The following is a 57,671-nucleotide window of genomic DNA, read 5'->3' on the forward strand; positions in this document are numbered from 1 at the left end:
TGGTGAGCTTCCCTCTGGGTGTTACTGAGCCGGTCAGAGTGCACTTTTGTTGGTGTTGGTGCATTGCCGGTGTCCTCAGGCATGACCGGATGATCCCCCCCGCTAAGTCCACCGTGGCCTGCATTTTGTTGGCCATATGAGCCTTGAGGAGCAGCCGTTATGCCTGAGCTGATTATTCGCCGCGTGCTAAGCAATAATGCTGTGCTCGCTGCGGAGAGCTGCTCGGAGGCGGGGGAGCGGATTCTGGTGGGGAAGGGCATAGGGTTTTCCAAAAAACCGGGGGACTATGTCGAGCACGGCGGCGGAAGCCGTGAGTACGTGGAGATTAGTGAGCAACATCGTGCGCTTCTTGAGGGGTTGAGCAGCATTGATGGGGCTACCTGTCAGGTTATTTCAGCGAGCATTGACATTGCTGCCGATGTTTTGGGCACGCTTCATCCGAGCGTCTATGTGATCCTCGCGGAGCATCTGTCCTTTGCTGTGCAGCGAGTCGGGCGGGGTGAAACGATCCGTAACTCCCTCGTCGCGGAGATCAAAGCGGTGGTTCCGGAGGAGTTTTCGGCCGCCGAACTGGTGGTCAACTATCTGAACACACACCTTGATTCGATTGTGCTGCCTATCGACGAAGCCGCGTTCATCGCCCTCCACCTCCACGCGGCCCGCACCGGCGGCACGGTGAAACAACCGCTCGCGGTGGCAAACCGGATCGGGAGGGTGACTGCAAAAGCTCGCCAGCTACTCGACGCCCCCACGGAAGCCGGAAATGACGCACTATCCATGGAGCTGGCCTTGGCTTATCGACGCCTCCAGCGTAAGCAGTTGCGCCATAACGTGCTGCTGGCGAGCGTCGAAAAGCTTTTACCGCGTGAGTATTCGGTCGCGGCGGCTTTGCTTGCTGACTTATCTGACGAGCCGCAGCTCCCGCCGTCCGTGCGCGGGGAGGCTGCGTTCCTCGCGGTGTTTTTGCACGGTTGGACGCAAGAAAACAACTAAATATCTCTCAATCTAAGAGAAGGGATAGATGATGGGTTCTGTTATGAATGCCCTGCAGCGCCTGGGAAAGGCTCTGATGGGGGCGGTTGCGGTGCTGCCGGTCGCGGCCATTTTGATGGGTATTGGTTATTGGATCGATCCTGTCGGCTGGGGAGCGGACAACACAGTTGCGGCAATCTTTATTCAATCGGGCTTAGCGATTCTGGATAATCTCGGTTGGATTTTTGCCATCGCTCTTGCCTTTGGCCTGGCCAAAGACTCCAATGGCGCTGCGGCGCTGTCAGGTTTTGTGGGTTTTGCCACGATTACCCAGTTGATAGGGCCAAAAGCGGTAGCCAGCTACAAAGGGATCGGTGATCCGACCAAACTGGAAGGTGATGCTGCCCTGGAATGGGCATCGCAGGGGTGGAGTGCCATTGGCGGCAAGAACGTGCTCTTTGGCATTCTGGTCGGTGTGCTCGCGGCGTGGGTGTATAACAAGTTCCACGCGACAAAGTTGCCGGACTTCTTGGCTTTCTTCTCTGGTCGGCGACTTGTTCCGATTCTGACCTCGTTCTTCTCAATAATCCTCTCCGGGATTATGTACTTTGTCTGGCCGATCATTTACAACGTGCTGTTTAACTTCGGTGAGTGGATTCAGGGCATGGGGCCTGCCGGCGCGGGCATCTATGGTTTTATTAACCGACTCCTGATCCCCACTGGTCTACACCATGCAGTCAACTCGATCTTCTGGTTCGACGTGATCGGTATTAATGACATCGGTAAATTCCTTGGCGGCGGCAAGACTATTGAGGCTGCCCAAGCAGCCACGGACGCCGCATCCTGCCCCGGCAACTGGGTCGATGGATCGTGCCAGGTTGTGGGTGTTATCGGCCAGTATCAGGCGGGATTCTTCCCAGTGATGATGTTTGGTCTGCCCGGTGCTGCGCTGGCTATATATCTACGCGCGGAAGCTAAGCGTAAGAAGGTCGTTGGCTCCTTGATGCTTGCTGGTGCATTGGCTGCGTTCTTCACTGGCGTGACGGAGCCATTGGAGTTTTCCTTCATGTTCCTAGCTCCAGTTTTGTATGTTGTCCATGCGCTTCTTACTGGCCTGTCGCTCTTTATCGCTTCGGTCTTCCAATGGACGGCAGGGTTCGGATTCTCTGCGGGCTTTATTGACATGTTCCTTTCCGCGCAGAACCCGCTGGCGCATCAGTGGTGGATGTTGCTGGTCCTGGGTGTGGTCTACTTTGCGCTGTATTTTGGTATCTTCTACACCCTCATCGGCGTTCTGCACCTCAAGACCCCAGGGCGGGAAGACGAGGAGGAAGCGGAGTCGGAAAGCACGGCTGATGCCTCCACGTCTGGGATATCGGCACAGATTATTGACGGTCTAGGCGGGCCGAGCAACATCGACGTTGTGGATTATTGTGCTACCCGTTTGCGCGTGACTGTTCGAGATTCTGATCGCGTTGATGAACCTGCGATCAAACGAGCAGGCGTGATCGGCGTGATGCGACCCGGCGCTAAAAACGTGCAGGTAGTGATCGGTCCTCAGGTGCAATTTGTCTACGATGAAGTCGCCGCACAGCTGGCCGGAAAAGTGTCGCTGAAAGGTGAACAGGGCGAATAATGTTTGGGTTTGCCAAGAAGAAAGTCGTTGTTATTCCGCCTATCGACGCCCCCTTGTTGCCGCTCAGCTCCGTCAGCGACGAAGTGTTCTCCTCGGGCATGATGGGACAAGGATTCGCCGTTGAACCTGCACAAGAAACGGGAAGCGCAGGTTCCGTGGATATTGTGGCGCCAGTATCGGGAACGCTGGTCACGGTGTTCAAAACAGGGCATGCTTTTGCTATCAAGACTCCCGAAGGTCTTGAAGTGCTTGTTCATATCGGACTTGACACCGTTGCGATGGCAGGACGCGGTTTTGTGGCCCACAAAACATCCGGGCAGGACGTAGCTCAAGGGGAAACGGTGATCACCGTGGATTTTGATGCAGTACGGGCAGCCGGATACGATCCCGTCACCCTTGTGGTTTTTACCAATAAGAAATGCGTGGATCGTGTGGAAACGGACGCAGAAAAAGCGACGGTGTTTCTGAACTAACCCCACCTGCTAAAAAGAATTTTAATCCCTTGTATAACCGCATTGCGGCTCATTGCGGGGGATTAATTCTATCTAGCGGATTTTGTTGTGCAGCTTTTCTTGTCCTATGCGCGTAGAGTCGGCCTAACACATTTACGAGGCCGCTTTTTAGGAGGCGCAATGTCCCCCATCCTGCACGGTGATCCTACGTGGATCGATCTTTCCACCCACGATCTTGAAGGATCACGAACCTTCTACAAGGAACTTTTCGGTTGGGAGTTCAATAGCCAGGGCGAAGAATATGGTGGCTACAACATCATCCTGTCGGAAGGTGAACCAGTCGGCGGCGCCATGGACTCCCACATGGGCCCTGAAGGTCGTTCCGAGACCCCGATGGCTCCCACCGCATGGACCATATACCTCAAGGTTGATGACATGGACGTCGCTCTCGCCGCTGCGCTGGAAACCGGCGGACAGATCCTCCTCCCGTCTATGCAGGTAGGGTCCTTGGGCTTCATGGCCATCGTGTCCGACCCCGCGGGCGGCGTGGTAGGGCTGTGGCAGGCTCTGGACTTCCCGGGCATCACCCGCGAAGCAGTCAACGGACAACCTGCTTGGTTTGAAGTTATGACCAAGGACTTCGATGCAGCGGCACCGTTCTATGAAAAGGTCACCGGCTGGAAGCTGAGCTACATCGGCGAAGACGGACAGCCTACCGACGAGCCAGGCGACGGAGTCCGCTACGCCGCCAACGCGCCGGGCGAGGCAGCTACGGCTGGCATGTGCGAGGCAAATTCTTTCCTTCCGGAAGAGATCCCCAGCCATTGGCGTACGTACTTTACGGTCGCTGACGTTGACGCGACCGTGAGCAAGCTTCAGGAGTTGGGTGGCCAGCTTCTCGACGGCCCCGTCGACACTCCTTTCGGCAGGATCGCCACTGTTGCAGATCCGCAGGGCGCAACCTTCCAGCTGTCTAACCGTTAATCAGGATTAAGCGACTAATACTCGCTTTAAGCAGGTGTTTTGTTCGATGTATGCCAGTGGAGTATAGTTTAAATCCGTTGCACGGCATCGCGTCGAGCAATCCACCTAAGCGCCCGTAGCTCAACGGATAGAGCATCTGACTACGGATCAGAAGGTTGGGGGTTCGAATCCTCCGGGCGCACGGTTAAAACCCCAGTTCACGGTATGTGTGGGCTGGGGTTTCTTTGTGTGTTTGGTTGGTGGATTGTTGCGCATTGTTGCAGGATGTTGGAGCTAGTGCAGAACAGAAACCGAACAAGAGTCGAACGGGCAGAAAACAGACCTCTATACTTTTGCAGATAAGATGATCACCTATGTGCGAATACGGCACGGGCGACCGTTTTCTCAAATGGCGGTGACTAACTGTGCAGGCAAGCTACTTGAGCTTCACAATTAATTGGCAAGTGACGTAATTTCAGAAAACTCTTGACTCCTTGCAATGCGGCGGAAGCTATTGAGTCGGAAGTAATTTGACCAACCGTGAACCACGTATGGTGGAGAAACTGTAAGTTATTATCCTCTGTCGCCAATGATTTTATCGGAGAAGCAAAACAAACGTCTCAGAAACGCACGAATTCAGGTCAAACTCCGTGGACCTATTTGCAGCAAGAAATCGATTGTGTGGTCACTGGACGTCGAAAAATAGAGGGCTGGCTGGGGGCTTAATATTTTATCGATCGGTGTAATTATAAACTTAATGCTATAAGTTCAATCTATTATGGCGACTTTTACGGAGTGAAGTTCTGTGTGGAAGATGTAAAAGTATCTGCGCCTTTAAATTTTATACTTTTCATACTTAAGTTCCAGAACTGCGGTTATGGCTCGGAATTTTGATGAAAAGAGATTAATGATCAGGAGGGGGTGAAGTTTATAGGGAGATAGGGGTGAAGTAGCCATCGCTTCTTAACGATAGAATAAGGTTATCTTTTTGTAAGCTATCGTCTGATTTTGTGGGTGGATCCGTGACTCAAGATTTGCTGGCCGCGAGAGCGCAAAACCTTTTTGAATTCCTATCTCGAAAGTTATTACTTCGGGAAACGCCAATCACAGATTATAAGAAGTATGCCGAAAAAGGCATGGTGCTTTGGATGAATGATCTGCTTGAGATTGAACGTTTGTGTGGAGCGGATAAGGTTGACATTCAAGATTTGTTGGTAGATCCGACTGCTTCAGTACAGGATGGCGAAGAAACTAATTTCCTCTTTTTAATTCGAAAAGCTACCCATGTTGATCCCCCACGTATAACCGAAAATCTTGAGGAGTGGATCGACGGAAAATATGAAGTGTGGAAACGTCCTATTCAGATTCGTGATTCCATCATTCGCGATGGAATCCGGCTACGAAAAACTGAATTACCACACAATGACCAACTTGCTATTGATCGCTTTGAAGCAGAACATGCAAAATGGAGACTTGGGGCACGACACGCAGATCTTTATGAAAAGTGCCATGATATTTTTCTCAAGTCAACTCAGCAAAGTGATGAGTTTGAACTCGTTGTGAGCATTGGTCTCTTGTCGTGGCAGCCAGAGAAACTTGAAGTGAACAGGCATTTATTTACGCAGCCGGTCAAAGTTAGTCGTGATGCTCATACAGGAGAAATTCTCTTCGAGCTAGCCTCTCCAGAAAAGGCAATGAATTGTGAGCTAAAAGCAATACCTGCTCAACTGCTTGCGGATGAGACTTCGAATGAGTTGATCCGAAAACAATGTGAAGAACTGGCTGGTGAATTCCCAGAAGCACATACTTTTGAAGCGATTGCTTCGGTAGCTTCGAATGCCCTTGGGTCAAAATGTACTTTTACTTCAGAAGTGAATCCGGTGACGCCAGGGCTATACCCGGTTATTTCCTGGTCGCCGGCGTTTATTATGCGTGAAAGGGAGCGTGGGGGACAAGCGGCAGCATTCCAAAAAATTGCCAATTTGATTGAGGAATCACAGAGAGTACCTGAAGGTTTTCTTCCACTAGTTGATCCTAACTTCCGACCGTCAGTAGGTGAGCGGAAGCCTAATGCGGGTGCTATTTACAAAATAGATGATGAGATTTTTTCTCCTCTACCGTTAAACGATAAGCAACGTAAAATCCTTGAGAACGTGGATAAGAGCGCGCAAACAATCGTGCAAGGTCCTCCAGGCACTGGTAAAACTCATACAGCTGCAGCATTGTTATCGCATCTATTGGCCCAAGGTAAGCGCGTATTGGTTACAGCAGAGACTGAAAGAGCCCTCTATGAGTTGCGTGGAAAGTTGCCAGAAGAAGTACGTGAACTGGCCGTATCGGTAATTGGTAGCAGTGCTGAAGATATGGCGGACTTACGTGTATCTATCGACACTATTTCTCGACGTTCGAATGAATTTGATTCAGATGAGGCTGAACAGGATGAGAAACTGACAAGCAACATTCTGGAATCGCTCCGACAGCAGCGCCATAAGCTATCGCAGGAACTCATCGATACCTTAGAACACGAAACTACCAGATACACCTTTGGTGCATATTCAGGAACCAAGAGCGAACTAACCGAAATCCATAATCAGAACAAAGAACGTTTTGACTGGTTAAAGGATTGTCATTTCAACATTCCTGCAGATCAATTCCCCTTAGATTCTGCAGAGATTGAAACGTGGCGGCGGTTGCATGAAGATCCGCAGCTAGAGAACTCTGATCGAATTTGGTCACTGTCCAAGATCGAACTTAGCGATGTGATGGATCCGGAAAGCTTTTCTCGACGATGCGTAGAGGAAAACGCTCTGAAGAGCAAATTTTCGGCTTTGTCCGAGAGCCTTTCAGAGAACTCCATCAACAATTATCTCAACTTGGAGAAAAACGACCAAGAGAGATTCTCTGTTTTAACTGGTAAAATTTCGAAAAAATTATCCGAAATCTCGGGCCGTTCCTTTCAATATGCAGATGACATAAGACATGATTTTGCTACGCAGAACCATACGTGGGAATCTAGGTACGAGGAAGGTTTGCGCCTTGTCGATGCTCTGAACGCTCATGTGGATGTTCTCCAGAAAATATCACGTCTGACTTTTAAATCTGATCCGGATACTTATTTCCAATCAGCTCAAGTACTTGAAAAGTTCTGTGCAGAATCAGGGGATTTAAAAACAGACGCAAGCGGAAACCCCAAAGTTGGACTTTTTAGCCCTAAAAAGCTCAAAGAAAATCAACGAATTTTACAAGAAGTCACAATTAATGGGATGCCACCGGTGTCTCAACAAGACTTTAATTCTATCATTCATCATGTTCAGGCTTCGTGGTGCGTTAACAAGCTTGAAGCTTTGTTTCCGACTTCTGTACCTTCTGGCGAAGTAAATGCGGCAATTGTGGCTTCCAGGTTCACATCGATTCTGGATGGTATTGGTGTTTTAATCCGATTAGGTCGAGCCGAATCTGAATTGGCTAAGATTAGCTGCAAAATTGATCCTGCCGTACATGCTCCTTTTGAAGAGGCGAATTTAGAGTACTTCCAGAAGTATCCTCCGCTTGAGCTAGTACATGACCAAATCATAAATGCGCAGCAGGAGCTCGATAGTGCAGTCCCTGAGATAGAAGAGAGTTTTGATCAAATATCAGTTGTATACCTTACAGACCTTCAAAATGCTGCGATAGATCGTAACGAAAAGCTATATGCAGAAATTCATCGTGAGATCATGGATGCAAAGGATCTCGTAGGTAAGCTCGTAACCCGCGAGTCTCTCAATGAAAGAATTCAAGAGTGGTCATCGGAGCTGAGTCAACTTATTCATGCTCCAGGTTGCTCTCATTCCTGGGTTAGCCGGATAGTTGACTTTCCTGTTCTGCGAGATTGGCAAGAGTTGGACCTTTTCCTTCAAAAAGGCCATGGGCGGTCTATGAAATCCTTGCAAAAAGAACTGGCTGAAATCGAAGAAAGAATTCTGGAGAACGTTTCTCATCTCGCAGCAAATCGCGCGTGGCGGTTTGCTTTGGGAGAAGAACGCATTAATGGGCAGATACGCGCTAATTTGGCTCAGTACTCTCAGCTAGTTAAGAAACTCGGTAAAGGGACTGGTAAATACGCCGAAAAAAGGCGAAGAGATATCAGAATTGCGCTCGATGGGTGTCGTGAGGCTGCGCCAGTATGGATTATGCCGCTTCACAGAGTATGGGATCAGTTTGACCTGCAAGAAGACATGTTTGATGTTGTCATCGTTGACGAAGCTTCCCAAGCAGATGTCAGCGCAATCATGTTGCAGTTCTTAGCACCGCAAATTGTTGTTATCGGTGATGATCGTCAAGTGTCGCCAACGAGCTTTACTGATCAAGATGAACTACGTATTTTGGCGCAACAATACCTTAAGGATGATCCTTACCGTGCTTCGTGGGTTGAGCCCACACGTTCGCTTTTTGATGAGGCTGTAATGCGTTATGGCGGGAAGATCACTCTTACGGAGCATCGTCGTTGTGTGCCGGAAATTATCGAGTTTTCGAACATGATCGCCTATGCCCCTGATAACGTACGTCTGCAGCCAGTGCGTGAAGTTAGAGCTGATCGTCTTCCTCCATTCCGTATTATCCATACTCCTGAAGGATACGAATCCGGGAAACGTCAATCGATCAATCAAATCGAAGCAGATGCGCTTGTCGACGCAGTTGTTCAGGCTTCCATGGACCCAGATTATGATGGTAAAACTTTTGGCGTAATTTCATTGCTCAGCTCCAGCGGACAACATGCCTATATTCAGGAGCAACTCCTTCGGCGATTGGAAACGTCGGTTTTGGAAGAACGTGATTTACGAGTAGGGACTCCCTCTGAATTTCAAGGTGCGGAGCGTGACGTAATCTTTTTGAGCATGGTTAAGGGGACACCTGGAGTGGGCCAGAGCTATCAGCCGGCTACGAAGGATGATATAAAACAGCGTTACAACGTTGCGGTAAGTCGCGCAAAAGATCAAGTTGTGTTATGTCATTCAATCCGATTGCAGGATTTGAAAAATGAGAATGATTTGCGCTTCCAGCTTCTTAACTATGCATACAAAGTGTCTGAATCTGAGAATGGAAGGACGCTATGTGCCCAGGTTAGTGATACTGAGCGGGATCAGAACTTTGATTCATTATTTGAACAGAGGGTTTATAACCTCATTGTTTCGCGGGGCTATCAGGTTATTCCGCAATTTAATGTCCTTGGGTATCGGATCGATATGGTTGTGATCGATGGTGATAAAAAACTTGCAATTGAATGCGATGGAGATTATTGGCATGGTCCAGAGCAGGCAACCAGGGATTTGGTTCGGCAGCGTGAATTGGAGAGGATGGGATGGATTTTTGTGAGATTCTTTGAATCAGATTTCATTCGGGATCCGAATGCGACGATGGGACCGGTTTGGGACAAGCTGGACGAACTGAGTATTCGACCAGTTCAACAGTCTGAATTATAAAAATTGCCAGACCCCACAAGTCTTATTCACAAGTGGGGTCTGAATTATTTATATGATTTTAAAGGCTCGCAAAATTGGCGACAGCAAGTTGGTCAGACTGTCAAAGATTGCTCCGGGGAATGATCCTGAAAGCCAGGAGGGAAGGGTTCTTTCTACGCGGATTTTAGGACCATCTGTAGAGGTAAGCACGGGGTTGCCGGCACCATTGCTGAGCTGGAACCTGGTGGAGGGATCTCCGGTTGTTCGTACTCCTACGGTGTAGGAGTACTCCAGTGTGGTATCGAGTGTGATCGATTTAGGCTTTCCGTCATTTGTTCTAAAAATCACGCGATCTGCCTGGGAGGTTGCATTCCAGCCTGCTGTTGATAGTGGATGGGGACCGCTGTTGCCCTCTTTGAAAGTAATCGATTCTGTGTGGAGCCGGCCTACGGAAGGAACAAATTCCGTAAGCTCGCTGAAGTCTGTTTTCCCACCTTGTGATTCAATTTTGACTGAAATGGTGTCGCCCGGCCGTACAAATATGGAATTGCTTCCGCGGTCTGTACGGGCTGTTCCTTTGGTGCTGCTTACGGTAAAAGTCTTTGTGATTTTTGCCTGTGTGGGAAGCATGGTCGTGCTGGTAAGGGTATTGCTCTGCTGCTCAGAAGCTGCCGCGGGGTGTAGTGACGCGATTGCTAGGACAGTGGCGGCGGTCGTGGCCGCGTAAAAACGGGATGTTGTGGTACTAAAGTGCATGAAAACCTTGTCTGTATATCGTGTTTAATAAAGCTTAAATTTAACTAAATTTAAGCTTAGATTAGATATATCTAAAATAGCTTCGCTTTGCAAAACTATGCGGGCTTGCATCTCTATCGCATGGGGTGCTGCCTGGGAAACCTTCATCCAATATTCAGATGAAGGTGAAGGTCTTACGCTGGAAGATTGCTGAATCTTCTGGCCTACGCCACAACTGCAGCTAGTACATCGAGGGCTTTTATCAGGGTCTGATCGTCATGTGACCCGAAGCCAAAGACGACACCGTTGTCGCCGGGTACAGAGTTTTCATCGGTTCCTCCCCAATAGCCGGAGAGACCAACGATATGAATGTCACGGTCAGCGCAATCCGCTATAACCTCTGCCTCGGGGCGCTGACAGGAGAGGACCGCGTGGAGGCCGCCATCAATGGGGCTTAATTCTGCGGAGTTGAGGTGGCCAAGTTTTGCGGACACCATTTCGCGTCGGCGCCGGTAGATGCGTCTAAGTCGTTGGGTGCGGCGTCGTAACGCTCCTGTGGCAAGGTAGCGAGCAATCGCATCCTGGGTAATCGCGCTCACTGGCTGGCCGAGCGCGGCGCGTAAGTCGCGCAAGGTGTTCGCGATATGGGGTGGGGCGACCAGATAGCCGGTGGCCACCTGCGGGGCGATGACCGAGGAGAATGTGCCCAAAAGGACAGCGCGTTCGGGGTTGATGGCAGTGAGAGCTGGCAGAGGCATGCCGACGTATCGAAGTTCGGAATCAAAATCATCTTCGATGATAAGGGAATCCGTGTCACTGGCCCACGCGGAGAGCGCTGTGCGTCGTGCGGCAGAGAGCGAGCCGCCATGCGGGTACTGGTGGCTCGGGGTAACCAGCACCGCGTCGAGGCCATCGTGGAGGGAAGCGGGGTTGAGACCCTCGGTGTCGGTGGGAAGGTCGCTTGTGCGATGTCCCAGCGCATGAGGTATACGCCGGAGGCTGGGATATCCGGGTGATTCCACACCGATAGTCAGGCGGCGCTGGGAAGACGTGAGCAGAAGACTGAGTCCCTCGCGAGCCCCGGCCGTGACCACAATCTGCTCGGGATCTGCGATGAGGCCGCGCATATGGCGCAGGTGTTCGGCGATTTCCATGCGGAGCTGGGGTAGCCCAAGAGGATCGGATACCGCCGGCGGCGTTGAGCATGCGGCACGCCAGGCGGCGCGCCAGGAGGAATCGGCAAGCGTGGCAGTGTCGGGGATGCCGGGTTCCAGATTGAGAAGCGGAGGAGGGGAGGGGTGCCTGGGGGTGTGGCTGATTGGGGGTGGCGGGGATTGCAAGGCCGCGAGCTGAGGATTAATCGTGGTTCCTGATCCATGCGACGCAAGGAGGTATCCCTCGGCGGTGAGTTGTTCGTAGGCGGCCACGACTGTTCCCCGGGAGACCCCTAGCTGGGCGGCTAGCGTGCGTGAGCTGGGAATATGGTCGCCGGGCGCGATGATTCTTTGGGACACCAAAGAGCGGATATGCGAGGTGATTTGAACTGGGAGCGGTTGCGATGACGACGGGTCCACGGTGATAGAGAGCTGGGTGACTAGTTCGGATCGCATGTGCTTATTCTCTTTCGAAAAGTGATCTAGTGCAACACGCATTATTTGGATCTGGCAGTAGACCACTTTTGTGGGCTTGGATGGAACCCATGACTGAAACAACAACTTCTACAGCAACTACCCGCGTCAAACGCGGTCTCGCAGATATGCTCAAAGGCGGCGTCATCATGGACGTGGTCACGCCCGCGCAAGCCCGCATTGCAGAGGACGCGGGGGCGTCGGCAGTGATGGCACTCGAACGCGTTCCAGCGGATATCCGGTCGCAAGGTGGGGTTGCCCGGATGAGCGACCCCGATTTGATCGAGGGAATCGTCAACGCAGTCTCCATCCCGGTCATGGCGAAAGCCCGTATCGGACATTTTGTAGAGGCTCAGATTCTTGAGTCCCTGGGAGTTGATTTCATCGATGAATCCGAGGTCCTTAGCCCCGCCGACTACACCAACCACATAGACAAATGGAATTTCACAGTGCCGTTTGTGTGCGGCGCTACCAACCTTGGGGAGGCACTGCGCCGAGTCACCGAAGGCGCTGCGATGATTCGCTCCAAAGGCGAGGCCGGTACCGGTGATGTTTCCGAGGCCGTCAAACACCTGCGGACCATTCGCGGCGATATTAATCGTTTGCGCAGCATGGATGCCGATGAACTTTACGTGGCAGCTAAGGAGCTTCAGGCACCTTATGATCTGGTCAAGGAAGTCGCCGAAACGGGCAAGCTTCCCGTCGTCATGTTCGTGGCCGGGGGCGTGGCAACGCCTGCCGACGCCGCACTCGTCATGCAGATGGGTGCCGAAGGTGTGTTCGTGGGATCCGGAATCTTCAAATCCGGCAATCCCGCCGCGCGCGCCGCAGCCATCGTTAAAGCCACCGCGCTATACGACGACCCCGCGGCCCTCGCTGAAGTCTCGCGTGGATTGGGCGAAGCCATGGTAGGCATCAACGTAGCGGACGTTCCCGCACCTCACCGGCTTGCAGAACGCGGATGGTAATCGGAGTTCTGGCGCTTCAGGGCGGTTTTGCTGAGCACATCGAGGTTTTATCCCAACTCGGAGTAGAGACGCGTCGCGTGCGCGTGCCTCAAGACCTCGAAGGGATTGAAGGGCTAGTGATACCCGGTGGCGAGTCCTCCGTGATAGACAAACTAGCTCGCTCCTTGGGCTTGGCGGTACCGCTTGCCCACGCGATAGAGGAAGGACTGCCAGTTTTTGCTACCTGTGCGGGACTGATTTACCTAGGGCAGGTGGACAATCCTGCCCCTGGGCAGCGCAGTCTTGGATGCTTGGATGCGGTTGTGCGAAGAAATGCTTTTGGCCGGCAGACCGACTCCTTTGATACCCAAGTACGCGTATTTGATCAGATAGAAGCCGATGTGTCCTTTATCCGGGCGCCGGAGATCATCTCGTGGGGATCAGCCGTCGAGGTGACTGCACAGGTGGCAGGGCGCGTGGTGGGAGTGAAGCAGGGATTGATACATGCATATGCTTTTCACCCGGAGTCGGCAGGTGAAACTCGGTTGCATGAGGAGTGGCTGAGTGAGATAAGAAGTGGGCAGGAGTAGTTCCTGCCAGAATTGTCGTTTTTGAGAACGCTAGAGCTTGTAGTGGGAGTAAATCCACAGGAGGCGCTTTCTACCGTTCTCAAAAACGACAACCCAGGCTATGCTCATGCCTTATGGGGGTTTATCGGGGGAATGAATCTGCTCGTGTTCTTCAATACCGAGTATTAAAAAATAAGTTACATAAAATCGGAGCTGGAATTTACTGGGAGGGCGTGCCTGACCCAGCCGAGTTGCTGAGAGAACTCACGTGGCAAGGCATGATGATTACTGGCCCAACACAATTGCACGTGTATAAAGAGCAGCCTGTGACGTTTCCACTGCATGTAGCCACTACGAGAGGTGTGAAAAGTACCAGGTTTGTCCGGTTTCATCGGGTAAGAAGCACGGACAGCTATGGCTATATGGGGCTGTGTTTACACTCGGCAGTTTTCGCAGTCGCGTATATGGAAGATGAAGCAGCGATCGAATTATTGGAAGAAGCCTACAAAGGAAAAAATGGCCTTGAGAGGCTTGAAAATACTACGCGGAAGCTTCCCAATCGAACAAGAAGACTCATTGCTCAAGCGGCGGTAGGCACTGATTCTCCAGCTGAAAAGAACCTCATCTATGCGCTGCGTGGTGCAGGATTACAGTGCACCAATAATGTGCTGATCGGGGATTATCGGTGGGACATAAAAGTGGGAAATGTACTCATCGAGGTTGATGGCTATGCGCATCATGGCCTTATGGCGGAAAACCGTACGCAATTCCGAATCGATCGCTGGAAAGCCAATGACGCTGCACTAAGGGGCTTTATAGTACTTCGGTACTCGGCTCGATGCGTATTTGACCATGAGCGAATCATTGTTGAGCAGATCAAAACCGCGGTGGAGTGTGCGCCGAAAATCCTGCCGAATACCCTGCCGGAAATTAATGAAGAGCCGATGTGGCGCCGTGGTTTCTGGAAGTGGGGGTCATACTGGGATCTGGATTAAGCCGACAGAATAGCGTCTTTGTCGTTTGAGAACGCTAGAAAATGCGACCTGGTAGTTTGCACACCGGACACCCGCTAGCGTTCTCAAAAACGACATTTCCTCTTTTACTCGGCTAAAACACTTCGATTCGTGCGCCCAATCCTTCTGCCTGGATCAGCTGACTGATCCAATCGCGCGCACCTGGTTGTAGTCGGAACACGGGGCGGTGAGAAATTCTGGTCGGCCCGGCACTTTCTGGTGCGTTCGCGCCTGAGCGGGCTTCAAAGCGAATGCGTGAGCGGTAGCCTGTGTCCACGAGTTCTTCGAGGCTGGGGCGCTTTTCTGCGAGATGTGCGCGGGCATCGTTAAGCAGCACGAGGGCCTCATCGAGCGCAGTTAACAGGGCCTCCGAATTGGTTTCGCACATGGCTCTCACCAGCGAGGGGGCAGAACCTGCTACTCGTGTGGAATCGCGGAAGCTTCCCGCTGCCAGGGATAACGCGAGGGCGCCGCCGTTGTCTCCGACGATTGCGAGGGTTTCCGCAAAGACATGCGGCAGGTGCGAGATACGTGCGACCGCTGCATCGTGGCTGCTCACACGTGATGGAATAACCTCAGCTCCTACGCTGGACGCCATATTGACCACGTCGGTCCACAATTGAATCCACTCCGGGTCCGCGCCGTCACATGCATGATCAAAAGTAACAACCCACGGTGCACGGCGGAATAGCTCAGGGTAGGAGGCCTCCCAGCCGCTATTGGCGGTTCCCGCCATGGGATGCCCACCCACATATTTGTGGGCGAGCCCACGTGCGCACACCAGCTCGTAGACCTCACCCTTGACGCTCACCACGTCAGTGAACCCACAGCTAGGCGCATGCTCTTGCATGACCTCCAGAAGGGAATCAATTGCTGGCATGGGGATGGCAAGGACGATCAACGCGTTTTTGCGTTCTGCCCGCTGGAGAGTTTCTACGAGATCGGAGTGGACGTCGTAGCCCTCTTTCTCGGCGGCACGGGCGGCGGAGGGGGATCTGTTAAAACCGAAGGCTGGCAGGCCAGTGTCTTTAAGCGCGCGAAGTAAAGAGCCTCCGATGAGTCCGAGGCCTAGGATGCAGACGGGGCGAGAAACTTCATTGATGGTCACCTGACAAGTGTGGCATACCCGACTACGGTTATGCGGTATGAAGTCAGATTTCGCTGTGACGGTTGCGCGCGTAGACGCCGCCTGGCAGGTCCGCGTCTTTAAGGACGATTTTTCTTCCCTGCAGACCTCCATTAACGCTGTGCGTTCTTTACGTGCGGAGGGGGCTGCGTTTGCCATGCTCAGCGTGGATGATGATTATTTTGTGCTGGTACGTCCCACCCCTCAGGGCGTACGTTTACTGATCTCTGATGCGACTGCTGCCGTGGAGGATGATTTTGCGTCGGAGATCTTGGATGAGCTGGATGCAGATCTCCCGGATGCGGACGATGCCCCCTATGCTGAGGGTGATTTTGATATTCTTGCGGACCTTGGCGTGGGCGAACAGATTATGTCTGTGGTCACAGATGAGACAGATTGGTGGGCTTCGGAGCAGCTTCAGCGAATCGCGGAGGAGCTGGGCTGCGACGAGGAACTCGACGACGCGCTGTGAGCCTGCCCGCACACCGCATGCTTATCGACGCCCAATCCCTCATGCGTCAAGCCATCATCCAGGCGCAGGCCACGCCCCCGGGAGATATTCCTGTTGGCGCCGTGATCTTTGGCCCTGACGGTGAGGTGCTGGGGCGGGGTGTGAACCGGCGGGAAGCGGATAAGGACCCATTGGGTCATGCTGAGATCATGGCGATTCGCGAGGCGGTCGCCAATCATGGCGATGGCTGGAGACTCACTGACTGCACCCTTGCCGTCACGTTGGAGCCGTGCACTATGTGCGCGGGTGCATTGGTAGGGGCGCGCATTGGTCGAATTTTCTTTGGTGCCTATGAGCCCAAGACTGGTGCTTGTGGGTCAGCCTTTGACGTGGTCAGAGACCCTGCTGCGCTGCACGTGCCGGAGGTGCGTGGCGGAATTCTTCAGGATGAATGCGCCGCCTTGATGACCCAATTTTTTGAGGGTTTGCGTTAGAGCTAAGCGGTTGGCTACTGTAAATCGCGGTAGCGTGTCCGAGCGGCCGAAGGTGCTCGCCTCGAAAGCGAGTGTTGGGTAACCCCCAACCGCGGGTTCAAATCCCGCCGCTACCGCCAAAACCCCAGTTCATTGAACTGGGGTTTTCTTTTTGCTACTTAGCCCACAATTGTCGTTTTTGAGAACGCTAGAAAACGCGACCTGGTAGTTTGCGCACTGAACACCCGCTAGCGTTCTCAAAAACGACACATAGCGCGCCTACGGGCCCGTTGAGCCCTAGGAAAACCCGCTTCTGTGTTCGGAAAAGGCGCATGCTTATGCTCTGAGCGGCGGAAGCACCGGTACAGTTGAATGATAAAGAAGCTTTCACGGGGGTCGATTCGTGTGGGCGTGTGCTGGTTAGGAGTTCGTCGGTGGCAAAACTGCTCTATCGAATTGGCAAGTGGTCATTTCGGGCTAAGTGGTTGGTTATTTCAGTCTGGCTCGTCTTGCTTGCTGCCGTGGGTGGTTCAGCGGTGGCGTTCCAAGCGGGATTTAATGACCTGTTTACAATCAACAACACGCCAGCCAAAAAGGCGACGGAGCTTTACCTTAAGAACTTTCCCGAGTTAAAAAATCCCCTGCAGGGTACCGGCGTAAACATCGTGTTTAAGGCGCCGGAAGGTGAGCGCCTTGAGGATCCCCAGAATAAGAAAGCCATTGATGATGTGCTGGCGCACCTCAATGAGAATCTTCAGGGGATTGTGGATACGCAACGGTACGGCAACCCCGTGACTCTGAATCCTCTGCTGCAGCAGGGCGTGATCGACCAAATGGTGGCTAATGGAGTCCCTGAGGAGACTGCTCGTAAAGATGCAGAGAACTTAAGCCTGATCTCCGCGGATGGGGCAGTGGGATATACGACCTTCTCATTGGATGTTCCGCTGCCGGCAAACGTGACTAAGGAACAACGTGCTGCGATCAATGCGGCGCTTGACGTGGGGCGTTCGGAGGGACTCACGGTAGAGGCCGGTGGGGCAGGATTTGGCGACCCGATCGTTATCAGTTCCACCTCGGAAGTCGTCGGTGTGGCCGTAGCCGCCATTATTTTGATGGTCACTTTCGGGGCTCTTGTAGCTGCGGGTTTGCCGCTTCTTACCGCCATTATTGGTGTGGGTATTGGATCTTTGTCCATTACGTTGGCCACCGCGTGGGTGTCGCTTAACAATGTGACGCCGGTCTTGGCCGTGATGATTGGCCTAGCTGTGGGAATCGATTATTCCCTGTTTATTATCTTCCGTTATCGGCGTGAGCTACTGACCCGAACGCGTGAGGAAGCCGCAGGGATGGCGGTGGGAACAGCCGGATCAGCCGTGGTCTTCGCCGGCCTCACTGTGATCATTGCACTAGTGGCTTTGGCCGTGGCTAATATTCCATTTCTTGCTTATATGGGATTTGCTGCAGCGTTTACTGTGTTTATCTCTGTCCTCATTGCGCTCACCCTCGTACCAGCATTGTTAGGCGTGCTGGGTGACAAGGTGTTTAAGGGAAAAATCCGCTGGCGTAAAAAAACGCGCGTCGCCCCACAACGGACTATGGGCCGACGCTGGGTGGAGTTTGTGCACAAAGTGCCTGGCGTGGTGATCGCCGTGACCGTGATTGGTCTAGGTGCATTGACGTTGCCCGCTCTTCAGCTGCATTTGTCCTTGCCTTCGGATACCCAGTCTGAGTTTGATACCACTCAGCGTAAGCAAGCCGACATTATGGCGGAGGCATTTGGTCCGGGCATTAACTCGCCATTCCTTGTGGTAGTGGATGCGCATCAGGCAAATCCGGAGTCGGTGGCGTTGGATCCACTGATCCGGGCGCAGAATCCTACGGATGAGGAGTCTCGTCGTAAAGCAGCAGCAAACGCTAGTTACCAGTACATAGTGCAGAAGTACTCGGTCAATGCGAACGTAAAGCATGTTCAGATTGTGGGGCTATCGCAGGACGGTTTGGCCGCTCAGCTGCTTCTTACGCCTAAGACCTCGCCGGAAGATAATGCCACTAAAGAGCTCATAAACTCGCTGCTTATCCAGCAAAAGGAGGTTGAGTCGGCGACGGGTGTTGAGTCGGGTATCACGGGTCTAGTCCCTGTTCAGCAGGATGTGACCAACAGACTCTCCGGCGTGATGCCGCTGTATCTAGCCATTGTGGTGGGCTTAGCGATTGTCCTTCTAATGGTGATTTTCCGTAGTTTCTGGGTGCCTATGGTCGCGGGACTGGGATTCTTGTTGTCTGTGGGCGCGGCGTTTGGTGTCACGGTTCTGTTCTGGCAGCAAGGACTATGGGGATTTGTCTCTACGCCGGGACCGATCATCGCGTTTATGCCGATCTTCCTGATTGGCGTGTGCTTTGGTCTGGCCATGGATTATCAGGTGTTCCTTGTCTCGGCGATGCGTGAGCACTACACCCATAGCGGAGGAACAGCCAGCTCACAGAGCAGATATAACGCGGTGGAAGAGTCGATCGTGGAAGGGTTTGCCTCTAGTGCTCGGGTGGTCACGGCCGCGGCGCTCATCATGATTGCTGTTTTTGCTGCTTTTATTGGCCAACCTCTGCCGTTTATTAAAATTTTCGGGTTCGCGTTGGGCGCAGGAGTGCTTTTCGACGCCTTCCTCATCCGCATGGCCTTTGTCCCAGCGGCTATGTTCATCATGGGCCGCAGCACATGGCATATCCCTCGGTGGTTGGACAAGATACTGCCACGCCTTGACGTTGAGGGTGCAGCTTTGGAGCGGGAGCATTCCGCACGGCAGACAGCTGACAAGGGCGCATAGAAGGCGCGAGTCTCAGTTTGCGTGGTGGGTTAGCTAAACTAGCAGGCTATGGACACAACCTTTGAGCTGAAAACTGAACTGTATGATGAGCCGGGCCGGCATGGCCGCACTGGTGTTATCCATACACCGCACGGTGATATTGCTACGCCCGCGTTCATCCCAGTGGCTACAAAGGCAACGGTCAAGACACTGACGCCGCCGCAGATTCGTTCGACCGGCGCCCAGGCGATCCTGTCCAACGCGTATCACCTGTATCTGCAGCCGGGGCATGATGTGGTGGATGAGGCCGGCGGTGTCGCTGCGTTTGAAAACTGGAATGGTCCCACCTACACCGACTCGGGTGGATTCCAGGTGATGAGCTTGGGCGTGGGCTTTAAAAAGGTCTTGGCCATGGATATTAAGGGCTATGAAGAAGCCGATATCCGGGCGAAGAAGCGCGAGCGCATGGCCAAGGTGGACGAGGACGGTGTGGACTTCCGCAGCGTGCTCAACGGGTCTCGTCATCGTTTTACCCCTGAAGTTTCCATGCAGATCCAGCATGGGCTTGGGGCAGACATCATGTTTGCCTTTGACGAGCTCACAACCTTGATTGATACGCGCGACTACCAGGTAAGTTCGGTCGCTCGCACCCACCGGTGGGCGGAGCGCTGCTTGGTCGAGCATGATCGCCTGACCAACGAGCGCGTGGGCAAGCCGTTACAGTCGCTCTGGGGCGTAGTCCAGGGGGCTCAGTATGAGGATTTGCGCAGGCAGGCTATTCGCGGGTTGCTGGAATTGAGCGATAAGGCTGAGTCTGAGGGGCGTCGCGGATTTGGCGGGTTTGGCATCGGTGGTGCGCTGGAGAAGGAAAACCTAGGCACCATTGTCGGCTGGGTCTGCGACGAGATCCCTAAGGAAAAGCCTCGCCACCTCCTCGGGATCAGTGAACCGGACGATCTGTTTACGGCCATTGAGGCCGGGGCAGACACCTTCGACTGCGTGGCACCCACTCGCTTGGGGCGTCGTGGTGGCGTGTACACCCTGGATGGACGCATGAATTTGACCAACGCTAAGTTCAAGCGCGACTTCACTCCCATTGATGCAGAGTTCGGTGGTCCTACCGTGGAATACACTCGCGCATACATCAACCATCTGCTGAAGGCGAAGGAATTTCTCGCGGGAACACTGTGCACGATGCACAACGTGGCCTTTATGGTGCAGCTTGTGGATAATATTCGCGCATCCATTGATAACGGCACCTACGAGGAATACAAAGCGGAGTTCATGGGTCGCTACTATGCCCGCGGGTAGGTATGCTCCGAGCCCCAGCGGTGACCTGCACTTTGGTAACCTGCGCACCGCTGTGTTGGCGTGGCTTTTCGCGCGTTCCACGGGCAGGCGATTCCTGATTCGTGTCGAGGACGTGGACACCCAACGCTCCTCATTGGAGTCTGCTCAGCGGCAGCTTGAGGATCTTGCGGCTCTTGGCCTCGACTGGGATGAAGAACCCACCTACCAGCACGATCATTATGATCGCTACCTCGCGGCGCTGGAGCGGCTTCCTCATTATGAGTGCTATTGCTCGCGCAAGGATATTCAAGAAGCCTCCCGTGCACCGCATAGCATCCCCGGCCAGTACCCCGGCACCTGCCGAAATCTCGCGCCTGAAGCGCGGGAGCGGCGTCGGCAAGAGCTTGCGGCGCAGGGCCGTGTGCCTGCATTACGTTTGCGTGCCGACGCCACCACCTGGCGCATCCACGACTACTATGCCGGCGAGATCGTAGGGGATGTGGATGACATGATCTTGCGCCGCGGCGGCCAGCAACCGGATTGGGCTTATAACCTTGCGGTGGTCGTCGATGATGCCGCGCAGGGCGTTGATCAGGTAGTGCGTGGAAACGACCTCCTCTCTTCCGCCCCTCGTCAAGCGTATCTGGGTCATCTGCTTGGACACCCAAGCCCCGAATACATCCATGTTCCGCTTGTGCTCAATGAGGAAGGCAAGCGTCTGGCCAAGCGGGACGGGGCGGTGACATTCCGTGAGATGACCGACGTGCTGCCGCGCATCGCGGACTCCCTGGGCCTTAAGGGGCAGACTCTCACGGAGCTCTTAGGGCACTTTGATCCCAAAACATTACCCAGCGAGCCCTACATTTTTAGGTGAGCGTGAGGGAACACCCCCATTTTTGTTGCATAATCTAACCTCAAGCCTGCATTTCCATAGACAAAATGCCTCTGTGCGTGCGGTATGAGGGTCTATGTCCATGGAAATGCAGGCTTGGGAAGTTGGGGGTAGCTGAGAAACAAAAGTCTGTACTCTCGTACCCCTTTTGTTCGAAATAGCGCGGAGGGCATACATTTAGGTGGTCTTTTTACCTTCCCTCAAGGAGAAAACCAATGGAAGATTGGGTTCCTACACTGAGCGCTGGCCCCCTGCTGGGGATTGCGGCTGCCGCAATTGCGCTCATCTTGATCCTGGTCATTGTGTTTAAACTGCATGCTTTTCTCACGCTGATCGTTGTTTCTGCCCTGACTGCGCTTGCTGCTGGTATCCCGTTGGACGGAATCGTGTCCACGATGACTAAGGGGTTTGGAAGCACGCTGGCTTCCGTCGCGCTGCTTGTTGGTTTGGGTGCGATGCTTGGTCGGCTCGTTGAGACCTCGGGTGGTGCAAAGAGCCTGGCAGAGACGCTGGTTGCTCGTTTTGGTGAGCAGCGCGCCCCCTTTGCTCTGGGTGTGGCCTCGTTGGTGATGGGTTTCCCCATCTTCTTCGATGCCGGCTTGATCGTGATGCTTCCGGTCATCTTTGCAGTGGCTCGTCGCCTGAATGGCCCCGTGCTGGCTTATGGTATTCCCGCAGCCGGTGCGTTCTCGGTGATGCATATTTACCTGCCCCCGCACCCGGGTCCTATCTCCGCAGCTGAGTTCTACAGTGCGGACATCGGGCTTGTGATGCTGCTTGGTCTGCTGGTGGCTATCCCCACGTGGCTGGTTTCTGGTCTGTGGTGGGGCAAGAAAATGGGTGCTAAGTACCCGTTGCCGGTACCGGATATTCTGGCGGGCGGCCCGCAGGCTGCTGATCCTAAGAACCCGGCATCGCCTAAGTTAGTGGTGGCGTTGCTGCTCCTGCCGATGCTGCTGATTTTTGGCAACACCGGGATGAGCATGGCGGTTTCTTCAGGCTGGGTGGAGAAAACCTCGGCAGCAGTGCGTACGCTGCAGTTCTTGGGCAATACGCCGATTGCATTGCTGATTTCCACGCTGATCGCGCTGTACTTCTTGGGTATTCGTCGCGGTGAGCCGAAAGAGCAGCTTGAGAAGCTTCTCGACGGCGCCCTCGGCCCCATCTGCTCCGTCGTGTTGATTACTGGCGCAGGCGGAATGTTCGGTGGGGTGCTGCGCACCTCCGGAATCGGCAGCGCATTGGCTGATTCGATGTCTGACCTGGGGCTGCCGGTGATCGTGGGATGCTGGTTGGTCGCCGCTATTCTGCGTTTGGCGCAGGGCTCGGCAACCGTCGCGTTGACTACTGCGGCAGCCCTGATGGCTCCCGCAGTGGCAGCTGGTGGATTCAATGAGTTCCAGATTGCCCTGATGGTGTTGGCCTCGGCCGCAGGCTCAGTCTTTGCTGGTCACGTTAATGACTCAGGCTTCTGGCTAGTGGGACGCCTCATGGGTATGGACGTCTCCACGACCTTGCGAACCTGGACTATGAACCAGGCGCTAGTGGGCGCCGTTGGCTTTGCCATCGTTCTGGGATTCTACGGAGTTAGCCTCGCGTTTTAACCCATTCGCTTGCGCTATCAGCAATCTGTTCCGGGGAGTCGGTCACGTCAAAGACGCGGCCGACTTCGTCGTTTTCTAAAGGCTCAAGGGTGGCAAACTGGGAATCCAAGAGGGAAGAGGGCATGAAGTGCCCTTGTCGGTGATTCATGCGGGCAAGCAGCACCTCTCGCGAACCGTGTACATGCACAAAAACGGCAGTGGGGCAGTGCTCGCGAAGCAGATCGCGATAACTGCGCTTAAGTGCACTGCACCCGATGACTCCGCCCTCGGGCTGGTGGGCGAGCCATTCCCCGACTTGTGCTAGCCAGGGCCAGCGGTCGGCGTCGTTAAGCGGAATGCCCTGCGCCATCTTGTCGATATTTTCTTGAGGGTGGAGATCATCACCATCAAAGTAGGGGATTCCTAGTTTCTGGGCCAGTATCGTGCCCACCGTGGTTTTTCCGGAGCCGGAAACACCCATCACTATGATCCTCATGAAACCTTCACCACAACCTTTCCAGAGACCTGCGAGTCGGCGGCGACATGAAACGCCGTGACTACATCTGCGAGGGGGAACTCGTGAGTAATCACGCTGTCAAACATAGGATCCTTGAGCATTTCAACTGCCTGGTCTACCTCGTCAAGGAAACGGAAAGTGCCTCGTAGGAGCACTTCTTTAGACACCAACGGGGCCATATTTATGCCAACCGGCTGATTAGGCAGCATGCCTACCTGGACCACAACCCCTCGACGTCGTACCACTCGAAGCGCATCAGTGGTAGCTGCCGGAACGCCGGCGCATTCCAAAACTACATCAAAAGACTCATCGCTCAACGTTGTGCGCGTAGTATTCACACGTGTCAAAGACTCGTGAGCGCGCTCGAGCGGACCATCCACCACATCCGAAATTGTGACCGCCGCAGCGCCTTTGCTCACCGCCGCCAGGGCAGCTAACTGACCAATAGGTCCGGCACCGGAAACCAGAACATGCTTACCCTCCACTCCTCCTGCCACGGTGATGGCGTGGAGACCCACGCTGAGAGGCTCAGCAAGCGACGCCCGCTTCAGCGGGACGCCCTCAGGCAAACGACGAATCTGATCCTCCCGCACCAGCAATTGTTCCTGCATCGCGCCTTGGGTATGCGGCCATGTAGAGGCACTGCCCAAATACGCCCCATGAGGCCACAAATGTGGGTGATCCTCTATGCCTTCCACGCACGTGCCAAAAGTAGCAGGGTGGATAGTGACCAGAGTTCCGTCTGGCAGAGTACCCGACATTTCATGCCCCGGAACCAGCGGCTGCTTAACCTCAAAAGCGCCTACCGCACCATCCTGGTAATAATGCAGATCAGAGCCGCAAATTCCCACATAAGAGACCGTGACCAGTACCTCGCCGGGTGAGGGAGAGGGGCAGGGGAGAGTCGTGGCTTCCAACTGGTGAGCGCCGCTGATAATGGCTGCTTGCATACGTTCTTGTGTCATCACTAGACCACCGCCGTCATTCCGCCGTCGACGGCAAGATTCTGCCCAGTGACAAAGGAGGAAGCGTCACTAGCCAGGAACAACAAGGGGCCGACCAACTCTTGGGGGTTGCCCCAACGCCCTGCGGGAGTGCGCTTACAGACCCAGTCCGTGAACTCTGAATCGGCGACTAACGCCGCATTCATGTCAGTATCAAAGTACCCAGGAGAGAGCGTATTCACCTGAATATTGTGGGGAGAAAGCTCTGCGGCTAGCCCCTGAGCGAACATTGCTACGCCGCCCTTGGTGGCACAATAAGGTGCGATGGTAGCGCGTCCCAGACGGGATTGGACAGAACCAATCATGATGATTTTGCCGTGACCAGCGGACTTCATCGCTGCAGCAATTGGCTTGGTTACATGGAAAACCCCTGAAAGATTCACGCCGATGATGTCATCCCAATCAGAGTCCTCGAACTGCTCGATAGGGTTACGACGCTGAATTCCGGCATTATTCACCAAAATATCCGGGGTGCCGTACTCTTGCAGCATCTCTGAGATCGCGGCATTGGTAGCTTGAGCGTCTGTCAGAGGGCAACCGATTGCGCCATAAGCTCCCAATTCTTTCGCCACCGTGGCGGCGCGCTGCTTGTCGGAGCCATGCACAATCACATGTGCGCCCGCGCTGATGAGGCCCGCAGCGAGTGTACGGCCGAGACCGCGTGTTGAGCCTGTGACCAGCGCTAATTTTCCTGTGACATCGAATGTGGTCATTGACTGAGTATAAAACGGACTAGTCGCTTGAGGTGGTAGTGGTGTGGCTGACTATGAAAGCAGCGAGCGTTGCATGTATCACCTATAACGATGCGTTTTATGTTGAGGGTTTGTGCCTGCCTCGGATCTCGGAAATGGCCCCCCGATTTCCATGCCTATTCAAAAAGCAAAAACCCCAGTTCAATGAACTGGGGTTGCATGGCGGAGGATGTGGGATTTGAACCCACGAGGGTCGTGAAACCCGCACGCGTTCCAGGCGTGTGACATAGGCCGCTAGTCGAATCCTCCAGCGTATGCACGGTTAATCCGTGTTACTCCGGAAATGATACACAGTGCAGTGAAGAACTAACAAATCGCATGATAAAACCATATGTGTGCTTGCCAATCTTGCCGAGTAGGGGTTTCTTTGCGCGGTGGTCTACGTATGGGCTACGCTATGTGGCAGGACTTCGCATGGCGTTTATCCCGTGAACTCCCCCAGGGCAGGAATGCAGCAAGGGTCAGCGGGCTCTGGCGGGTGTGCGGAGTCCCCCTTTTTTGTATCTCCAGCCTTTGCCGCTCAAACAACATCTTTTGAGTGAAAGCGCGATGCAAAAGTGCGTGCGCTGTAGAGGTAAAGCGTGTACGTCGCATTGAACGCGCTCCAAACAAGTCTCCTGGCATATGTGGAAAGTAGGGGAGTGCGGGAGGTAAAAGTTCGCGTCACAAAAGGATGCCCAAATGCGTGGGGATGTCTATTCTTTTAAGCAGTGCGGGATAGCCAATTGGTGGTCGGTTCCTGCACTCCCAATGTTGTGCACCTAGCTCCCACCGAGGAAAGGGAAATCCATGTCTTTGCTTGATTTCGATGCCGAACGCCTTGCACAGTTCCATGAGGATATTAGCGCTAAGTACGAGGCTCTGAAGGCAGAGAATCTGAAGCTGGACCTCACTCGTGGAAAGCCTTCTTCGGAACAACTGGACTTCTCCGATGCGTTGTTGTCGCTTCCGGGCGAGAACTTCCGTGCTCAAGACGGCACTGATTGCCGTAACTATGGTGGCTCAAAGGGAATCCCAGATATCCGGGAACTCTGGGCTGAGGTTCTGGGCCTTCCTGTTGAGAATCTCATTGCAGGCGATGGGTCCAGCCTGAACATCATGTTTGATCTGATTTCTTATGCCTATGCCTTTGGCACCAATGATTCGGAGCGCCCGTGGAAGGACGAGGAGACCGTTAAGTGGTTGTGCCCTGTGCCCGGCTATGACCGTCATTTCACCATCACTGAACATTTTGGTTGTGACATGATCAGCGTGCCCATGACTGACCAAGGACCAGATCTTGATGTGGTGCGTGAGCTGGTTAAAGATCCGCAGGTTAAGGGCATGTGGACAGTACCTGTTTTTGCTAATCCCACGGGAATCACATTTAGTGAGGAGACCTGCCGTGCATTGGCGGAGCTGGAGACAGCAGCACCTGATTTCCGCATTGTCTGGGACAACGCTTATGCAGTGCACACGTTGACTGATGAATTCCCAGTAGTGCATAACGTGCTGGAGTTCGCTGAGCGTGCTGGCAACCCGAATCGCTTCTGGTTTATGAGCTCTACATCAAAGATCACTCATGCGGGTTCCGGCGTAGCTTTCTTTGCTTCTTCCAAGGAGAATCTGGACTGGTATGGCGCGCATGCGGATGTACGGGGTATCGGCCCAAACAAGATTAATCAGCTGGCCCACGCCCAATTTTTTGGAGATGCCGAGGGCGTGCGTGTCCATATGCGCAAGCATGCGGGTTCGCTTGCTCCGAAATTTACTCGAGTCCTAGAGATCCTCAATTCACGCTTGGCGGAATACCAGGTTGCCGAGTGGACTAAGCCGGTAGGTGGCTATTTTATTTCTGTCGATGTGGTTGACGGGACTGCTTCTCGGGTGGTGGACCTGGCTAAACAGGCTGGTATTGCGTTGACGGGGGCCGGGTCTTCCTTCCCGTTGCACCGCGATCCGCAGAACCGGAATATTCGTTTGGCACCGTCGCTTCCTCCAGTCGCTGAGCTAGAAGTGGCTATGGATGGCTTTGCTACCTGCGTTTTGCTTGCAGCTGTGGAGAAGGTCTTAGCAGAGCGCGCCTAGGGATGTATCCTCACATAGGGGTAGGAGAGATTCCTACCCCCGTGTTGTGGATGACAAAACCCGAGGGGATGTGGGCTAGGCAGTGATCTTGGAAGAGACGGCTGTGTGGATTGACGGGATTATCCCCGGTGAAATGACGATCCATCTGCCGGAAACCTCTTATGGTGAGGCTTTTCATATAGGAACTGTGGACCTGGGAGACCAGCAGGTATTGGCCACCACGCTCGACTTCAACGGGGTGGATACTGGTCTTACCTTGGGGGATGGCAGCGACCAGGTAGATGTGCGTAGCGAGATCTTTACTGTCGGGCAGTTCCCAACAGAGGTGGGGGTTCAGGTGTTGCGTCGATTAGCTGTCTTTTTGGATAACGTTGGCGGCTCTATTCCCGCGCAGCCGGGTCAGCTTGTGCCGGCTTTGGGGAGCATGACGGATGCCCTAGATAGGTGCACGGTTAAGCATGGTTTATTTGTGGCACCGTATGTGTGGGGAGGGCAGGTGCCGCAGTATTCGGAACCATCGCAGCTAACAGCGTTGCTGCAGCTTATTATGCTCACGCAGAATGAATTCGATTACGCTACAACCTACGGGATCCATGAGTTACAGCAAGCGCTAGGTAACGAGGGCGTGGATCTGTCGGACTGGACACGGTAGGTAGGCTAGGACAGTGGCTTTATATCGCAAGTATCGCCCCGCTTCATTTGCTGAGGTAGTGGGGCAGGAGCAGGTAACTCAACCGTTGTCTGTGGCTTTGGACAGTGGACGTATCAATCACGCCTACTTGTTCTCTGGCCCGCGCGGTTGCGGCAAGACCTCCTCGGCGCGCATCATGGCGCGTTCGTTGAATTGCGTTGAAGGTCCTACCTCAACTCCGTGCGGCAAGTGCAACTCGTGCATTTCTTTGGCGCCCAATGGCCCAGGAAACCTTGACGTCACTGAGCTTGATGCCGCGAGTAACAACAGCGTCGATGATATGAGGGAGCTACGCGACCGGGCCATGTATGCGCCGGCGGAGTCGCGGTACCGGATCTTCATCATCGACGAGGCTCATATGGTGACCACTCAGGGTGCTAACGCCCTGCTCAAAATCGTGGAGGAGCCACCGGAGCACCTGATCTTTATCTTTGCCACCACGGAGCCTGAGAAGGTTATTGGCACGATCCGTTCGCGGACGCACCATTATCCGTTCCGGCTGCTCACCCCACAGTCGATGCGGGGTCTGCTGGAAACCACGGTGGCTAGCGAAGGCGCGCTAGTCGAGGATTCTGTGTATCCCATGGTGATCCGCGCCGGTGGCGGTTCCCCTCGCGATACCCTGTCTGTCCTGGATCAGCTGCTCGCGGGAACCGGCCCACAGGGACTGAGCTATGAAACCGCGCGGTTGCTTTTGGGTGCCACCGATGATGCGCTTATCGACGCCGCCATCACGGCACTGAGCTCACAAGATAAAGCCGCACTGTTTACCACCATTGACTCTGCCGTCGAGGCGGGACTTGATCCACGACGCTTTGCCACTGACCTCCTTGACCGTCTGCGCGACCTCATGGTCCTGCAGGCCGTGCCAGATGCTTTTGAGCTAGGGCTTGTCGACGCCCCCACTGACCGCGCGGACGTAATGCGCGCCCAAGCCGCAGACTTTCATCAGGGCGAAGTCGCCCACTTGGCCGCATTGGTCAATGATGGGCTTCGCGGTTTGAAAGGGGCGACGTCTCCGCGCCTGCTCCTGGAGATTCTTTGTGCAAAAATGCTGCTGCCTAGCGCCCCAGCCAGTGCGGCTCTCACGCCCCCTCCCGGTAATGCGCAACCTGCCGGCCTTCCCGCAGGTGGGCAGTCTCCAGGGGCTTCCGCTGCTATTCCAGCTAAGTATGAGCGCAAGTCTGTCCGCATGGCTCGTGAGGCTGCCCAACGTAAAGCTGCGCAGGAAGAAGCAGCTCAGCGGGAGGTTGCTCAGCGTGAGGCCGTGCAACAAGAGAAGCCTCAGCCTAAGCCAGTAGTGCAAGCGGAGAAGCAGGCCTCGGTTCCGGAACCAGAGCCACAGAAAGAACATGTGGCGGAGAAGCCTGAGACACCTAGCGCGGAAAAAGCTACGCCAGCGCCTGAGCCACAGACACCTACGATAGCGCCCTCGGATGACGTGGAAACGGCTGCGGAGGGGGCGTCGATAAGCAATGACGATGCCTTTGTCGCGGACGTGCGCGCGCGATGGTCAACGTTGCGGAAGATGGTGCACAAGAAGAGCGCTGTCGCAGGTATCTTGCTCGCTGAATCGTGCGTTCTGGGAATGCGCGAGGGAACGCTGGTGCTGGGGCATAACACCGGGCCGCTCGCGCAGGGGCTGAATCTTGCTAAAAATAATGACGTTATCGTGGAGGTTATTCGCGCTGAACTAGGGCGGGACGTCACTGTCGAGTGCATTGTGGGAACGGATCCTGCCGCGGCGGGTTTTAGCGAGCCTCAAACAGAGAAGGCTTGGGCCCCGGAGCCAGCTGCGTCTGAGCCAGAGGCTCCCGCACCTGTTGCTCCCGCGCCCGCTGTCACGGAAAGCAGTGCTGCTGAGCAAGAGAAACGTCCAGACGTGGCGCAGCCAGATCCTCAGCCACCTGTTGCTGAGCAACCCTCTGCGCCGGCTGAGCTTGCTCCTACTGCTTCTACGTGGGGAGAACCCGCGCCGATTGGTGGAGATACCCGGCGCGCACCACGAACAGAACCCCCGACGCAGGTGGCTCAAACCACGGGGTGGGGAGAACCCGCGCCACTCGGCGGCCAGCCTGACGTGGTGAATGATTCACCGGCTAAGTCGGAGCAATCGGAACAACCGCCGCAGGGTGCATCGCAGCAGCCTGTACGCAAGGTTGAGCAGCGAGACGCTGTTCCCGCTGCGCCTAAGCCCGTGCCTGCAACACCGCCAATCCAAACACCGCCGGCCCAGGCGCCGTCAGCTCAGAAACCGCCGGCCCAGAAACCAAAGTCGCGGTGGCAAGAGGCCGTGGCGCGTAGTGCTCAAGCCGCAGAAGAGCGGGCAACGCGCCCAGAATTTTCCGATGGTGTGCCACTGCCACCAGAACCGGATGATTTTGGCGCCCCCGACTCGGGCGACTGGACCCCGCCGGAGGAGCCTTATGGATATGCCGCCGACGAAGGTTTTCCAGAGCCCGCAGGGGGAGCACCTCAGCCCTCGCAGGAGGGATCAAAGTATCAACGGCACCGTTCCTCGGAACCAACACCTGCGGTAGAAACGTCTAATGTTCCAGATCATGACGAGGAAGAGGAGATGGTGCGCGAGGCCGCGAGTGGCTCGGTAACCCGTGATCACCGCGATGCTTTAACCGTTGCGATGGATCTACTCGCAGAGCAGTTGGGCGCGCGCCAGCTTTAGGCTTCCCCGTATGAGCTTCACAGAAGTGAAGTAGGTACACTGGCCCATTGACCGATCGCCTTCCGTTATGGGAGGCGGCAAACAAACGCGAAAGGCAGTTTTCATGACTCAGCCGGACATGTCCCAGCTCTTGGCACAGGCGCAGCAGATGCAAGCTCAGTTGCAGGAGGCGCAGCGCGAGATCCTCGCTAGCACCGTTACTGGTACTGCAGGCAACGGCCTTGTTTCCGTTGATATTCAGGGCAACGGAATGGTGAGCCGCGTCACCATTGATCCTAAGGTTGTGGATCCGGAAGACGTGGATACCCTTCAGGATCTGATTGTTGGCGCGTTTGCTGAGGCTCATCAGAAGCTTGGCGAGCTTGCAGATCAGAAGATGGGACCGCTGTCCCAGGGCTTTGACGGCCTTGGCGGCATGTTCTAAGCGAATTGGCTTTTTTCAGTACCAGCTCGTCCGAGTTTCGTTGGCCGGGCTGGTCTTCTTTGTGTGCCATAGTTTTATGGTTAAACAACCGGAACGACAAAAGGTAGGCAGCTGTTGTTCGAAGGACCGCTTCAGGACCTTATCGATGAGCTTTCACGGCTCCCCGGCGTGGGCCCTAAATCTGCGCAGCGCATCGCTTTTCACTTGCTCCACGTGGAGCCCGCTGACATTGCGAGGCTTCAGGACGCTCTCGGGGCCGTCCGCGACGGCGTAACCTTTTGTCGTATTTGCTGCAATATCTCGCGTGAGTCGGTGTGCCGTATCTGCGCGGATTCTGGCCGTGACCGCGGAATGATCTGTGTGGTGGAGGAGCCCAAAGATATTCAGGTCATTGAGCGAACGGGTGAATATAATGGCCGCTACCATGTGCTAGGCGGTGCACTAGATCCACTGGCCAATATTGGCCCCCGTGAACTGAACATTTCCACGTTGTTGCAGCGCATCGGAGGTGTGCTTCCGGATCGGGAGCTGGCCGATTCTACGCCTGAGGCACCGCTTTACGACGCCACCCCAACGGTGACAGAGGTAATTCTTGCCACCGACCCCAATACTGAGGGCGAGGCGACGGCATCGTATCTTGCGCGACTGCTTCGCGATTTCCCTGACTTGGTGGTTTCTCGTCTTGCTTCTGGTATGCCTTTGGGCGGGGACCTGGAGTTTGTCGATGAACTGACGTTGTCCCGCGCCCTCAGCGGTCGATTGACGATTTAAACACGCACTACACCACTGCATACACCAGCGCGGTGAGGAGGAATCCGGCAACGCCAAAGGCTGTGGACAGCAACGTCCAGGTACGCAGGCCTTGTTTCACAGATAGCCCTAAATATTTGGTGACTATCCAGAAGCCGGAGTCGTTGATGTGGGACACGCACATGGCGCCGAAACCGATGGCGATCATGATGAGCGTTGTTTGTATGCTGCTCAGTCCGGCTTCTGCTAACGGCTGGGCTAGGAGCCCCGCTGTTGTGAGCATAGCGACGGTCGCCGACCCCTGGGATGCTCTTAAAGCTAAGGACAACAGGAATGCCATGAGTATCAGAGGCATATGAGCTGCCACAAGCATGTCCGATAGCACTTTGCCGATACCGGATTCCACGAGCACATTGGCAAAACCGCCACCGGCACCGGTGACAAAGATGATGATGGCCACGGCAGGAAGCGCAGAATCCAAGACACCCGCGGAGTGCTCGCGATTCCAGCTTTGTTGTTTGCCAATGCTCAACCACGCAACGACCACTGCTATCAGGAGTGCTACAGGAGAGGATCCGATGAAGCTGACAAAGGAATGAATCGCAGTGCCTTTTTCGGTATACATCGCACCGGTGGTGCCCACCATGATGAGGACGATGGGGAGCAAGATAAGGCCAAGGATCGCGAAGGGGGAAGGGGCTTGGTGGTTAGGGGAGGCGTCGGAAAGCTCCACGGGGGAGGGACCGCGTTCCACTGACTCTAGGTTGAGTACCTTGGCGGCATAATAGCCGATCACGCAGGTCACGGCAGCGATGGGTAGGCCCAAGGTGAGCATGAGTCCGGGATCGGAGCCGAAGATTCCGGCCACGGCAACAGGTCCTGGGTGCGGTGGCAACGTGACGTGCACGGTGAGTATCGCACCTGCCACAGGAAGCCCGATTTTTAATGGGTTGATCTTGGCTACGGCGGCAAAGCCGAACACGATGGGTGCCAGGATGATAAATCCCACGTCAAAGAACACCGGAATGCCGAGGATAAAGGCTGCGATGGTCACGGCAGCAGTGATGCGGTGTCTGCCGAGTTTATCGGTGAAGTAGCGCGCGACTGCCTCGGCGCCTCCGGATACCTCGATAATCCGCCCCAGCATCGCACCCAAACCGACCACAACGGCCACGGAACCTAGGGTTTTTCCCACGCCGTTGGTCACGGTGCTAACGGAATCTGCAAGCGGGATGCCAGCGGCAATAGCGGTGGCTATGGACACGCCGATCAATGCCACAAAAGCAGGAACCTTAGCCCATATCACCAGGGCGAGTAGAACGGCTACGGCGACTACGCCGAGCACCAGCAAAGAAAGACCAGTCATTATTGTTTACTCCTCGTCTCATGCGCCTGGGTAGGAGCGACAACCTGGATAATCGTGGAATCGTCGTGTGCGCCTTTCCCGCGTGCCAGGCCAGCTAGATATTGCTGTTCGGCTGCTGCTGCTAGCGGCACACCAATACCTGCAGATTTTGCTGCGGCGGTGACAATGCCCATGTCTTTGACAAAGATATCGAGGCGGCTGCGAACTTCGGGCCCCTCCTCCGAATAGGCTTCCAACATGCGGGGGCCGCGGTCGCCAAGCATAAAGGAGGCTGCGGCACCGCCCATGAGGGCATCGAGAGCAGCCTTGGGATCGAGTCCTAGCCGGTCGGCTAGCGCTAGCGCCTCGCCTGCGGCTGCGATGTGGACTCCGCATAAAAGTTGATTGACGGTTTTGAGTGCTTGTCCTTTGCCTGGACGGTCACCAACAATCACCAGGTGGGAGGACATGGCTTCGAGCACCGGCCTGATGCGGGCAACCACCTCGGGCTTGGCGCCCACTGTGACAAGCAGATCCCCGTTGCCTGCGCGTACGGGTCCGCCGGAAATGGGGGCGTCGACAACGTCGATTCCTAGCGACTCAAGCCGCGTGGCCGCCTTTTCAACGGCCGTGATACCCACGGTGGAGGTCAGAAGCACGACCGCGCCGGGTTTGAGTGCTGCGGCGATGTTGCCTTGGCCGAAGAGGGCGTCGATAAGCTGCTCCTCATTGCGGACAGCAAGCAAAACCACGTCAGCTCCTGCGGCTGCCTGATGTGCCGACTGGAAGGTATCCAATCCGGCGGCTTTACCTAGCTCGAGGCGGGGTTGTGCAACGTCGACGCCTCGGACGGTGAAATCATGGGCGAGGTTGGTGGCCATGGGGAGTCCCATAGCGCCCAAGCCGACAACGGTAATGATGAGAGACATGCGGTTCCTTTTGTAGTGTTTGTGAGGGGCTAGTCTTGGGAGAGGATGGAAACGACATCGGCTAGCGAGGAGTCTGTGCCCACATTTCCAGCAAAGACGATGTAAGGCACACCCGCCGCAGGGCCTTCTGCTGTGGACCACAGCGAGATAATTCCCGGTTGCATCGGGCCAATGACCATTGCTTTGGTCATCTCTAGTCCTTGCGAGGCGACATCTGAGGACGTAATGCCACCTTTAGCAACCACAAACCGAGGCGTCACCTCATGAACTATGCGATTGACCGCAGAGACAAGTGCTTGAGAGACTTTGCGCGCAATGGAGAGAGATTCCTCGCCGGTTGCCCCGGTCACCAGCTCGCGCGAGGTGTGGAAGACAACGTTGTCTTTCCTTATTGCCTGGAGCAGCTGGGTGTGGAGGCGGTCAAGATAGCGCTCGGAATCGTCTGCCAGCACTGAGCGGACGTCTAACTCGATGACCGTGGGGGAGGAGGTCTGCAGCAGGTGATTGAGTTGTCGCGTGGTGGTGGGCACATGTGAACCGACCACGATGAGCCCACCTGGCACGGTGGCGGGGACATGACGCGAGGCCGTGATTGTTTCTGCGCTGAGCACCTCGGGAGTCTCCTGCCCGATGCGAGCTCGTACAAAGGGTGGGCCCACACGGTAGATGAATCGCTTCCCCATGCGTTCTGCCTGCAGGATTCCTAAAGACAGCGCGCGGAGATCATGCTCATCGACGATATCAGCGACGATGGGTTGGCGATGAGTTGCCTGGAGAAGTTGCTCCGCGATGGTGTTGGCGTCGGATCTTATTGTGTGCAATGTAATGCGAAGAACATCGGATGCTGGAACGGTGCCTGTGGTTTTCTCCTCAATCCATTCAGGCAAGCGGGAGGCGGAATAACCAAAGGTGGCATCACGGGCGAACTCAGTTTCTCCCACGGGGTGAAAACCTGTGGCAGCGTTTCCGGCGTAGTGGACAGAATCGACGGTAATGCGTCCCGCATCGCCGAATGCTGGAACGATAATGTAGCCGTCTACTGGCTCTTCATGCTTTTCGACGACTCCAGCAAGCGTGTCCGGTTCCAAAGGGAAATGACCTCGGAGCGTGGAGTCGCTACGGGAGACAAAGATGGGGCGTTTCCCGGCAGCTTCAGTGGCGGCATACGCTGCCTCTGCGACGGAGATATTGATAGACGCTGCTTGATCTGGGTCGAGTGACCGAGAATTGGTCATGACGTAGATGGCCGGGGCGCCCTGGGCCAGTGCCCATGCGAAGTCTTCTTGTTCCCAGCGGGTGAGTACAGGAAGGTGAGCTACTGACTGGGTGCCGGTGGGGTCGTCATCGAGAACGATAAGCACACTATGCGCTGGCGTTGCTTGTCTGACCGTGCTGGCATGGATGTTGAGCGGTGCGGGGAACCCTTCGGTGAGTTCCGAAAGCTGGTAGAGGGTCATCCCAACTCCTTGGAGATACTTAGTTCCTAGACCTCTGAGGTCTTGTGTGTCCCAGACTAGGGTCTAGCTCACGTGGTGACAAGCTTTTACAAGGAAATGTAGGAAAAATTTGGTTTATGCCCGACTGGGCATCGGCTCTGTGTTAATCCATCGAGCTTGGTAAGAACGTAGAAATGTCGTCGAAGGTTTGAGTCATATGTGCGCGCATGGCATCTTTGGCAGCTTGCTCATCTCTTGCGATAACAGCATCTAAGATCGCATGGTGATGCCTGCTCGCGCGCTTACGAACCTCATCCACGGCATTGGTCTTGCGTCGCGATTCCGCTAAGGCACCCGCCAGCGGGATCATGAGTGCTGAGACGAAGGGGTTTCCCGTGGCCTCAAGCAGCGCGGTATGAAAAGCAACGTCTGCGTCGGTGGTAGCTGCCACGTCGCCACGCTCGGTGGCGGCGTCGTAATCAGCAAGCGCCTGCTTCATCTTTTCAATATCCGCCTCGGTGGCGCGGGCCGCGGCCAGTCCCGATGAGCCGACTTCGATCATGCGTCGGACTTCCGTGAGGTAAATTCCGATGGTTTTTGGGTCTAAGCTGCGCGAAATCACGTCCATGCGGGAGCGCACATAATTCCACTGGTTGATGGGGGTCACAAAGGTGCCGCGGCCATGGACTACCTCCACGACTCCGCGGTCTGCTAGGGTCCGCACCACCTCGCGCATCGTGGGGCGTGAAACGTCCAGGTAGGAGGCAAGGTTTGTCTCCGGCGGAAGGGCGTCGCCAGGGCGGAACGTGCCATCTGCGATGGCGTCCATTATTTTCTCGATGCCTTGAGTGACCAGATCGGTGCGCACGGTTTTTCCTTCCAAATACTTCCTACTGGGAAATGTACCGTACCTGATGCCATCGACTGGGGCGCCTGCGCGTATTAGCGTGGAATAAACGATCCCAAAGGAGCAAACATTATGCGTCTCGCAACCATAAGAACCCAAGGAACGACGACCGCTGCGCGCATTGAAGGCGCGAATCTCGCCGTAACTATCCCGGGCTTTGCCGACGTCGGCGAGTTGCTCCACCACCCTGATTGGCACGAGCTAGCGGAATCAGCTGAGGGGGCATCGTGGAGGTTTTCCTTGCAAGACCTGCACGCGGTTATTCCGTCTCCCAAAAAGATCATCTGCGTGGGGCTGAACTATGCCAATCACATCAAGGAAATGGGACGCACGCTGCCGGAAGTCCCGACCTTATTTATTAAATTTTCCGATGCGCTTACCGGGCCTTTCGACGACGTCCGGGTTCCTCCGTGGGCGAATGGTGCCCTCGACTGGGAGGGTGAGTTGGCTGTGGTGATTTCACAGCGTGCCCGCAGGGTGAAAGCCTCGGAGGCGGAGAACTATATCGCTGGGTATGCGGTGATGAACGACTACAGTGCCCGTGATTATCAATACGCAACGCTTCAATGGCACCAAGGGAAATCCTTGGAAAAGACGGCAGGGTTTGGCCCCTGGCTAACCACGAGAGACTCCTTTGATCTTGGCGGGAGGCTGAACACGTATCTGAATGAAGAAAAGATGCAAAGCGCTGCTACCAGCGATCTTGTGTTTAAACCGGCCGATCTTATTCAGTACATCACGCATCTGTATCCGTTGGATCCGGGGGATGTGATTGTAACTGGAACTCCTGGCGGGGTTGGACACGCCCGTGATCCTCGACGGTATATAGGCGATGGGGACGTAGTGACGGTGGATATTGAAGGCTTAGGGCGCATTGCTAACAGAACCATTTTTGAGGGTGGTGAAAATCTTAGCTAGTTTACAATTATCTTAGAGTTTAGTAAGTAATATTAAGGGAAAGGTTTTCATTTATATATTAGGACATAAAGGGTTGCTCGGTGATTTTAAGAAGATTGTGCACAATTGTAACGATGGGTGTTCTTGTTGCTGTAGGAGCCCCCAGCGGGAATGCGCTTCCCTCCGACGGGTATTTTGACACTGCGAATGTGCCAGGGGAAATAAAAGTAAACCAAGGCGATCAGATTCATCCGGAAAATCCTCGATACGGACATTCCTATTGCACGGCTGGATACGTGGACGTTGAAAACGGTCGGGTATGGCTAGCTGGACATTGTGGGGCAGACGGGGCCAAGGTATATGACAAGCATAAACGGGAAATAGGGACGCTTAAGCAGCGATACGACAAAGAGCTGACAGAAGGGCAATGGCCACGCGGGCATCATAATTTCCGAGCGAATGATCTTGCGTACGTGCAGCTTGCCGATAAGAATTTTGCTGGAAAGAATATATTTTCTGGGAATCAGATATACCAGCCGCAAAAGGGTGACACAGTGTGCTACTACGGTGCCGCCTCAAAGAAGACTTCATGCTCGGAAGTGCTGAATACGGATTCGTATCTTACGGTGACTGGCCAACTCGGCACGATAAGCGGTGACTCTGGAGGGCCTAACTGGGTTCCCGGGAAAGGATACGTAGGGCAAACACTAGGGTCGCTGTCCTGGGAAAACACAGGCGCGAGTGTTTCTATAATCCGTAACCAAGATGTCGATATGACTTCTCTAGCGATCCCTTGGCAGCAAGATTATGAATTTTCATTCCCCACGCCGGAAGAGGCTAAACAGACACAAAAAGCTGAAGTCCTTCTACCGATGATCTACCAGGAGACCCGGCAGCGCGAGGAAAACAATGCGTGGAAATTTGATAAATACCTATCGGATTTAGGTTACGCAGAGGAGAAAGCCGCACTGCGTGAGGCTGTGCAGCAGCACAAGGCTGCTTTAGTCAATGTCTTAGAAAGCAACCCTTGGGATGGCGATAATGCAGGGAGAGTTTCTTTTCTTACTGCCGTTACCAAAGTGACAGCGCTGGGCGAAGAGATTAACCAGCTCATGGAAGAGAAGAGCACTGTGTAGGACTGTAAAAGGTGGCCACCGGCTGGATTGTCGGTGACCACCTTTTCTCTGAGAACTTTTGGGGGCTAGAGGGCTTCCTCCATCGCACCGTTTACATTATGTATTTTGAAGCTGCTTGCTTTGCCTTCCAGCAGCGCGGTTTCCATATCCTCGTACATGCGTGCATCTTCATTCACATCATTGGTGTTACTCATAAAAGAGAAGTCCTCCTGATTGGTTAGATACTTACGAACTCGGGATGAGTGGACGCCAGTGTAACTACGTCATCCCACCGATTACAGGGAGTCTGGTGGCTCGTGCGTGTGCAATAAAGGCGGTAATGTTAGCTTCTTGACACTGATTCTTTTTTAGCGCAGAGAATCCAAGCGTTGTGTGCAGGGAGATTATCGCCAGTGGCGACCACTCTGAGGGAAACAAGCATGGCCCTCAAGCAGCGTGAGATATATGTAACACATGGCAGGTGCGGCCTGTGTGAAGGGGCGAAGCACTCGTTTTAGTTAGCGCTGATTGTTGTTTTTGAGAACACTAGAAATCGCGGCCAGTGGTTTTGCAGGGCGCCGGGGCTCTAGCGTTCTCAAAAACAACAATTTCCTTGTCACGGGGCAGAAAACTACTACGCCCCTGAGCCTGGAAGCTAAACATTCCAGCTCAGGGGCGAGGGGCACAGTGATGAAGAACTACGCTAAGCGCTCCTTGCGTAGCTGATCAACCACAGGCAGCTCTAGAGGGGCAAGCTCGCTGAGGGCTATACCCATGGCCTTGGCTAGCAGGAGATCAGCTAGTTGGGGGTTACGGGCAAGCGCGGGCCCGTGCATGTATGTACAGATAACGTTTCCTTGTACCGCGCCTTCTGCGGTTATCTGCTCAGAGTTTGCCGACGCCTGAGAGATACCATGTTCATCTGTGTTGCCCACACCGCGTGTGACCTTTCCCAACGGCTGCGCATCAGGGCCGAGGATTGTGGCGCCCATGTGGTTTTCAAATCCGGTGAGGGGCTCTGTCAGCTCGGCAGTAATGCCGTTGCGGGTGGGGCTGGTTTGGAGCTCTCCGATAGTGCGTTTGGCTAGGGAAGAGGTGGTGGCGTCGATAAGTCCTACACCATCAACCATCCTGCCGCTTGCTCGGAAAGAACGACCGAGTACTTGAAGCCCGGCGCAAATACCTAAGACTGGGCGCCCGGCGTTTGCTGCGCGAGTAAGGCCGCCATCTGCGATGAGATGCTCAGCGGCAAGGATCTGGGCTGTGTCTTCACCGCCGCCGAGGCAATAAATATCCAAGGATTCCGGTACTGCTTGGCCCAGTTTCACCGTATGAATTTCTGCGGTGAAACCGCGCATGCGGGCGCGTTGCCGCAACACCAAAGCGTTGCCGTCGTCGCCGTATGTGCTCAGGACATCGGGAAGGATGAGTCCAATAGAAAGATCAGTCATTAGGACTCCTTCGCGGCCGCAATGGCCTTTTTCAAATCGCGGAATGCAGTGTAATTGGCAAGGACCTCAACGCGACCGGCTGGGCAGGCCTTGATGGCATGCAAAGGATTCTTGATGAGTTCATGCTCTACCGAGGCATACGTCAGTCGCACGGACAGATCAGTGCCGCGTTCGCCAGAGGCCTTTACGGATAGCTCATCGAGTTCCTCAAACTTAACGTCCCAGAGCCAAGAGAGATCTTCACCATCGGCGACCTGGCCATTAACCGCAATCACGAGGCCTTCTGCGGTGCGGTCGACCATGGATAGCGCTTCTTGCCAGCCTGCTGGGTTTTTAGCCAAAAGCAGATGAATCTGGTGTTGCCCAAGAGTGATGGTGGAGTAGCGCCCCGCCACATCGTCGACAGCTTCTACCGCGCGAATCGCCTGGGGAAGCGGAACATGGAAACACTCTACGGCCGCAGCTACCGCTTGGGTGGCGTTGCCGCGATTGGCGTTGCCGGGAAGTGCCAGATCCAGAGGGGATACCTGCGTGGCAGGGGCGTCTGTGCGCGCCGGGGAGGTTATACCTTCAGCGGTGATGCTCCACTGCGGGGTCGGACGGCGGAATTGTTCACCGTTGGGCAGCGGTTTGACTGCGTACCAATCGGTGCCGTCGTGAACCACGTGTCCGCCGGTGCGTGGGCAGGAAACGGAATCTCCTTGCCAGCCAGCGCCTGCGGATACCCATACAACGTTTTTGGCATCATAGGCGATGGAGCTAACAAGCACGTCGTCGCAATTGGCGATCACAGTCATCTCGGGGTGCTTCATCACACACTCACGTAGCGCACGCTCAATCTTGTTGATTTCTCCCACCCTGTCCAGTTGATCGCGGGTGAGGTTGAGGAGGATTAAGCATGATGGCTTGAGGCGATCTGCTACGGCTGGAACGTGGAGTTCGTCTACCTCAAGGATCACATGGCTAGCCCCCTGACCTGCCATGAGTGCGGAGATGATGCCGGCGTCCATATTGTCGCCGCCCTCGTTAGTTGCCACAGTATGTTGTGCACGTACCGCGGATGCGAGCATACGAGTGGTTGTAGATTTACCGTTGGTGCCAGTGACAAGGGCAACGGGACGGTCGTCGCCTAGCGACGCCATGATGTTCGGGTCGATTTTCTCGGCTATAAGGCCGCCAATCATTCCGCCCGACCCACGACCGGTGGCACGCGAAGCGGTTGTGGCCAAGCGTGCAGCGCCGATGGCAAGGCGGGTGCGCAGATTCAAACTCATGGGACCAGAGTTTAGTCGTCTTCGCGCGCCTTTCCTGGTTTGACGTCTACGACAGCCCGGAGGAATTCCTCATCTGTTATCAATGGAATTCCTTTTCGGTGCCCATGCATGGCTTTTCCAACAAGGTCTTCTTTTTTATTGCACACCACAACGCTGGACTTGCGCGTGAGTTTTTCGTTATAAGCCAACCCGGTACGCAGGACTGCCTCGATGATGGTGTCTGGATCTTCCGTGATTTCTGGAGCGATCACTACCTCCATACCTTGTACAAAACCATTGGAAGGGGAGTAGACGCCTGGATTTTCGTACTCGCGAGGAACCTCCATGGCATCTACTCGAATGTCTGAGCGCTGCAACCCAAACTTGTCTGCCCGCAGCTGATCGGGAGTATAAGAAGAAATGACTCCACACGCTTTTTCTACAAAGTGCATGCGTGCGATGAGCAGAGTCTCCTCACGGGATACATGCTGCTCAGGACGCGCAGCGCGCTCAAGCGAAGCAACCGGAGAAGGGGAATCAAGGCCTAGCGCATGAGCGACAGCGCGGATACGGATGTCTTCAAAAGCAACGCCTTGTCGACGTGCCGTTGCCAGCGTATCGACGATCAAACGCGGGCGCGGAATATGTCCTACTCGTTGTCGACGGTGGTTGCGATGCCTGTGGCGAGCACGGTTTGCCCGTGCGGCGTTACTCATGGCTCGACGAGACTCGGACACGAGGAAACCCCATGTATAAGGCGTGTTGTGGAGGATGAGGGTGCGGTCGTCGATAAGCTTGCCCAGCGGTTTTAGTATGTGACTAAATTTTTTTCCTTGCGTGATTTCTTCTCGGCTGAGTCCGTGGAGATGGAAAGGGCCGGGGTTATCACCAGGGTTGACGACGGCATGAAAATGGTCGACTTCCTCCCCGTCTTCGGTGAAAGTGACTGCATCGACAGTAATGAGGCGAGAAGTAGACGGGTGGATACCGCTTGTTTGTATCGATAACGCTACGTAAGGAGCATGCTCGATCTCTGCAGCTCGCTCTGCGTTGGGGGCGTCTACTTGCTTATTGGTCATAGGAACAGTGTAGTCGGCGTATTTGACGGGTAAGCGTGACGCGGATTTGCGGGGTTAGTGGAAAAGAAAGGGGGAGGAGGGACGCATTTACATAGGTAACATTATTATAACAATATTAGTTATCGGTGGCCTGGTGGATTTTTGTGTGGTTAGCTGAAAAGTTTGTATACACACACAAGGGGCGGGGTGAAAAGGTGGCCATTTTGATAAAAGTGTGAGCTCAGTGCGGTTGGTGAAGGGTGCTGTGCGGTGAATTGTCGAATGGGAAAGATTTCATTTTTGGACATCCGGGGCTGCCGTGGGGAGATTTAAGGCGGGGGTACGGTTTTACTGCATAGGAAACCTTAACTTGAAATAAGTTCATGCCATACATTACTTTGACATTACTATTAAGTAGTCTTAAGGAAACCTGCCCCTGAATGTTATTCACATGGGGATCTGGCACGTCAAAGATCGTGGAGGATCTGAAAGTATGAAGAAGCTTGTCTCAACAGTGGTAAGTTGCGCGATCGCAGGATCGATACTGACTGCGCCGGTGGCTGGTGCTCAGGAGACTCGGATTGATGACATTGTGATAACCCGTAATGCGGATGGGAGCCCAAGTGTTCTTACATCATGTTCGGGAAATAAAAACAGTGCCCCTGAAATGAGGATATCTCAGTGCGAAACAGCATTGATAAATGAATTGGCGGGAATACTTCTCAACGGGGACAATGTTTCACGTGAGCAAGAAAAGCGCCTGGAAGAACAAGCAAGGAGGTTCTCTGAGCTTGCGCGCATCCTAGAAAATACCCAAGCTGAGAACGCCTTCTTGATTCGGCTGATTATCCAGAAACTTGATGTGATTAAAGGGCTAGCGCACGAGAACCACCAGCAGCGACAGAAAATTCATGCCTTAACAGGCAAGCTGAATGTGCTAAAGAACGAACTTAATACGTCCAATAAGCGTCTTGAAGATGCTCAGGCAGAAAACCAAGAACTGCAAGAGTACCTCCAAGAAAGTCTTGACATTATTGATAAGCAAAACGAGATTATTGAAGAGCAAGACAGAACGATTGAAGGCCTGCTTGATCAGATCGAGGACCTGCAAGATGATAACGAGGCACTAGGTGAAGAAAACGATGCTCTGCGCGAGGATTACAAAAAAGCACTAGACGCATTGAAGAAGTCTCTAGAGGAAAGCAAAGAACTCGCAGAGAAGAATCATGCGTTGAAGAATCAGCTTGCTAATGCGCAATCAAAGATTGAAGAGCTGGAGAAGAAATACGCTGAAGCTCAGCGCGATATCTTGGGTTTGAAGAACGACAATAAGCGTCTGGAAGATTTGAACAAGAAGAACTTGGACAAGCTTGGCGAGACCGAAGGCAAGCTCAACACTGCTTCTATACTGGCCACAGTCTTTGGTGTGATTTCGGCTATCGCAGCGATCATCGGAATTGGTGGCTTCCTCAAGCCAATCATTGACCGCTTCTTCCACCACCGTTAAATATAAGAAAACCGGGTGTATAGGCCTGGAATCTTAAGGCGCTGCCCGAACACGGGCAGCGCCTTTTGCGCTCTAAAGATCAAAGCCTTGGGAACGAGCAATCTCGAAGGTGAGGTCGCGGTTGTCTTTGATCGGTGGATTCTTTTGAAGAGTTTGGATGGTGAAGCTGTCCACTCGCTGGTTAGCATTGCGGAGGTCGTAATAGGTGGTCATGGTGGAGTCATAAGAAGTCATAGACTCTGACCAATCCTCTGGTTCGTGATAGCCATTTTCCATGATTCGGAGGCTCTTGGGCATGCGTGGTTTGAGCTGGGGCGACTGATTTGGCCAGCCCAAAGTCATGCCAACAACGGGGAAGGTGAGTTCCGGAAGTGCGAGCACGTCAATTACGGCGGCAGCGTCGTTGTGAACGTTGCCGAGGAAATTAACACCCAGACCGAGGGACTCTGCCGCGATGCATACGTTTTGGGCCATGAGGCAGGCGTCGGTAAAGCCTTGGACGAAATTGCGCGGGTATCCGGCGGGTTCGGTCGGGGCGTCGTTATGGGCAAGGATGCGTTTGGTTCGATGTAAATCGACGATAAAAAGAAGGTAGATGGGGGCTCGACCCACATATTCTTGAGTGCCGATTTCGGTCAGCTGTTCGCGGAGCTTGGGGTCGGTGACGCGGATAATGCTCGCGGTCTGCATGCCAAGGGAAGTGGGGGTATGCAATGCTACTTGGAAGATCTGGTCAAGTATTTCTTCCGTGACTGGCTCAGATGTGAACTCGCGGATCGTGCGGTGGTTGATTTGCGTGCGGATTGTCTCGTTCATGAGTCTCAACTGTAGCGGGGTCGCATGCAGCGCGGGCGCAGGAAACCCCACCAAAACTGTGCTTTGGTGGGGTACACGTAGGGGATGTCTAGCTCAGGGCGCGATTGACCGCTGAGGTAATGGCTTTGAGGGAAGCGTAAGTAATTGATCCTGCGATACCTACGCCCCAGTAACGCTGTCCATTAACGTCGGCCAGAATGTAGGCTGCAGATTCTGCGTCGTCGCCTGCAGTACGGGCGTGCTGCTCATATTCCTGCACTTCCACGTCGATGCCCAGGGATTCGAGGGCATTGGCGTAGGCAGCGATGGGGCCGTTGCCGTGGCCTTCGATGGTGGTTTCCTTGCCTTGGAATTCTAGTGTTGCAGCAATGTGGGCTTCGTCTGTTTCATTCTGGGCGGCGTCGACACGCATAGCGATCTGTTCGATTGGTGCGGTGCGATCCAAATATTCTTGGGCAAAGATGTCCCACATGTTCTTGGACTCTACTTCGCCGCCCTCGGCATCGGTGACCAGCTGGACGATAGAGGAGAATTCGACCTGCATGGGGCGGGGGAGCGCAATGCCGTGGTCGGTCTTCATGATGTACGCGACGCCGCCCTTGCCGGACTGCGAGTTGACGCGGATGACTGCCTCGTAGTTGCGGCCCACATCCTTGGGGTCGATGGGCAGATAGGGGACTTCCCAGACCTCTTCGCGGAGGTCTTCCCACGAGACATCGGTGTGAGTCGCGCCGGGGCGCACGCGCGACGCCATGGCGTCCAGGCCTTTGTTGACGGCATCTTGGTGGGAACCGGAGAAAGCCGTAAACACCAGGTCGCCGCCGTATGGGTGGCGTTCAGGGACCCGCAGCTGGTTGCAGTATTCGACGGTTCGGCGGATCTGCTCAATATCGGAGAAATCGATCTGTGGGTCTACTCCTTGGGTGAGCATGTTCAGCCCCAGGGTGACCAGACAGACATTTCCGGTGCGTTCGCCATTGCCAAAGAGGCAGCCTTCGATGCGGTCGGCGCCTGCCATGTATCCGAGTTCGGCGGCGGCAACACCGGTGCCACGGTCATTATGTGGGTGCAGAGACAGAATGATGGAATCGCGACGATTCAGGTTTCGGTGCATCCATTCCACGGAGTCTGCGTAGACGTTGGGCGTGGTCATTTCCACGGTGGAAGGCAGATTGATGATGATGGGATGTGCCGGGCTGGGGTTCATGACCTCGACTACTGCATCGATCACTTCTTTTGCGTAAGCGAGCTCGGTGCCGGTGAAGGACTCGGGGGAGTATTCCCATCGCCAGTTGGTGTCTGGGTAATCGGCAGCAATAGTCTTAATCAGTTCTGCCGCGTCTGTGGCCAGCTTTTTTATTGCCTTTTTATCTTTTCTGAACACAACGTCGCGCTGCAGAATAGACGTGGAATTGTAGAAGTGAACGATAACGTTTTTGGCTCCCTCGCAGGCCTCAAAGGTGCGGCGAATGAGGTGCTCTCGCGCTTGAACCAGGACTTGGATGGTGACGTCATCGGGGATCATATTTTTCTCGATGATCTCACGGACAAAATCAAAGTCGGTTTGTGAGGCAGAGGGAAATCCCACTTCAATCTCTTTGTAACCCATGGTGACCAGCAGGTTAAACATGCGGCGCTTGCGTTCGGGGCTCATGGGATCGATAAGCGCTTGGTTGCCATCGCGCAGATCCACGGCGCACCACTGCGGGGCAGAATCGATGATGGTGCTGGGCCATGTTCTATCTGGCAGGTCGATCTTTTCCACTTCGGCAGCAAAAGGGCGATAGCGGTGGATTGGGAGATCGGATGAGCGCTGTTTGTTCCACGCTGCTTGTCCAGCGGCAAAGTTGCCGGAAGGGGTGTGAATGTCTGCCGGTGCGGAGATGAAAGCGTCAGAGGAGGCCATGATGAATATCCTTGAATGTAATCATTGGGAGAAGGACGGTAATCTGGGTGCTGTCCCACGGCCGGCTACACCAAATCTCCGCGACGGGGTGCCGGCCGTGTTTTCTAGGCCTGTGACCCGCCGCGGCATAGAAGAAGTAGGTTCATGCCTGACATGTGGCATAGCATACATATGATGTGAAATGTTTCCAGTGAAATTAGACTTTTGGGGGTGAAGTAAGGGGCATCATGATTGACGCACGAGATGCACAAGCCATAGACGCGGCGAAGCTGTATTACGCGTCCGGACTTGGGCAAGCAGAGGTGGCACAGCGTTTGGGTATTTCGCGCCCTACGGTTTCTAAGCTGCTTAGCTATGCGCGGGAAAAGGGCTTTGTCACCATTACGCTCAATGATCCACGTGAGCAGGGCGATGAGATTGCACAACGTCTCAAAGAGCGCTTTTTGCTTGACGACGTCCGCGTGGTGCGCCCTGTCAGCCCCGACAAGGAAGAGCTGTTGCGTGAGTTGGGCAACGCGGGTGCCTCTTTATTGGAGGACTTGGTATGTGATGGGATGTCGGTAGGCATCTCTTGGGGGAACACCCTTAACAATGTGTCGGAGCATTTGCGTTCGCTTCCCCGTCACGATGTGAGTGTGGTGCAGCTCAAGGGAGGGCACTCGTTGAGTGAACGCAGCACGAATGACCTGAGCACATTAACGCGTTTCGCACGTGCTTTTAACGCAGAGATGAAGCTCCTTCCTTTGCCGGTGATTCTGGATAGTCGTGAAGCTAAAGACTTGGTTGTACGTGATCGCCACATTTCCTGCATGCTCAGCGCTGGTGCGCATGCCGACGTCGTGGTGTTCACTGTGGGGTCTGTCCAGCGGGAAAGCCTGCTGCTCAACCTGGGGTACCTCTCAGAAGAAGAGATTGATCGGCTGCTTACGCATGCAGTCGGAGATATTTGTTCGCGGTTCTACACTGCTACGGGTGAGATCGCTGATCCTGCGATTGATGCACGTACCGTGGGTATTTCCATTGAAGACTTAAGCTCGCGACCAACGCGTGTGCTTATCGCTGGTGGGGTGGATAAAGCAAAGGCGATTCGCGTTGCTCTTGAGATGGGGACCACCACGCATCTGGTGACGGATTTTGGCGCCGCCCAGGCTGTGCTGGGAGAGTAGCTCAGCGAATAACTATTACCGAGGGATACTGGACCCTCGGTTTTTTGGTTTTTCCAGGTGAGGAGAGGGGGCGGGAGGAATGGGGAGACCCCAGAAAGGTGGAACGAAAGTAAAATGAGGTATTGACATATGTTCCGTCGCGGACTTACCCTGTGGTTGTAGCACACCACGTGCTGTGCACCGATGCCTCGGAGCATGAGTAGGGGCACGGTCTCTTAACGCTTCTATCGTGAGGAGTAACTGAAATGGCTGAAAAGTCCACGCCCCATATCAATCCACGCGGTGTTGATATCGCAGATACGGTTCTGCTTCCTGGTGATCCACGCCGCGCGAAATTCATTGCAGAGACGTACCTCGATGACGTTGTTCAATTCAACGAGGTACGCAACATGCTTGGATACACCGGAACGTATAAAGGCACCCCGGTGTCTGTGATGGGCTCGGGAATGGGAATGCCCTCCATTGGCATCTACTCGTGGGAGCTCATCAACATCTTTGGTGCGCGCAACGTTATCCGAGTGGGGTCGATTGGCTCTTTGCAGGAAGACATCAACCTTTATGACATCATCGTGGCGTCGTCAGCCTCCACGGATTCCAACTTCCTAGAGCAATACAACTTGCCCGGAACATATGCGCCTACTGCATCCTGGAAACTGCTGAAAGCTGTGGTAGACGAGGCAGACAAGGCTGGTCAGAAGGTACACGTGGGCAATATCTTGTCTTCAGACATCTTCTACAACGCCGATGAGACCGCAAATGCTCGCTGGGCACGCATGGGCGTTATGGGTGTGGAGATGGAGTCCGCAGCATTGTATTCCATTGCCGCGTACGCCGGTGCTCATGCGCTCGGTTTGTTCACTGTGTCGGACAATATCCCTAAGGGAGAAAGCACCACGTCTGAGGAACGCGAAAAAGCGTTTACCTCGATGATGGAAATCGCCCTTCCGCTCGCGGGAATCTAGTAAAGGGTTGCCATGTCTCATACAAACGTCGATGCACGTAACGGCACAAACCACGCGAGCATAGTTAATCCTAAAGCTGCAGTGCCTGTACTCTTGTTTTCCTTTGTCTTTTGCTTAATTGTGGACAATGGATTTAAAACAATGACTGGCCCGATGGCCGCAGGTTTGGGTATTGACCCCAACACCGCGAGCCTTCAGGCTTCTCTGGCCGGTGTGATTATCGGTATCGGTGCTGTGGTGTATGCAGCGCTTGCCGATACGATCTCTATCCGCAAATTGATGCTCGTAGGCATTGGGTTGATTGCGGTTGGCTCGATCATGGGCTTTGTGTTTTCCGGTTCATGGCCGATGGTTCTGTTTGGTCGTATTGTCCAAACAGCTGGTCTTGCTGCTGCGGAAACGCTGTACGTGATCTATGTGACCAAGCACCTTTCTGAAGATGACCAGAAAACTTACCTAGGCTTTTCCACTGCCGCTTTCCAAGGTGGACTGCTGATCGGAGCCTTGACCTCAGGTTTCATCTCCACATATGTTTCATGGACCGCTATGTTCCTGGTCCCGCTGATCTTGATTCTTGTGGCTCCTTTCATCCAGAAGATGGTCCCGGAGTACGAGGCTGTTGAGGGAACATTTGATGCTCTAGGACTCTTCCTGGTGTCTGTGTTTGCAGCATCTTTGACCATGTACATGCAAAAGTTCAATCCGTTGTGGCTGATTCCTACGGTGCTCGGAATTGTCGGTTTTGTGGTTCATGTAAAGAAGAACAAGAAAGCACTTGTATCGCCGGAGTTCTTTACTAATGGTCGGTATGTGTGGGCGATTGTCTTGGTATTCGTGATTTATTCCACGCAGCTAGGGTTTATCTTCTTACTTCCATTCGCCGCGTCTGACGTTCACGGGCTTTCGCAGGATAAAGCTGCATTACTCATGGTCCCGGGTTATATCTGCGCGATTTTAGTGGGCGTCTTCTCCGGCGCGATCGGTAAGGTTTTGAGCTCTCGGCAGACTATTTACGCAGCTCTCACTATGATCTTCCTGTCATTGGTCATCGCGGCGCTTGGTTTGAACCTCCATATCGCAGTACTGATATGTGCAATTATCCTTTTTGCCTCTGGTTTTGCCCTTATGTACGCACCATTGGTGAATACCGCACTGATAAATATCACCGCTGCAAAGTCGGGCATCGCTATCGGTTTTTATAACCTGACCATCAACATCACAATTCCGCTTGGTATTGCCTATACCGCAAAGCTCATGGACCTGAGCTTTGGCTACTCGACGATCCTCTGGGTGCTGGCCGGGATTGCTTTGGTTGGTGCAGTTATCTACGTCATCGCAGACCGACGCATGTCTAGCACTGAGCGCGCACGTGGTGTGTACGTGGCATAGCAGCTAACCAGCCTTCAGCATTATTTTTACTTTTCTTCAAATACTAAGGAGATTTTCCATGTCGTCTCAACTCACCCGTTCTCAGGTCGCCGCAATGATCGACCACACTCTGCTCAAGCCGGAGGCTACTGAAGCGGACGTGAAGGAATTGGTCAAAGAGGCTGCACAACTCGGCACGTATTCTATTTGCATCTCACCTTCGTTGCTGCCAGTAGAGGTTCCAGAAGGCGTACACATTGCTACCGTGGTGGGGTTCCCCTCGGGTGCAGTTAAGCCCGAAATTAAAGCCAATGAGGCATCTCGTGCAGTTCACGATGGCGCTGAAGAAGTAGATATGGTGATTAATCTGGCTTTGGTCAAAGAGGGACGCTTTGAGGATCTTCAAGCGGAAATCGCCGCAGTGCGCGCAGCAGTGCCAGCTCCAAACGTGCTCAAAGTGATCCTTGAGACCGCAGCGCTTGACGACGAGCAGATCGCTCGTGCCTGCGAAGTTTCAGAGAAAGCTGGCGCAGACTTTGTTAAGACTTCCACCGGATTCCATCCAGCAGGTGGTGCCAGCGTGCATGCTGTGGAGATCATGAACCGCACCGTTGGCGGTCGCCTCGGCATCAAAGCATCAGGTGGCATCCGTGATGCAGAGACCGCAAAGGCCATGATTGCTGCAGGGGCAACCCGGTTGGGGTTGTCCGCTTCTGCAGCTGTTCTGGACGGTTTCGAAGAGTAGCGGAAGGTTGGTGCAGTGAAAATGACAAACGCATTGATCGAACGTGCGCGCGTTTGGGCTGAACACGATCCTAATCAAGAAAGCCGTGAGCAGATTGAGGCATGGATTGATGCGCATGATGAGCTTTCACTCGCGCGTGCTTTCGCTGGTCCTCTTCACTTTGGGACCGCAGGTTTGCGTGCACAAGTGGGGCCGGGTGAGTCGCAACTCAATGAAGCAACGATTCTACGCACCACGGCTGGCCTCATGGCGTGGCTGCTGGAGAACCTGGGCCAGGACTCAGTACCCCGCGTGGTGATTGGCTGTGATGCTCGGCATGGGTCGTCAGAATTTTATGATGCTGCAGCAGAGGTTGTTTCCGCAGCCGGCGGCGAAGCGTTAGTTCTGCCTAAACAAAACCCGACTCCTCTCACCGCGTACACGGTGAAAAAGCTGGGGGCGGATGCAGGAATTATGGTTACAGCATCCCATAACCCGCCGGCTGATAATGGGTACAAAGTGTATCTGGGTGGCAGAATAGCCACTGGCGACGCTGAAGGCGTGCAGCTGATCGCACCCGCCGATGCAGAAATTGCTGAAGCTATCGCAGCGGCTCCGTTCGCAGATCAAATTGCGCGCAATCGTGACAATATTCTTGAGGTTGATACTCGCGAGCACTATATCGAGCGGACTGCAGGGCTTGTTGGTGCAGACGTTAGTAAGGAATCACGCGCTAATGTGCGTATCGCGTTGACAGCTATGCATGGCGTAGGCGCTGCGCTGGGTAAAGAGATTTTGGAAAAAGCGGGATTTGAGGTTTCCCTTGTTCCGGAACAAGCAGAACCTGATGCGGATTTTCCCACTGTATCTTTCCCCAACCCTGAAGAAAAAGGGGCGCTGGATCTGGCAAAAGCCCATGCACATGCCATTGACGCCGACGTCATTATTGCCTATGACCCCGATGCTGATCGATGTGCTGTAGCTACTAAAGACGCTGACGCTGAGGGCGGATGGCGTCAACTGACTGGCGATGAAACAGGTGCGCTTTTGGGTGAATACCTCGGAGCTACGGCTAAGGGATCCTATGCTAACTCGGTAGTCTCTGGTCGACTCCTGTCGCAGGTGGCTAAAGCACATGGGTTGGACCATGCGCAGACGCTTACCGGGTTTAAGTGGATTGCCCGTACTCCCAACCTTGCTTTTGGTTATGAGGAAGCCATTGGATATTGCTGCGATCCGGAGGCGGTAGCAGACAAAGATGGAATTTCTGCGTCGGTGGTTGTGGCAAGTCTCGTCGCAAAGCTTAAAGCAGCTGGACGGACGCTTGATTGCGCTCTCGACGACCTCGCCAAAGCGCACGGTCTCTATATGACAGCACCGTTGACATTCCGCGTGGAGGATCTGTCCATCATTGCTGAGGGAATGAAGACTTTGCGTACGACGCCGCCGACGGAGCTTGCCGGTTCGAAGATTACTGAAGTGATTGACCTGGCGGAGGGAACACTAGGTTTTGGTGCCACGGACGGAATGATGTTCCTGACGGAAGATAATGATCGGGTGATCTGCCGTCCTTCTGGAACTGAACCGAAGCTTAAATGCTATTTAGAGGTGGTTCGGCCGGTGGGGGAGGGCGGTGTGGACCGCCAAGGGGCACAAGATCGACTCGCAGCGATCGCCGAAGACTTGCACAGGGTTTTAGGTATGTAACTGTGAATATTAGCTAGTCCTCGCTATTTTTAGCGGGGATTTAGCTATGTTCGGGGGTGCAAAAAGAAATATTGCTTTGCGGTAACAAAGTAGCTACTTGCAGGTCTTATTGAATAGTAGATTTGATATGCATACGTATGCGTAGAGCGCGTCGGGGGTGGTTTGGTGGGAGGCTTGGTGCAATCTTTGCACAGTCTTGGATAAGTGGTCATTTTTCGGACGGGGGTTAAATCGGTGTTTGTTTTGTCTTTCTAATGTGTGGAGTCGGGGGGTGAGGTTGGGGGAGGATAGCAGGTCGAACAGCGGCTTTTGTGTGGGAAATTAGGGGACGTGTACGCAATCCCGGAGAGTGGGATTTGGGAAACCTGAGAGAAATATCATTATAGATGTTATAGGTATTTTTCTATTTTAGATATCTTTCATACAAGGCTTACGCTGCTGTTCATTAAAAAGCTGGCAACACGAGGTTATGAGAAATCCACGAACAGGGCTTTTTGATTTTCCCTCCCCATAAACTTTGAGGTCCTCTAGTGGTGAACGCAGCGTTTGCCGCTATAGGGGCCTGGTACTAGGAAAAAATGAGAAGTAAGCCCTTTAAAAAAGTAGTTGCTTTGATTACTGGTATTGCTGTTGCATTCAGTGTTAACACCAGTGTTCAAGCTCAGGAAGCTGGCCCAGCTTACCTCGGTTATCTTGATGAGACCGCGGCCGTACAAGAGCCCTTTGGTAATAACGGTTACCAAAATTATTCTTCCGTTCCACCGCTGGTAGTCAAGGCGGAAGGTAGTGAAACTGAAGAGCTGGCTTATTGCTTCAACATAACAAAGCCATATCCTGTTCTTAAGGATTCTTTGACGTCCAATACGAGTGACGTATTCAATAAGGGAATTAGCCTTCGTTACAAGAGTAACTACGGCGTTTCTCTTCAAAACTTTGCCACCAGGTGGCGTGGATCAGAAGCTGATGCTGGCGTACTTCGGGCTATTTATAATGGCCATAGCCATAATGCAGCAGGTCTGAAAGAATCACTTGGACTTACGGATGCAGAATTCCGATACGCTACTCAGCTTGCCGTGTGGTACTGGACGGATAGTGATCCTGGCAGCAAATACCTCACAGGTGCTGGTACGAGCGCGAACAAGATCGAACAAGCTGCAAGGATCCTTTCTGGACTGGAGGTAGCGTCTGTTGACCTTAAAGAGGTCGATCCAAAGCTGGTAACGCTGAAGATTTACAGCCCTTACAGCCTGGAAGGTCAGTCTGCTAATTACCAGAATCTTTTGAGCATTAAGTTCGTAAGTCCGGAGACTGGCGATTCTGTCGATCCTGAAGAGCCAACCAAGACCACGCCTAAAGAGCCTGAGGCTCCGAAGACTGAGTCCGAGAAGCCTAAGGAACCTGAAGCGCCCAAGACTGAAACTGAACAGCCAAGTGAGCCCGTAGTTCCAAAGCCTGAACCTCAAACGCCGCAAGAGCCACAAGAGCCGAAGCCGGAAGAGGTTAAGCCAACGCTGAAGACATCTGCAACCGATCAGTCTGATGATGACAAGCTGATTTCTGCAACTGGTGGAAAAGTTGTGGACAAGGTTACCTACACTGGCCTTACGGAGGGCGAGAAGTACCTTGTTGAAGGCGAACTTATGGACAAAGAGACCGGTAAATCTACCGGAATTAAAGCAGAAACTGAGTTCACCGCTTCAGGTGCTAACGGTACGGTGGATGTAACTTTCGATGTCGATGCTAATCAGGCTGGCAAGACTCTTGTGGCATTTGAGAAGCTTTATAAGGCAGATGACAAGACCACTGTTGTTGCTAGCCATGAAGATATCGACGATGCTGCGCAGACGGTCTCTGTTGAAGAAGATGTTGTTCCTGGCGACGGCGATGATGAGCTTGTTCCAGCAAATCCGGATGATTCGTCTTTCAACTGGAAGTATCTGATTCCGCTTGCTTTGATTCCTGTGGTTGGTGCTTTGGTATGGGGATCCTCGCAGGGAAGTAGCTCTGCTGCGGCTCCGACGAATCCGGCATACGCTGCTCCAGGTGCTCCGGCACCAGCTGCTGCTACCACTACGGCGGCGCCGGCTCCTGTGGCTACGTCTGCAGCGCCCGCGAAGAAGCAACTAGCGGCTACTGGTGCGAGCGTTCTCTACACCCTACTAGCAGCGCTGCTGTTGGTTGTTGCTGGTGTGTTCCTCGTGCGGGTACGTCGTAACGATTAATCCCGACTGCTGGGAAGCTAGTTTTTAATAAAGGCACCACTCCTGATGTTAAGGAGTGGTGCCTTTTGCTTGCTATGAATCACTAGAGGCGTTCTAGGAAGTGAAATGCTGGTTTGATGATGGGTGAGTGGTGATTCTGTCGCACTTTATGTAATAAGGCGCCACTGCAAAAATGGGGTTATACAGGGTTAGCCGAATGCAATTTTTGCACATAAATACATAAGCTAATAATTTACTGACATTTGTGAGAATTAATATTTCCACTGGTTATGTTTATTTTTTCGATCTTAAATGCAGGGAAAATTAAAGGCCTTTTGAGATTATTGGACTTTGTTCTTTTCTATATGAGAAAATATCTTCCCCTCTTAGGTAAAGAGCATTTTATTTTTTTATATTTTTCGAGGTAGATAGGCTGAGTTAATCAAAGAGGACAGGCCCTCACAGTGAGCAAGAATATCTGCGAGCTGGACTCTTTTGACTAGTGAAAAATACTAAGCTCGCCCCACCCCTCACTTATGTCTTGAGCTTGATGGACTTAAAGCCATTTAGGTGAAGAGTCGAAGATTCCCTGCTAAGCGTCAGTTGCGGGTGCAGCTTAGTCCAGTTAAGCGAGGATGGACTCTTACTTGAATGAAGTAAGCCCTTTTAACCAGCCTGCCACTAAACGTTTTGGACGCACTGTTGCTGCAGTTGTTACAGCAACAAGCGTGAGCTTTAGTGGTTTTCTTGTGCCTACCGCTTCTGCCGAAGCTGCTAGTGCGTATTCCGATAAGATTGGCCGTAACGAGATTGGGACAGAGACTTTAGAGAAACTAAATCCTGAAATCGTCGGTGGTAGCCAATCTGTATCTGTAGGAGATTCAGTTACCTACAAATACACTGTAAAGACCGGTTTCCCGCAGGATCCAAACAATGTGACTGCCCAGCGGTGGGTTCGCATGGTGATCACGCAGGACCCGAAGGTGCCTTTCACTGAGGACCCAGCTGCTGGAAAGTTCGGTATTCCATCTGGCGCCGTGGTTACCAAAACAAGTGACAATGAGTGGACCGTTGTGTTGGGTGCGGAATATGAAGCTTGGCAGTGGGAAAACACCCAAGCGGCAGAAGATCATAACAACGGCCTTTTTAAGGTAAATAACGCTGCGCATTCACTGTGGGCTACCTCGGATTCTAAAGCTCCAGCTTGGACACCACCTGCTGAGCTTACAATTGCGATCCCTGCAAAAGTGAACAGTACAGACGGCGCGCCCTTTGCTGGTTCTCTCACCGTAACATCTGGCAGGCTTGCTGATGTTGCGTTAAAGGATGAACTGTCTAAAGCCACTTTTGTTTCTAACGATGGCAGAGGGACATGTACTTGGGATGCTAAGTATGAAACCAAACTCTTAAAAGAAGATATTGGTTATTGGGTTGAGAATGTCTTAATCTCTTCAGATCCTGAATCTGTCAAAGATTATGCTTCGCTCCCGAGCATGTACCAAAATATGAGACTTTATCGTCCATCACTCACTTCTGGCGAAGTTTTCGTTGGTAATAGATCAATCGGAAAAGTTAACCCGGTGAATATCGGCGAGCGTGAATCAATGGGCTACCCCATCGGCGAGTTGTATATCACGAAAAATGTTCCGCCTTTTACCTCGACGGAATGGCTAGACCCTAAGGTTTCAGTTCGTGTGGACTATCGCTACACGAATCCCTGCGGCTCTAAAGTCACAGCTGAGAGCGTGAAGAACCCATCAGGAATTGTTCCTGCAACCGATCCATCTGTCACGGGACCAGGGCTCCATCTTGAACCCGATTACACCTACGTCGAAGCTTCCGGCGTCTACGTTGGACTCGTTCGCCCTCCAGAGGATGCTTCTGCGACTGCACAGTTTGTGTTCAACCAAGAAGACCTAGTCTCTCTCGGAGATTACGTATGGTTCGACCGCGATGCTGATGGCAAGCAAGGAGACGCAGCAACTGAGCCTGGTGTCAGCGGTGTGCAGGTTTCTTTGCTCGATGAGAATGGTCAACCCGTGAACAAGCCAGGCACGAGCGAGCCTTATGTGCTCACCACGGATGCTTCTGGCAAATACCTCTTTGAAAAGCTGCCTAAGGGCAAGTACAAGGTGCAGTTCGATGCCTCGAAGGTGCCAGCAGATAAGCTTCCGGAAGGAATCTCAAGCTTCTCTGATTTCACCTCAAAGGGTGCAGCTCCTGATCAAAACGATGGCACCGATTCCGACGTCACTCCTGGAGGTTTAACGTCTACGACGGACGTTGTGGATCTGCAGCAGGATCGCACGGATATTGACGCTGGTTTGATCGCAAAGGCTCGTTTCTCTGTATCCAAGGTTCTCGACGGCACCGATGCTGGCAAACAGGTCGGCACAACAGCACGTGAACTTGCGGACGGAAAGCTCGTTGTTGAGCACAAGATCACGGTCAAGAATGAGACTCCTGGTATTCCAGGAAAAGCTCCTCAGGTGCTTGACGAGCCTCTGAGCGTTCCCGGTTTTGAAATCGAATCTCTTACTGTCAACGAAACTCCAGTTCAGAAAGATGGCAAGGATTATCTGATCTCTGCAGAAAAAGATGTCAAAGCAGGTGACGGAAGCCAAGAGTACCTGGTAAAGGTCACCTACAAGCGTGCTGCCGATAATAAGGCCACCGGCGCACTAACCAAGACCGAGGCAGATGCTATTGGTGAGTGCTCGGATCAAAGCGGCACAGGTACAACCAAGGGAATCGTTAACAAGGTCTACCTTGGAGATGAAACCAATGAGGCTGACACAGACGCAGAAAAAGAGAAGAACAACTGGGATTGTGTCCCGGTCAAGGGCGTTGATGAGCCCGTAGGTTCTGTCTCTGTCGGTGACTTCGTGTGGATTGATTCCAACCGCGACGGTATTCAGGATGCTGATGAAAAAGGCCTGGCCGGTGTAGAGCTTCAGATCGTTGATTCTGAGGGGAACCCAGTCAAGGACATCAACGGTGAAGAAGTAAAGAACGTGACCACCGGTGCCGATGGCAAGTATTCCTTTGACAACCTCCCAACGC

At 53.8% G+C, this 57,671-nt stretch carries 46 protein-coding genes, 3 tRNA genes and 1 other RNA gene (1 of these 50 running past the window's edge); 33 read left to right on the forward strand and 17 right to left on the reverse strand.

Features of this window, described 5'->3' with window-relative positions; all coding sequences use genetic code 11:
* Window positions 1-159: 159 nt before the first annotated feature.
* The 6 genes from CULFRC11_RS00825 to CULFRC11_RS00850 all read left to right on the forward strand — a co-directional run bounded on the left by CULFRC11_RS00825 (window position 160) and on the right by CULFRC11_RS00850 (window position 9,485).
* Window positions 160-993: a PRD domain-containing protein gene (locus tag CULFRC11_RS00825; protein WP_023634912.1), complete on the forward strand. Its 834-nt coding sequence runs from the start codon at window positions 160-162 to the stop codon at window positions 991-993.
* Window positions 994-1,021: 28 nt separating this feature from the next.
* Window positions 1,022-2,608, forward strand: coding sequence for an N-acetylglucosamine-specific PTS transporter subunit IIBC (gene nagE / locus CULFRC11_RS00830; protein WP_230478236.1), 1,587 nt, complete (start codon window positions 1,022-1,024; stop codon window positions 2,606-2,608).
* On the forward strand, window positions 2,608-3,081 hold the full coding sequence (locus CULFRC11_RS00835) for a PTS sugar transporter subunit IIA (protein ID WP_014525199.1): 474 nt from the start codon (window positions 2,608-2,610) through the stop codon (window positions 3,079-3,081). Before nagE ends, CULFRC11_RS00835 begins: the two co-directional genes overlap by 1 nt.
* A 159-nt stretch (window positions 3,082-3,240) precedes the next feature.
* Window positions 3,241-4,044, forward strand: coding sequence for a VOC family protein (locus tag CULFRC11_RS00840; protein ID WP_023634914.1), 804 nt, complete (start codon window positions 3,241-3,243; stop codon window positions 4,042-4,044).
* A 109-nt stretch (window positions 4,045-4,153) separates the two neighbouring features.
* Window positions 4,154-4,225: transfer RNA gene (locus CULFRC11_RS00845), tRNA-Arg, on the forward strand.
* An 820-nt stretch (window positions 4,226-5,045) separates the two neighbouring features.
* Window positions 5,046-9,485 (forward strand): PDDEXK-like endonuclease domain-containing protein, encoded by a 4,440-nt coding sequence (locus CULFRC11_RS00850; RefSeq protein ID WP_144245010.1) that lies wholly within the window; start codon window positions 5,046-5,048, stop codon window positions 9,483-9,485.
* A gap of 48 nt (window positions 9,486-9,533) precedes the next feature.
* On the opposite strand, the gene CULFRC11_RS00855 is transcribed toward CULFRC11_RS00850, so the two are convergent.
* Entirely contained in the window at window positions 9,534-10,220 is a 687-nt protein-coding gene (locus tag CULFRC11_RS00855; RefSeq protein ID WP_023634916.1) for a hypothetical protein, read from the reverse strand.
* A gap of 203 nt (window positions 10,221-10,423) precedes the next feature.
* Window positions 10,424-11,809 carry a MocR-like pyridoxine biosynthesis transcription factor PdxR gene (gene pdxR, locus CULFRC11_RS00860; protein ID WP_031269861.1) on the reverse strand — a complete coding sequence of 462 codons (1,386 nt, stop codon included), beginning with the start codon at window positions 11,807-11,809 and terminating at the stop codon, window positions 10,424-10,426.
* A gap of 89 nt (window positions 11,810-11,898) precedes the next feature.
* On the opposite strand from pdxR, the gene pdxS reads away from it, so the two are divergent.
* The 4 genes from pdxS to CULFRC11_RS00875 are packed head-to-tail and all read left to right on the forward strand — an operon-like array spanning window position 11,899 to window position 14,338.
* Window positions 11,899-12,795 (forward strand): pyridoxal 5'-phosphate synthase lyase subunit PdxS, encoded by an 897-nt coding sequence (gene pdxS / locus CULFRC11_RS00865; RefSeq protein ID WP_031269863.1) that lies wholly within the window; start codon window positions 11,899-11,901, stop codon window positions 12,793-12,795.
* Window positions 12,789-13,364, forward strand: a complete 576-nt coding sequence (pdxT, locus tag CULFRC11_RS00870; RefSeq protein WP_023634919.1) for a pyridoxal 5'-phosphate synthase glutaminase subunit PdxT — start codon at window positions 12,789-12,791, stop codon at window positions 13,362-13,364. The genes pdxS and pdxT overlap by 7 nt, the downstream gene beginning before the upstream one ends.
* A 21-nt stretch (window positions 13,365-13,385) precedes the next feature.
* On the forward strand, window positions 13,386-13,532 hold the full coding sequence (locus CULFRC11_RS11350) for a hypothetical protein (RefSeq protein WP_155245795.1): 147 nt from the start codon (window positions 13,386-13,388) through the stop codon (window positions 13,530-13,532).
* A gap of 44 nt (window positions 13,533-13,576) precedes the next feature.
* A complete protein-coding gene (locus CULFRC11_RS00875; protein ID WP_230478237.1) occupies window positions 13,577-14,338 on the forward strand; it encodes a putative endonuclease domain-containing protein in 762 nt (253 codons plus the stop codon).
* A gap of 112 nt (window positions 14,339-14,450) precedes the next feature.
* Here CULFRC11_RS00875 and CULFRC11_RS00880 read toward each other — a convergent pair whose 3' ends face one another.
* A complete protein-coding gene (locus CULFRC11_RS00880) occupies window positions 14,451-15,464 on the reverse strand; it encodes a prephenate dehydrogenase (protein WP_038620283.1) in 1,014 nt (337 codons plus the stop codon).
* A 37-nt stretch (window positions 15,465-15,501) separates the two neighbouring features.
* Between CULFRC11_RS00880 and CULFRC11_RS00885 the strand changes: the two genes are divergently transcribed.
* From CULFRC11_RS00885 to CULFRC11_RS00915, 7 genes are all read left to right on the forward strand, one after another.
* On the forward strand, window positions 15,502-15,954 hold the full coding sequence (locus CULFRC11_RS00885) for a tRNA adenosine deaminase-associated protein (RefSeq protein WP_031269868.1): 453 nt from the start codon (window positions 15,502-15,504) through the stop codon (window positions 15,952-15,954).
* A gap of 17 nt (window positions 15,955-15,971) precedes the next feature.
* Window positions 15,972-16,427 carry a nucleoside deaminase gene (locus CULFRC11_RS00890; protein ID WP_031269869.1) on the forward strand — a complete coding sequence of 152 codons (456 nt, stop codon included), beginning with the start codon at window positions 15,972-15,974 and terminating at the stop codon, window positions 16,425-16,427.
* 28 nt (window positions 16,428-16,455) lie between these two features.
* Window positions 16,456-16,546 (forward strand) — tRNA-Ser (locus tag CULFRC11_RS00895).
* A gap of 294 nt (window positions 16,547-16,840) precedes the next feature.
* Window positions 16,841-19,228, forward strand: a complete 2,388-nt coding sequence (locus CULFRC11_RS00900; protein ID WP_023634924.1) for an MMPL family transporter — start codon at window positions 16,841-16,843, stop codon at window positions 19,226-19,228.
* A 48-nt stretch (window positions 19,229-19,276) separates the two neighbouring features.
* A complete protein-coding gene (tgt, locus tag CULFRC11_RS00905) occupies window positions 19,277-20,518 on the forward strand; it encodes a tRNA guanosine(34) transglycosylase Tgt (RefSeq protein WP_014525213.1) in 1,242 nt (413 codons plus the stop codon).
* Window positions 20,505-21,371 (forward strand): tRNA glutamyl-Q(34) synthetase GluQRS, encoded by an 867-nt coding sequence (gene gluQRS, locus CULFRC11_RS00910; protein ID WP_023634925.1) that lies wholly within the window; start codon window positions 20,505-20,507, stop codon window positions 21,369-21,371. The genes tgt and gluQRS overlap by 14 nt, the downstream gene beginning before the upstream one ends.
* 233 nt (window positions 21,372-21,604) lie before the next feature.
* Window positions 21,605-22,993, forward strand: a complete 1,389-nt coding sequence (locus tag CULFRC11_RS00915) for a GntP family permease (protein ID WP_023634926.1) — start codon at window positions 21,605-21,607, stop codon at window positions 22,991-22,993.
* Here CULFRC11_RS00915 and CULFRC11_RS00920 read toward each other — a convergent pair.
* From CULFRC11_RS00920 to CULFRC11_RS00935, 4 genes are all read right to left on the reverse strand, one after another.
* Window positions 22,977-23,468 (reverse strand): gluconokinase, encoded by a 492-nt coding sequence (locus CULFRC11_RS00920; protein ID WP_023634927.1) that lies wholly within the window; start codon window positions 23,466-23,468, stop codon window positions 22,977-22,979. The two genes, CULFRC11_RS00915 and CULFRC11_RS00920, sit on opposite strands and share 17 nt — an antisense overlap.
* Window positions 23,465-24,439: a zinc-binding dehydrogenase gene (locus tag CULFRC11_RS00925; protein ID WP_031269886.1), complete on the reverse strand. Its 975-nt coding sequence runs from the start codon at window positions 24,437-24,439 to the stop codon at window positions 23,465-23,467. Before CULFRC11_RS00925 ends, CULFRC11_RS00920 begins: the two co-directional genes overlap by 4 nt.
* A 17-nt stretch (window positions 24,440-24,456) precedes the next feature.
* The gene (locus tag CULFRC11_RS00930; protein WP_023634929.1) at window positions 24,457-25,206 is read right to left on the reverse strand and encodes an SDR family oxidoreductase; all 750 of its coding nucleotides are present in this window, start codon (window positions 25,204-25,206) and stop codon (window positions 24,457-24,459) included.
* 199 nt (window positions 25,207-25,405) lie between these two features.
* Window positions 25,406-25,494 (reverse strand) — tRNA-Ser (locus CULFRC11_RS00935).
* A gap of 152 nt (window positions 25,495-25,646) precedes the next feature.
* Here CULFRC11_RS00935 and ffs point away from each other — a divergent pair.
* The 6 genes from ffs to CULFRC11_RS00960 all read left to right on the forward strand — a co-directional run bounded on the left by ffs (window position 25,647) and on the right by CULFRC11_RS00960 (window position 31,881).
* Window positions 25,647-25,743, forward strand: an RNA gene (gene ffs / locus CULFRC11_RS10970) — signal recognition particle sRNA small type.
* A 291-nt stretch (window positions 25,744-26,034) separates the two neighbouring features.
* Window positions 26,035-27,312, forward strand: coding sequence for an aspartate aminotransferase type Ic (locus tag CULFRC11_RS00940; protein WP_023634931.1), 1,278 nt, complete (start codon window positions 26,035-26,037; stop codon window positions 27,310-27,312).
* 82 nt (window positions 27,313-27,394) lie between these two features.
* Window positions 27,395-27,964: a suppressor of fused domain protein gene (locus CULFRC11_RS00945; RefSeq protein WP_023634932.1), complete on the forward strand. Its 570-nt coding sequence runs from the start codon at window positions 27,395-27,397 to the stop codon at window positions 27,962-27,964.
* Window positions 27,965-27,977: 13 nt separating this feature from the next.
* Window positions 27,978-30,686 (forward strand): DNA polymerase III subunit gamma and tau, encoded by a 2,709-nt coding sequence (locus tag CULFRC11_RS00950; protein ID WP_023634933.1) that lies wholly within the window; start codon window positions 27,978-27,980, stop codon window positions 30,684-30,686.
* Window positions 30,687-30,789: 103 nt separating this feature from the next.
* Entirely contained in the window at window positions 30,790-31,110 is a 321-nt protein-coding gene (locus CULFRC11_RS00955; RefSeq protein ID WP_014835791.1) for a YbaB/EbfC family nucleoid-associated protein, read from the forward strand.
* Between the two features lie 114 nt (window positions 31,111-31,224).
* Complete coding sequence (locus CULFRC11_RS00960; protein WP_013910599.1) at window positions 31,225-31,881, forward strand: recombination mediator RecR; 657 nt, start codon at window positions 31,225-31,227, stop codon at window positions 31,879-31,881.
* Between the two features lie 7 nt (window positions 31,882-31,888).
* On the opposite strand, the gene CULFRC11_RS00965 is transcribed toward CULFRC11_RS00960, so the two are convergent.
* The 4 genes from CULFRC11_RS00965 to CULFRC11_RS00980 all read right to left on the reverse strand — a co-directional run bounded on the left by CULFRC11_RS00965 (window position 31,889) and on the right by CULFRC11_RS00980 (window position 36,438).
* The gene (locus tag CULFRC11_RS00965; protein WP_023634934.1) at window positions 31,889-33,226 is read right to left on the reverse strand and encodes a GntP family transporter; all 1,338 of its coding nucleotides are present in this window, start codon (window positions 33,224-33,226) and stop codon (window positions 31,889-31,891) included.
* Window positions 33,226-34,134 carry an NAD(P)-dependent oxidoreductase gene (locus CULFRC11_RS00970; protein ID WP_023634935.1) on the reverse strand — a complete coding sequence of 303 codons (909 nt, stop codon included), beginning with the start codon at window positions 34,132-34,134 and terminating at the stop codon, window positions 33,226-33,228. Before CULFRC11_RS00970 ends, CULFRC11_RS00965 begins: the two co-directional genes overlap by 1 nt.
* A 29-nt stretch (window positions 34,135-34,163) precedes the next feature.
* Window positions 34,164-35,591 (reverse strand): four-carbon acid sugar kinase family protein, encoded by a 1,428-nt coding sequence (locus tag CULFRC11_RS00975; protein WP_023634936.1) that lies wholly within the window; start codon window positions 35,589-35,591, stop codon window positions 34,164-34,166.
* Between the two features lie 142 nt (window positions 35,592-35,733).
* On the reverse strand, window positions 35,734-36,438 hold the full coding sequence (locus tag CULFRC11_RS00980; RefSeq protein WP_023634937.1) for a FadR/GntR family transcriptional regulator: 705 nt from the start codon (window positions 36,436-36,438) through the stop codon (window positions 35,734-35,736).
* A 111-nt stretch (window positions 36,439-36,549) separates the two neighbouring features.
* Here CULFRC11_RS00980 and CULFRC11_RS00985 point away from each other — a divergent pair, with 111 nt between their 5' ends.
* The gene (locus CULFRC11_RS00985; protein ID WP_038620288.1) at window positions 36,550-37,395 is read left to right on the forward strand and encodes a fumarylacetoacetate hydrolase family protein; all 846 of its coding nucleotides are present in this window, start codon (window positions 36,550-36,552) and stop codon (window positions 37,393-37,395) included.
* A gap of 113 nt (window positions 37,396-37,508) precedes the next feature.
* Window positions 37,509-38,510, forward strand: coding sequence for a chymotrypsin family serine protease (locus tag CULFRC11_RS00990; RefSeq protein ID WP_023634939.1), 1,002 nt, complete (start codon window positions 37,509-37,511; stop codon window positions 38,508-38,510).
* A 65-nt stretch (window positions 38,511-38,575) separates the two neighbouring features.
* On the opposite strand, the gene CULFRC11_RS11410 is transcribed toward CULFRC11_RS00990, so the two are convergent.
* The 4 genes from CULFRC11_RS11410 to CULFRC11_RS01010 form a co-directional block, all read right to left on the reverse strand.
* On the reverse strand, window positions 38,576-38,704 hold the full coding sequence (locus CULFRC11_RS11410) for a hypothetical protein (protein ID WP_013910606.1): 129 nt from the start codon (window positions 38,702-38,704) through the stop codon (window positions 38,576-38,578).
* 483 nt (window positions 38,705-39,187) lie between these two features.
* Entirely contained in the window at window positions 39,188-39,940 is a 753-nt protein-coding gene (locus CULFRC11_RS01000) for a type 1 glutamine amidotransferase (protein WP_013910607.1), read from the reverse strand.
* On the reverse strand, window positions 39,940-41,214 hold the full coding sequence (locus tag CULFRC11_RS01005) for a Mur ligase family protein (protein ID WP_023634940.1): 1,275 nt from the start codon (window positions 41,212-41,214) through the stop codon (window positions 39,940-39,942). Before CULFRC11_RS01005 ends, CULFRC11_RS01000 begins: the two co-directional genes overlap by 1 nt.
* 11 nt (window positions 41,215-41,225) lie before the next feature.
* Window positions 41,226-42,272: an exonuclease domain-containing protein gene (locus CULFRC11_RS01010; protein ID WP_023634941.1), complete on the reverse strand. Its 1,047-nt coding sequence runs from the start codon at window positions 42,270-42,272 to the stop codon at window positions 41,226-41,228.
* 472 nt (window positions 42,273-42,744) lie between these two features.
* Here CULFRC11_RS01010 and CULFRC11_RS01015 point away from each other — a divergent pair, with 472 nt between their 5' ends.
* Complete coding sequence (locus CULFRC11_RS01015) at window positions 42,745-43,758, forward strand: coiled-coil domain-containing protein (RefSeq protein WP_031269890.1); 1,014 nt, start codon at window positions 42,745-42,747, stop codon at window positions 43,756-43,758.
* Between the two features lie 72 nt (window positions 43,759-43,830).
* Here the strand turns inward: CULFRC11_RS01015 and CULFRC11_RS01020 are convergent, their stop codons facing one another.
* Entirely contained in the window at window positions 43,831-44,574 is a 744-nt protein-coding gene (locus tag CULFRC11_RS01020) for an NADPH-dependent oxidoreductase (protein WP_031269891.1), read from the reverse strand.
* Between the two features lie 88 nt (window positions 44,575-44,662).
* Entirely contained in the window at window positions 44,663-46,480 is a 1,818-nt protein-coding gene (gene leuA, locus CULFRC11_RS01025) for a 2-isopropylmalate synthase (RefSeq protein ID WP_023634944.1), read from the reverse strand.
* Window positions 46,481-46,707: 227 nt separating this feature from the next.
* Between leuA and CULFRC11_RS01030 the strand changes: the two genes are divergently transcribed.
* From CULFRC11_RS01030 to CULFRC11_RS01060, 7 genes are all read left to right on the forward strand, one after another.
* Window positions 46,708-47,646, forward strand: coding sequence for a sugar-binding transcriptional regulator (locus tag CULFRC11_RS01030; protein ID WP_013910613.1), 939 nt, complete (start codon window positions 46,708-46,710; stop codon window positions 47,644-47,646).
* Window positions 47,647-47,891: 245 nt separating this feature from the next.
* Window positions 47,892-48,608, forward strand: coding sequence for a purine-nucleoside phosphorylase (gene deoD, locus CULFRC11_RS01035; RefSeq protein WP_013910614.1), 717 nt, complete (start codon window positions 47,892-47,894; stop codon window positions 48,606-48,608).
* A gap of 12 nt (window positions 48,609-48,620) precedes the next feature.
* Complete coding sequence (locus tag CULFRC11_RS01040; protein ID WP_023634945.1) at window positions 48,621-49,997, forward strand: MFS transporter; 1,377 nt, start codon at window positions 48,621-48,623, stop codon at window positions 49,995-49,997.
* A 58-nt stretch (window positions 49,998-50,055) separates the two neighbouring features.
* Window positions 50,056-50,721 (forward strand): deoxyribose-phosphate aldolase, encoded by a 666-nt coding sequence (deoC, locus tag CULFRC11_RS01045; RefSeq protein ID WP_023634946.1) that lies wholly within the window; start codon window positions 50,056-50,058, stop codon window positions 50,719-50,721.
* A gap of 21 nt (window positions 50,722-50,742) precedes the next feature.
* Window positions 50,743-52,407, forward strand: coding sequence for a phospho-sugar mutase (locus tag CULFRC11_RS01050; protein WP_023634947.1), 1,665 nt, complete (start codon window positions 50,743-50,745; stop codon window positions 52,405-52,407).
* Between the two features lie 578 nt (window positions 52,408-52,985).
* A complete protein-coding gene (locus tag CULFRC11_RS01055; protein ID WP_023634948.1) occupies window positions 52,986-54,629 on the forward strand; it encodes a VaFE repeat-containing surface-anchored protein in 1,644 nt (547 codons plus the stop codon).
* Between the two features lie 626 nt (window positions 54,630-55,255).
* Window positions 55,256-57,671, forward strand: the 5' portion of a protein-coding gene (locus tag CULFRC11_RS01060; RefSeq protein ID WP_031269892.1) for an SdrD B-like domain-containing protein. The gene runs 926 nt beyond the window's last position; 2,416 of the gene's 3,342 nt are visible here — the first part of the coding sequence; it begins with the start codon at window positions 55,256-55,258; its stop codon lies off the right edge, out of view.

This window comes from Corynebacterium ulcerans (assembly GCF_000767685.1).
In the GTDB taxonomy this organism is placed as follows: domain Bacteria; phylum Actinomycetota; class Actinomycetes; order Mycobacteriales; family Mycobacteriaceae; genus Corynebacterium; species Corynebacterium ulcerans.

Excerpts from the sequence above, each read along its gene's own strand:
- CULFRC11_RS00825 (WP_023634912.1), top strand. The coding sequence starts at position 160 with ATGCCTGAGCTGATTATTCGCCGCGTGCTAAGCAATAATGCTGTGCTC.
- CULFRC11_RS00885 (WP_031269868.1), top strand. The coding sequence starts at position 15,502 with ATGAAGTCAGATTTCGCTGTGACGGTTGCGCGCGTAGACGCCGCCTGG.
- CULFRC11_RS01055 (WP_023634948.1), top strand. The coding sequence starts at position 52,986 with ATGAGAAGTAAGCCCTTTAAAAAAGTAGTTGCTTTGATTACTGGTATT.
- CULFRC11_RS01000 (WP_013910607.1), bottom strand. The coding sequence starts at position 39,940 with ATGACTGATCTTTCTATTGGACTCATCCTTCCCGATGTCCTGAGCACA.
- CULFRC11_RS00835 (WP_014525199.1), top strand. The coding sequence starts at position 2,608 with ATGTTTGGGTTTGCCAAGAAGAAAGTCGTTGTTATTCCGCCTATCGAC.
- CULFRC11_RS01005 (WP_023634940.1), bottom strand. The coding sequence starts at position 41,214 with ATGAGTTTGAATCTGCGCACCCGCCTTGCCATCGGCGCTGCACGCTTG.
- pdxR (WP_031269861.1), bottom strand. The coding sequence starts at position 11,809 with ATGCGATCCGAACTAGTCACCCAGCTCTCTATCACCGTGGACCCGTCG.
- CULFRC11_RS00915 (WP_023634926.1), top strand. The coding sequence starts at position 21,605 with ATGGAAGATTGGGTTCCTACACTGAGCGCTGGCCCCCTGCTGGGGATT.
- CULFRC11_RS00890 (WP_031269869.1), top strand. The coding sequence starts at position 15,972 with ATGCTTATCGACGCCCAATCCCTCATGCGTCAAGCCATCATCCAGGCG.
- CULFRC11_RS00990 (WP_023634939.1), top strand. The coding sequence starts at position 37,509 with ATGGGTGTTCTTGTTGCTGTAGGAGCCCCCAGCGGGAATGCGCTTCCC.
- tgt (WP_014525213.1), top strand. The coding sequence starts at position 19,277 with ATGGACACAACCTTTGAGCTGAAAACTGAACTGTATGATGAGCCGGGC.
- pdxT (WP_023634919.1), top strand. The coding sequence starts at position 12,789 with ATGGTAATCGGAGTTCTGGCGCTTCAGGGCGGTTTTGCTGAGCACATC.
- CULFRC11_RS00920 (WP_023634927.1), bottom strand. The coding sequence starts at position 23,468 with ATGAGGATCATAGTGATGGGTGTTTCCGGCTCCGGAAAAACCACGGTG.
- deoC (WP_023634946.1), top strand. The coding sequence starts at position 50,056 with ATGTCGTCTCAACTCACCCGTTCTCAGGTCGCCGCAATGATCGACCAC.
- CULFRC11_RS00975 (WP_023634936.1), bottom strand. The coding sequence starts at position 35,591 with ATGACCCTCTACCAGCTTTCGGAACTCACCGAAGGGTTCCCCGCACCG.
- CULFRC11_RS00925 (WP_031269886.1), bottom strand. The coding sequence starts at position 24,439 with ATGCAAGCAGCCATTATCAGCGGCGCTCACCAGTTGGAAGCCACGACT.
- leuA (WP_023634944.1), bottom strand. The coding sequence starts at position 46,480 with ATGGCCTCCTCTGACGCTTTCATCTCCGCACCGGCAGACATTCACACC.
- CULFRC11_RS11410 (WP_013910606.1), bottom strand. The coding sequence starts at position 38,704 with ATGAGTAACACCAATGATGTGAATGAAGATGCACGCATGTACGAGGAT.
- CULFRC11_RS01050 (WP_023634947.1), top strand. The coding sequence starts at position 50,743 with ATGACAAACGCATTGATCGAACGTGCGCGCGTTTGGGCTGAACACGAT.
- CULFRC11_RS01010 (WP_023634941.1), bottom strand. The coding sequence starts at position 42,272 with ATGACCAATAAGCAAGTAGACGCCCCCAACGCAGAGCGAGCTGCAGAG.
- CULFRC11_RS01020 (WP_031269891.1), bottom strand. The coding sequence starts at position 44,574 with ATGAACGAGACAATCCGCACGCAAATCAACCACCGCACGATCCGCGAG.
- CULFRC11_RS01040 (WP_023634945.1), top strand. The coding sequence starts at position 48,621 with ATGTCTCATACAAACGTCGATGCACGTAACGGCACAAACCACGCGAGC.
- CULFRC11_RS00940 (WP_023634931.1), top strand. The coding sequence starts at position 26,035 with ATGTCTTTGCTTGATTTCGATGCCGAACGCCTTGCACAGTTCCATGAG.
- gluQRS (WP_023634925.1), top strand. The coding sequence starts at position 20,505 with ATGCCCGCGGGTAGGTATGCTCCGAGCCCCAGCGGTGACCTGCACTTT.
- CULFRC11_RS00970 (WP_023634935.1), bottom strand. The coding sequence starts at position 34,134 with ATGTCTCTCATCATTACCGTTGTCGGCTTGGGCGCTATGGGACTCCCC.
- deoD (WP_013910614.1), top strand. The coding sequence starts at position 47,892 with ATGGCTGAAAAGTCCACGCCCCATATCAATCCACGCGGTGTTGATATC.
- CULFRC11_RS01030 (WP_013910613.1), top strand. The coding sequence starts at position 46,708 with ATGATTGACGCACGAGATGCACAAGCCATAGACGCGGCGAAGCTGTAT.
- CULFRC11_RS00965 (WP_023634934.1), bottom strand. The coding sequence starts at position 33,226 with ATGACTGGTCTTTCTTTGCTGGTGCTCGGCGTAGTCGCCGTAGCCGTT.
- CULFRC11_RS00985 (WP_038620288.1), top strand. The coding sequence starts at position 36,550 with ATGCGTCTCGCAACCATAAGAACCCAAGGAACGACGACCGCTGCGCGC.
- CULFRC11_RS00840 (WP_023634914.1), top strand. The coding sequence starts at position 3,241 with ATGTCCCCCATCCTGCACGGTGATCCTACGTGGATCGATCTTTCCACC.
- CULFRC11_RS00955 (WP_014835791.1), top strand. The coding sequence starts at position 30,790 with ATGACTCAGCCGGACATGTCCCAGCTCTTGGCACAGGCGCAGCAGATG.
- nagE (WP_230478236.1), top strand. The coding sequence starts at position 1,022 with ATGATGGGTTCTGTTATGAATGCCCTGCAGCGCCTGGGAAAGGCTCTG.
- pdxS (WP_031269863.1), top strand. The coding sequence starts at position 11,899 with ATGACTGAAACAACAACTTCTACAGCAACTACCCGCGTCAAACGCGGT.
- CULFRC11_RS01015 (WP_031269890.1), top strand. The coding sequence starts at position 42,745 with ATGAAGAAGCTTGTCTCAACAGTGGTAAGTTGCGCGATCGCAGGATCG.
- CULFRC11_RS00855 (WP_023634916.1), bottom strand. The coding sequence starts at position 10,220 with ATGCACTTTAGTACCACAACATCCCGTTTTTACGCGGCCACGACCGCC.
- CULFRC11_RS00930 (WP_023634929.1), bottom strand. The coding sequence starts at position 25,206 with ATGACCACATTCGATGTCACAGGAAAATTAGCGCTGGTCACAGGCTCA.